Consider the following 41,079-nt stretch of genomic DNA (forward strand, 5'->3'; position numbering starts at 1 on the left):
ATTGGGCAAAGTCGGCCCGCGAGCCGATGGTCGTTGTTTCCATGGTTGTTTTCCTCGCATTTTCAGAAAGGCATTCAGATGCTGTCGGCATAGTGGCAGCCAGCGCGCTCTGGTATTGCGTCCGCGCTAGCAGGCCCTTCAACCGATTTCAATCAGACAATCAATCGCGCCGCCCTGCCGCGCTTGCGGTCGGGATTGTTGTAATAGGCGGCCGCCTGGGTCAGCGACCTGTGCTGCGACTGCTGCATCGCTTCCGGCAGGGGAATGCCGCGATTGGCGGCTTCGGTCAGGTAGCCTGAGCGCAGGCCATGGGCGGAGAACTTTCCCGGATCGAGCCCGGCCTTGGCGCAACGCGTTTTCAGGATCAGGTTGATCGACTGCGGGCTCAGCGCACGGCGGTCGACATTGCCCCATTGGTCGATGCGACGGAACACCGGGCCGCTGTCTATCCGGCCCTCCTGCAACCAGCGCTTCAGCGCTTCGACCGGCCGGCCGATCATCAGCGACCGCGCGTCATCGTCCGGACCGGTCGTCTTGGTGCGGCCGAGGCGGATCGCCAGGCAGGGCAGGGGAGGGGAGGCAGGATCGTCGGGCGTGGCATGCACCGGCTCTTCCTCGACCAGGTCTTCGACGCGCAGGTTGGCGATCTCCGAGCGGCGGCGGCCGCCGGAGGCGAAGGCGGTCAGAAGGATGGCGTGGTCGCGGATATCGACAAGGCGGTCGCCGGCACAGGTGGACAGCAGTTGGGCGAGAACATCGGCGGTGACCGCGCCCATGCTCCTGCGCTGGCGTGGTCGGCCGGTGGCGCGCACGGCCAGCCGAAGGGCGCTCTTCAGCGACGGGGCGGAAAAGGCGCCGGTGAGCCCGCGCCAGCGCGTCAGGATCGACCAGGAGGTCAGCCGCCGCCGCACGGTTGCCGGCGCATGCGGGCCGTCGACGCGCAGCAGTCTCTGGCTTCGCAACCCGACCTCGACCTCCGCCGGCATGCCGTGCGATAGGTCGTCTTCGCGCCGGGCCGGATCCCACAGATGATGGGCGACAAACTTGAGAAGCAGTGCCTCGGGGGCGGGCCAGGGGAGGGGAGTGCCGGTGGAAAGCGCACACCAGGCCTCGAGATAGGCGAGGTCGGAGGCGAGCGCCCGCAGCGTGTTCGCGCCCATGCCCTCCTTCGCCAGATGCTTCAGCGTCGCGACATCATCATCGGTCAGAAGTGCTGCCAGTTGGTCGCGACGGTCGAACGGCAGGATGGCGTCGAGTGCATCGAGTTCCTCAGCGCGTTTGAGCACGGTATCCTTCACCGTCGCAGTATCCTCCTTCGCCGCCATAACCCCTCCTAGCCACTCGGCCTTACTTAGCGGTCCTCGCGCGTATGCCAAAGCCGCAAGACATAGATCGTCGACTGTTGGATCTCGTAGCGGATCTCGTAATGACCTATCAGAATGCGCCGAACTTCCCGCGGCTCGAACTCCTCCAACCGTTCGCCCAGTCGCGGCTGCTCGATCAGCCGCTTGGGCGCCGCTGTCAAGGACTGGACGATGCGTGCTGCGGATCGGCGATTGACCGGCGCGAGAAAATCATAGAGGCGGCCGAGATCCGAAACGGCCTTGGTCGTCCACTTGAGCTCCATCAAAGCGGCGGTTGAAGAGGCTTGTCGCGATCGAGGCTGCTGGCCCAGGCTTCAACGGCCTGGTGATCAACAACGTGCCCATTATCGACATCGGCGAGAGCCTCCAATGTCAGGCGTCGCCGTTCCTCTTCCTGATCGACCCACGCCGACAGAGCCTGCTTGACGACCCAGCCGCGTGAGCGTTCCAGTCGCGTCGCAATCTCGTCGACCTTATCCGCCAGCGGCCGGGGCACGTGAGCAGTTAGGACTTTTGTTTCCACGAACATATCCCCATTAATTCAAACTTAATCATAGTGATTAGAATTGATTAGTTCAACCAAATGATGCCGCGCCGCGAGAAGCTCCATCGCGACCATGGAAGCCTCGCGCTGGGCGTGTCGCAAAGCGGCCGGCGGAACGCGTTGAGCTGAAATGCGCTCTGCTCTTCACGCCTTGTTAACCTTTTGAAGTCCGAAAGACGCGCGAGCAGTTCTTCCAACCGTTGAGCCGCTTCTCCAACATCAACGAAGATCTTCATTGGCTGCTACCAGACCCGTTCGTGCAGCACCGCGTCGAAGGCGCCGTCGACGGAGACAAACGTGCAGTGTTCCAGCCGCGTCTGGGCCGCGAGGAGGCGGTCCCAGGGGTCGCGGTGATCCCAGTCGAAGCTTGCCGCCAGTTCGGTATGAAGATCGGTGATGGCAAGCGTCTGCAGGCCGCTGTCGGCAACGGCGGCCCGCAACTCCTGTGGTCTGAGATCGAGCTTTTTCAGCCGCATCTTGTTGTCGAGCTCGTAGAAGGAGACGGCGCTGACCAGAATCGTGTTGGCCTTGTCCTCGATCATCGATCGTGCCGTCAAAGAAAGACGATCGCTGCCGATCGTCCACCAGTACACCGCGTGGCTGTCGAGCAGCACCTTCATGTTGGCTGGCCGCCGTTTTCGGGCTTGCGCTGGGAGATGCCGACATCGTCATTCCAGTCGCCGGCATCGATGGCGGCCTGTTCGGCGTCGATATCGTCGAACAGGTCATCCGGCAGGCCGCGCTGGCGCAGCAGGCCGAACGGGCGCTTGCCGCCGTCCGCCGGGCCGATGCGGGCATAGACCTGGTTGCCGCGCATGATCGTGATCTCCTCGCCTTGGCTGGCGCGCTCGAGCACCTCGGCGAAATGCTTGCGGGCTTCGCTGATCTTGTAGCTGGTCTGGGGCATCGACGCCTCCGTTCGTTTTGGCTTAGGGGCACCATACCAGTGCTTGCAGGAGCGTACAAGGCGCCTGTACGTATTACTATCGATACGGGTTACTTATCGGGGGTCAGGTGTGGCCTGGATCATTCTATAGGGTGGCGAACTCAAATGTAGAGATAGATTTCGCTTAACGAATAATTTACCATAAATTCAATGTCTTACGATCTCACGAAATTGCCCATCCAGAGCCTGCTGCGACCGATTTCCGACGCCGCCGTCGCACTTGCCCGTCTCGATGAGCGCATTGCCCGCTCGCCCGTCGGTGAGGGCTTTCTCGAGCGCTCGCATTTCCTCGACGCGCATGCCTCGCTGTGGGTCGACGGTGAACTCGTTCATCTCGAGGACCTCGTCCTGCATGACGCGCTTCGCGACATCCGCGCACCCACCCACGAACTCACCATCGCCCGCGACATCCTGAAAACCCGTCGCCGCATCGCCGCCCATCCACCCGCCTGGGCGCTCTCTGCTCAAGGCCTCGCTTCGCTGCGCGGGCGGGCGTGGCCCACGGCATCATCGGGAGGAGACGGGGAGGGCGTGCCGTACGGGGAGGTTGAGGTGAATGATGCTCAGGTTGGGGTAGGGGAGACGGAAGATCCCGACATTGATGAGCTGGGTGATGCGTTTGCCGCGATCGATGCGGTGCTTGTCCGCTCCGAGGCCGCGATCGAAGCGGCGAAAACACCGGGTCGCGCCAAAAACGTTCCGGACAAGGATCCGTTTGTCTACGACCTCGACTGGGGTGAGGACGAGCGGCTTGAGGAGTGGCAGGCCGTGTTGGCGCGCGCCCAGGATCTGCCACCGGTGGGCCAGGCGATCGTGGCGCTCGACGCCTGGAATGAGATTGCCGTGCTCCAGCATGCGCCCTGGCTCGGTCGGCTGCTGGCCGCCTCGATCCTGCGCGAAGGTGGCGTCACCACCGGCACCCATCTCGTGCCAATCAATCTTGGGCTCAAAGCCATTCCCGTCGATCGGCGCCGGCATCGTGATCGGGAGACGCGGTTGCTGGCGATGGCAAGGGCGCTGACTATCTCTGCCGAGACCGGGCTCAAAGAACATGATCGCCTGGTGCTGGCGCGGCAGATGATGATGCGCAAACTGGAGGGGCGGCGGACGTCGTCCAGGCTGCCGGAGCTCGTCGAGCTTGTCATGGCGCGGCCGCTGATCTCGGCCGGCATGGTGGCAAAGACGCTTGAGGTGACGCCGCAAGGCGCGCGGCGGATCGTGCAGGAGCTGGGCTTGAGGGAGATGACGGGGAGGGGGAGGTTTCGGGCGTGGGGGGTTTTGTAATGTCAATCATTTCTGGAACGATAACTTCACTGACTATGGACGTTGAGGGCATAAGGCTGCATGCCTTCGACTAACGTTTGAATGTTGGGTGATGGACGGCACGCGATTGAACCTGTCCAGATCGATGAACTTTTTCAACAGCGATAAGCCGACGGAATATTACCGCGCCGCAACCTGTTAAACGTAGATCTTGCCGCTTGCTAACCTATGCGGGAGAAGTTATATACCGCTCATTACTTCTCGGCGATAACCACATCCCACCCGCTGTTCCACCCTGATGGTTTCCTGATGGTCCCTGGAGTAGTTTCGAGGCACTTAGGTTCCTCTCAGTTGACGACCCTTGCAAGGGTTGCTGGTTGCCGGAGGTATGTAGCAAGGAGGAATGAGGATGAACAAAAAGTCCGAAAACCGTGACCTTGTTGAGAAAGTAGTGAAGGGCATGCTGCTGGCTTATAAGCTGGCCATGTTCCTGATCGAAATTCTCGACAAGGTCGTCAACTATGGTCCTCGCACTCGAAAACTTCGCCTATCAGTACAAGAAAAATGGCAAGCCGGTTTTTGCGCCCAATAAGAAGGGCCGTGAAATCGGGTACAAGGTGAAAGACCTCGTTGAGGCGGCGGTCACACTCGACCCTTTCATCTACCATCTGTCAGAAGGCACCCATATCCGTGCTCTGCACGATCACCGGAAGAACCAGTATTTCTGCCGCGTCGACATCGAGCGCTTCTTCTACAGCATCAGTCGTAACCGAGTTAAGCGCGTCCTCAAGGAAACCAAAATTCAAGATGCCGAGCGGTTTGCTCGATGGTCTACCGTGAAAAATCCTTACCCCGGCGGTGGCTATGTGCTGCCATATGGCTTCGTACAGTCCCCCATTTTGGCCACGCTTGTTCTTTCAAGATCGGCGGTGGGAGAATATCTCAGATCGCTTGGCGAGGCCATCACGGCATCCGTCTACATGGACGACGTTTGCCTCTCCAGCAATTCTCTCGAAACCTTGGAAGCGGCCTTTGAAGGCCTGAAAACCGCAATGGGGGAGGCCAATTTCGTGTTGAAGGATGACAAGACCCGTCCGCCGGCTGACAAGATCGACATTTTCAACTGTGAACTGGAAAACGGCCGTTCAGAAGTGACGCCCGAGCGGATCGCTGAGTTCAAGGCTGTAGAACGGTCGTTCGAGAGTGAAGAGGCCTTCGATACATATTGCGCTGTCGTGAAGTCCGCAACGTGGCGGGTGCCTAAGAAGGCGCCTGTAGCGGAGGCGGAAACTGCTTCCGGAGAGCAGGCGACCTGACGTGTCTTAACGGTCTCGCTTAGATAACTCTCCCCACCAACCAATGAACTCGGCGGGGTCAAACGCATAGCGCTTCTGTCGCGGCAACCTATCAGCAACCGTCTCCCTGACGTTCAGCAATGCCCATCCGTCGTATTCAGGTCGAATAGCTGCTTTCATCCCATCCAGCAGGTCTTGCTCCGATGAAACGAGGAGGAGATGGTCCAGCTCGTGTAGAGGGCAGAACACGGGGGGGCGTTGGTCCTCTTCGATGATTTCCGGCTCCTTCTCGGCAACCATCCGGCGCGCTTCCGCAATCACCGCGTTGCGCAAGTCGCTCGACATGAGAGTCCATGCGTCCAGCGTCAGCACCACGGCCGGTGCGTCTTCGGCAATCACGAAGTCCACCATTTGTCGCCGGACATGCGAGAAGAACCTCCACATCTGGAAGATCGCCTTCGCAATCTGGACATATCCGTCCTGGGCGTCTTCGATGGGATTCTCCGCGTACTGTGCTTCAAATGTTAGCTTGCTGGCCTTGCACTCCATGACGGCTACCACCTGACCGTCCAACTTCAGGATCACATCGGGGGTCTCGACAGAGTTTCCCTTGAATTTGTACTTGACCGGAGGGGAAACCTCGAACGCTGGGCAATGAGCTTTTATCGACTTACGACAATATTCCTCGAAACGGGCGCCGGCGTCGTTTCTGACCTGCGTGCCGCCCTTGATGATATCGTAGTAAAGGCCGACCGTAGCTCGGTGCAGCAACAGGGTGGGGAGAGGAGCGATGAATACTGGTTCCCCCTCTGTGGTGAATTGCAGCATCGGGCGCATTCGCAGGTAGCTCGGCCGATATATTATCGGGAGCCGCTTCCCCGCGGACTTTTCGTAGCGGCGCAACAGGTTGAGAGATTCCCTACGCGCATCTAAATTATCTGCGGCGAGCAGGCGCTCTGCCGGACGTACCTTATCTCGTATGTCGTTGAAGAATCCCAAGTCGTTGACAGCGGTGGTCCACGGCTTCTGAAAGAAGACGGACATATACAGGAAGGCCACTGTATAGAAATCTACAATCGAGAGGCCATACGTCTCCTCGAAATATCGCCCGCTCAGACCTTGGCTGTAGATGAAAAGGCTGCGGTACGTCTCCGGCACATTGGCCCACCCTCGCTGCCACGCAAAGGTCCGATGAGCGATACGGTGCATCTCCCTTAAGACGTTCTCGACCGTCACCCTGTCACCAGCCTCATATTCATCTGCGGCGCGCAGGAAATTTATGAGGGTCGCGACAGTATTGAACTCTCGAACATTCATCGGTTGCCTCAGCCACGGTGGTGAAACCGACTTGGGCGTGTTCGACATCAGGGTGATCAGCGTTTCGATGTCCCAAGGGAAAACGGCGAACGGCGAATCCATACTCGACGTGTGCGCCTGCGGTGGAAAGTTGAGGTGCTTCGCGGCCGCTTCCGACCGGTCGTTTTGCAGCGCGTGGACGGCCCACAACATCGTCAGCGTGTCCGCGTCATCTGTATCAAATAGCATCCTGAGTAGGTTCGGGAGCGCAGTTTCCGGATCGATACGTTCTCCCTGATGTTCTCCCCATGTCATACCTTGGCCTGTTGAATTTGTGACTCTACCAGTCGGTAAAACGGGCGACTTTCGTGATACTTGGCTGGGCGCTCCCCTAACGCGCGTTGGCTTTGATCCAAACGGGCCAGTCTATAAGACCGTGGTCGGCAGTGATTTCCATAGAGTCAGGCGGCACGCGATCGCAGAACAGAATTACGTTCATGCACTTCCATCGTGCGCTCGGGACGACGAGGCCGTCGAACTCAAGAAAATGCGCGGCTTCGGCGATATCTTGCGACCGTGGGTATTCGTCACTTGCTCGGTCGTAGGACAATTGCCCGTAACGGGAGGTATCGAGGCCAAGAGCTCGCAACGCATCAAGATCCACAAGCTGAAGCGCGCGATCAACGGTCACGTCCAGCTCATGCACCCCGTATTCCACTTTCGACGGAAAGACGGGCTGCCCGCGGCCGAGATGGAAGTACATCTCCGCTATCGCTCCATCGCGCTGCTGCGAGGTATAGAGCACATCGAAGGTCCCGTCGTCCCAACGGCCGCCAGCACGCGCGCAATCGACCGGTGATCGTCCCTTACGGACCACCCGCCATACAGTGCCTTCAAACCGAACAGGTGTAAGGGCTTCGATCGCGTCGATGAGTGCATTGTCCCGGCTTCTACGCGTGTGAACCATGCTTTACAGGAAAACCTCGTTATCGAGTCGGTCAATTACCTTCAGCACTTCGATAGCACGGTCCTGATGGATAAGGTCAATCGCCCGCTCGCCGTTTAGTTGCGGATGGCGGGCATAAAGCCAGGTCCGGATCTCATCCGGTGAATAATAGTCCGTCAGACGGGTCACTACATAGTGCAAATCAGAGAGGATCAGCTCATTGCGTGGCTGAGGTTTGATATCGCCCGCGCGCCAACGTGAGACGGTTGCTTTCGACACGTCCATGATATTGGCGATGTCGGTACCCTTCAGGCCACCGGCTTCGCCGATCTCGTTTAGAAATCTGGGTACTGCTCCCTGCATGACAATTATCGCATCTGCTGGATGTTATCGGAATGACCTGAAATACGTGGGCCGGACGCCGTTTTGGCACGCGGAGCACCTTTTCCGCGAGTTTCATGCATCAGTGTCAAAGTGTCGCCAAGCTTCACGACGCGGCCGTGGTGATCCGTCAGGCGTTTCGTCAAGCTCGCAGCTCCCTTCTCGTCGATACCGAACCGGGCCGCGTCCTTGGCGTTAGGCCGGAGGTCCTTGATGGTCCTGGCGATGCGTTCGGTCTCACGCAGCGGCTTTTCCAGGAAGAACTGCTCCCTATTATGATCGGGCACGGGAGTAAACACTTCCACGGCAGCAAAGGCCTGCCGGGCCGCGTGTTGGCGCGTGTCGGATACCATATTCGTCACACCATGGGAGCAGCATACATCCTGGCACCCAAGCGCTCGTTTACCGCCGCGAGCATTGGACAAGTATTCCAATTCGTTACGTTTCAGGGATTTCGCCAGCCCGGGAATGGGAATGTAGGTCGTCTTGCCGAAGCCGCTTTCCTCGTCGCGCGGTTCAGGCTCTTTATGCCAGGATCGCGCGTCGAACTGGTTTCGCTCCATGATGCCGTGTGCAAGTCCGGAAGCGGCGCCGAATGCCAACGCGGCCTGGCCAAGCAAACCGTCAAGGTGGTCGATGATGATCGGGCATCCGAGATTATGAATGCCTTGCAGCGACAAAAGGAATTGCCGCGTGGTCTGCGGCTTGGCTTCATGGCCGAGGCCGGAAAGACGCAGCCACAGATTATCGAAGGGCAGGTCGTTCAGTGCGCCTACCACCTCGCTGCGCTGTGACCCGTCGTTGATCGCGACATGCGAATGGATGACCGGGTAATCGATAGCAATATGCTTCCCACCTTCACGATCGAGTGCTGCGCGCAAGGCAAGGCAGGAAGCTCGATCGATCGATAGCCAATCCGCGTGGTCTGGGTCTGCGAGGAAATGGGTTGGGGCAAGCACTGTGTCAATATTGTGCGCCACGGCGAAACGGGCAATCTGACCTATGATATCGGTCGATGCGTTTGCTGCAAAATGCTGAGGACCCAGCAACTCGCCCGCAACGGCCCAAGGTGCGTGGCGAACAGCACCTGCGAAGCGCGCTTTCGCGCTCAGTTCGGCGACTTGCGTATCGAGCACGATCTCCACGCCATCGCGACGAAGATCGGCGATGAAGTCTCTTTGGAAAAGAAGGCGTGATGCCTCGATGACTACCCGTCGAATGGGCAGCCTTCCCGCGGCATAGAGTTCGCCAAACTTCTTATGAGCTTCGCCGATGCGGATGAAATGCGCGATCGGGCTAGCTGGATTTCGGAATGCGATGACATTGCTTCCGGCCATGGTCATGTTCCAAATCGGTTTCACAAAGAAAAAATATGAAACCGAAATGATAAAGTCAATGGGGTCGGTTGGGTACGGCGGCGCACTTTTATGGAGGAGTCTCGTCGGGTCGTTGAAAGCAGTCACAATCAGATCGCAAATAGGCGCATTCTGTAGAGGCACCTTGCCTGCTCCACGACGTACGCATTTCTCCGGCAAATCAGGTCGTGGGGCGAGCGACCGATTGCGCAGAGGGGTGTGGTGTGAGTGCCTAATCGCGCGGGAAGGAGTCTTCCAAGCCCGCTGCGTAGCATCGAGGCAGTGTTTTCAGTTCCGGTTCAGACGAATGCGTTCTAGATTACTCTCAAACGAGCTGGGCATACGGGGAGACGGGTTTTGGGGGACATCAAGCTCGGTGAGCCGTTCGGTATGGATCTCGCGGGGGTATCGAAGGGCGATTGGGAGCTCGCGGTGCAGCGCATCATTCACGATTTGCGCTCCGACTTCATCTACGCGCCCCATTTAGGAGCCATCTACAGAAAAGCCGGTGACGAACTCACCGAGATCGTGAAACGGGAACTCCGTGACGGCCAGCACAAACCCGGACTTCCGCTCACCATGGAGGTCCCGAAATCCCACCGCATGCGGGTCGCGGTGACGCCTCCCAGGCCGGGTCCTGCCTATTCCCGGCCGGGTAGCATCCTGATGCCCAAGGATCGGCTCTTCTACCAGCTCTTGGCCGACAAGGCGGCGCCTGTAATTGACGCGCGTACTGATCACACAAGGTCTTATAGTCATCGTCTCGAAGTGCGCGGTTCGCCGAATATGTTCAAACCGACTCGGGCTTGCTGGGGCGAACTTCAGAAGGCACTCGCAAGTCTTACGGCAGACAAAAAGAATCGGTACGTCCTGAAGATCGACGTCGCCAATTTTTTCGGATCGCTCAACCAACACACAATGATCAACGTGCTGGCGGATGCTGGATACCCTGCCAAGTACCTAAGCCGGTTGGAGGCGATCCTGACCGCCCACACGGGCGAGAGAAGTTCGCGGGGTATAATCCAAGGAATCTATCCCTCTGACCTGCTCGGTAATTTCTACATGGAGCCAATTGACCGCTTTCTTTCGGATCTCGACATCCCGTCCGCACGGTACGTCGACGACATGTACATTTTTCTTCCGAGCGTTGACGCAGCCGACCGGTTGATGAGGCAGCTCATTCCGGAGCTCCGCGCATACGACCTTGTCCTCAACGAGGCTAAGTCTGTCATTATGCCCAAAGCTGCTCTGAACACAGAGGAACCGGACCTCGAGGCTTTATTTGAGGAAGCGGTTCGAGAGATATCAGATCAGATCGACGACGAGGATTTCGACGTCGACTACGGTTTTCAGTCAGAATGGGAGGACGAAGATGAGGACGCGGGGGGCAATAGCGAGTCCGACGGGCCCGACCAGAATCTTGAGCTCGAAGCGACGATGGTACTCTTCGACGCTATTGCCGACCATCCAGGGCACGAGGAAACAATAGAGCGCTTTTGCCTCCCGTTGTTTGCCAAAGCGGAGTCGGACTACGCGGTGGCGCACGTCTTAGAAGCCTTCGCGAAGCGCCCCTCGATGACCCAGATTTATGTGTCTTATCTCTCAAAGTTTCTTCCCGACCGAGAGGTCTACGACTTCCTGTGCGAACGCCTAGAGGATAGATCCTTGGCCGATTGGCAGATTATGTGGATACTCGCGGCCCTTATTACACACGCGCCACTGGACGACGCGCCGATCAAGATGGCGCTCTCGCTCCTTAGAAATGGTTCCGTCCACGAGGCGACACGAGCGACGGCGGCCATCTATGTCGGTAGGTATGGCGATGCCGCACGCCGAAGGACCTTGGTTGGAATTTATGGAAATCTGTCGCCCTATGTGCAAACGGCGATCTATTTCTCGTCGAGATTCTGGCCCATCGTCGAGCGACGAAACGCGAAGGCGCAATGGGGAGCGTTGAGTCCCTTGAATGAATTGCTGACAAAGGCGATGGCGAAATAGGTTATCTGGCATTCCGGATACCAAGTAACTGACCCGATTGAGAAACTTGAAGAAACAAACTGCTCAACAACGGTGTCGAGGGTTCGAATCCGTTCAAGGCGGAGACGACGGGCAGGGCCCATACAGATGCGGGGCTTGGTTTGCATCTGCATGGGCGATGTGGAGCAGCCATTCATCCGAGCGGCTATGCGGCTTCCCAAACCTGATTGAGGATCTTTGCCGCAAGCGCCGCCTTGTCCTGCGGCAAGAATCGGCCGTAGTGCTGCTGAACGACATCCGGTGTGTCTTGGATGGCATAACTCGCCTGCTCATACGATCCGGTCTGCTTGAGGATATGCGTTGCCAGAATATCCCGAAGATTATGCGGTCCGTGCGGCAGCAATCCCTTAATAGCGCCGCGGCCGGTATAGGGGTTGTAGATGCCATAGCGTTGGATCACGGTGCGCCAGGCTTCATAGAATTTGGTGGAATCGTATGCCGCGTCCAGGCTGGTTGTCTTCACCGTCTTGACGAACAGGGTGCCGGGATCCTTTGCCGAACCAAGCAGCACACCTCGGTGGCGATCGATATAGGCCTCGAGGTATTTGTAGAGGTCGAGCAAATCCGGCAGGATCAGGCGAAACGGCTTTTGTCCGAAAAATGATGAGCCTGAGTTCTTGAAGGCGATTGATGGGATGAGGACCTCCCATCCGTTTTCCCGATCGCTCCAGCGCAATTCACCGCATTTCATGTCTTCCAGCCGTCGCTCCGAAGTCGGGAAATGCCCGCGTGGGCACAAGCGAAGCTGGCGAAGGTTCTTTTGCCGAAGTCCCAGATGCAGGCCGAGGCGCAGCAAAAGGAAAGAGCGGACCGCTTCGGCTGCTGCCCGAGGATAGCGGTTTTCATCCGGCATACGCTTCAGGATCTCATCTGTGATCTTGCGGTATTCCAACAGTGGGCTATCTGCTTCAAGGACCACCATGATCGGCTCGAACGGATCGCGGTGCACGCGCATGACACGCTGGATTTCCTTCGAGCGATTGGCAGCATGCCGGTGGAATGCGTCGCAGGCGCCGTGCCAGTCGCGCGCTGCGAATTCTATCTCCTCTGGCGCGATCAGCCCTTCGATTGGCTGAACCTTCTTCAGGAGCTCCGGATGCTGGCGGATCCAGCCCACCTCCGCCCGCGTGAGAGCTTGCGCCACCATCAGCATGTCTTCTTCCCATTTGGTGTAGAAGCCGCGGCGCTGCTCCCGCCATTGGAGGTACCAGTCCCAGACGCCCGGGAAGATCAACAGGCCAAAGGTTAGTTGGCTGAGCGGCACACCGCGCCCTTTGACGACGCTGGCGGGTGAGGCAGCGAGTGCACCGAACATGAGGCCGAGATGCTCGACCTTCTGGGATGCGGTTTCCTCTCCCCAAACTCCATTTCGTTGGAAGCCGATTGCGGTCAGCGTCGATGTCTTGAAGCGGATCAGATCGGCCATCTCCATAGCCAACCGCGGCGGCGCATCGACGACGCCGGACAGGAGATCAGGATCTTCAAAGGCCTCGGGATTGTGGCTCGTGCTGTCCGGGTTCACTTGGGGTCGTGGAGACAGGGTGCCTCCGCCATAGGTGATCCCTGGAAATCGAATTGCATAACGCTGTTTGGTTGCCGCCGCTTGGTAGCGACGATAGTCGGTTGAGCCCGAGATGATGACCCGGCGCACCCATTCGAGGATTTCTTCCCGCTTGGAGAACGGCAAGCTGCTGAAATTATCAGGAAGATGCCATGCAAATCGTCGCCGTTCCGCCGCACTGATGTCGCCCATATCATGGCCGTATAGGGAGCGGGATTGGTGCGGCAGCTTCCCTTTGAAATAGCCCTGTCCCAGTCGGTAGCGCCGCTCGATACGGGACAGGATCTCGAAGCTCGTCAGAGATCGCGGCACGCGCTCGCCCTGAACCCACGACAGCAGAGTCTTGTCATCGAACGTCTCGCCCAGGCGAACGACGGCGCGGTAGAGTTGCCAGTAGCTCTCGCCGAACCGGCGCATGTGATAAACGAGCGCATCGCTAAAGCTCGCCGGATCATCGGTCGCCTCAAACAATGGCTCAGGGAATTGGCTGATTGGTTTCGGTTGTGGTCCCCTCGGCACTGATGACGAGGTAGCCGGGGTCTTGTCGGAGAGGATCTGTCGCGGTCTGGAACGCGTCGCAGTTTCCACCTCGCGCCGAACGGCATTGCGCGATTTCGTGCGTGTTTTCGTTGACTGGATGTCATCGGCGGCAGGCGGTTCTCCGAGCCAGCGGATAATCGCGTCCAGTCCCGGACGGAGCGCCTTCTTCAAATCGGCTGTCAATTGGTTTTCGATCCCGCATGCCTCGCCAATGGCCGTCCAATCCATACGGCCACTAACGATCGGTGGTGGCCGGCGGTGGATGACAAGACCTATGAGATAGGGCCGAATGCTGTCCAGAACGCGCTGTGAGGCGATTGGCGCGATGCGCACCTCGCAGAAATCCGAGATTTTTCGTTGAAAGTGATGAATTGAAAGATCGTGTGTTACCATGCTCTTATTCCGTTTCTCTCGATACCGTTGTCGAGGGCGGGCGGGAATAGGAGTGGACATTTAACAAATGGTGTTGCCGCAGCGGCGAGCATTTGGGGCCAGGCTGAGGTCCCCAGATTTCAAATGAAGCATCAAGAGCCTCATGCTAAAGGTTGCAGATGGGATTCGGGGTCTTCATTCACCGGTCAGATTCGATTTACGACGATAGCCCGGCTGAACAATACCAGTTCCCGGGCCAGTATCTCGGTCGTGTTCAGGCGTGTGTGGGTGACTGGATCGTCTACTACGAGCCTAGGAAAGTAGCCGCGACCCGCGGCTATTTTGCTGTCGCCAAGGTTGAAAGCGTAATTCCTGATCCGAAGGCGCCCGGCATGTATCTGGCGCTGATCGAACACGGCAGCTATCTCGACTTCATCAATCCCGTTCCGTTCAGTGGGCCAGACGGTGTCATAGAGCGGGGCGTGCTGAATGAAGAGGGCCGTATTTCCGGCAGGGCACAGGCTGCGGTCCGGCCGATGTCCGCAGCAGATTTCAACCGCATCGTATCGATTGGCATAGACGAGCATGAGCCTGAACTGCCTCGGCTGGATGAGCCGGGGGTGACGCATGCGGTCGATGGATTTGCAGATGAAGCTCAAGCGCCGTTCATGTTCGAGCAGGAGCGCGACCGGGTTATGCAACTCTCGTCGCGGTTCGTTCGAAATCGGCTGTTTCGCCGGCTCGTTCTCCACGCCTATGACAAACGATGCGCCATCACGGGATTGAAGCTCATCAACGGTGGTGGCCGGGCGGAGGTCGACGCCGCACATATCCGGCCGGTGGAAGCGAGCGGGCCTGACATTCTTTCCAACGGAATTGCTCTTTCGGGTACCGCACACTGGATGTTTGATCGCGGTCTGATTGGTCTTTCGGACGATCTTGATATCCTGATATCGCGTCAGGCGAATGATCCTGACAGCATTCAAGGACTCCTCAACAAGACTGGGAAGGCGATCGTGCCTAGCAGGGTCTTCGAGCGGCCACATCCCCAGTTCCTGAGATGGCACCGTGAGAACTGCTTCAAGCAGTGAGCGCTAGGGTAAGTCTGGCGTTGTAGTTTCATCCCGAGCGGGTGTATTTCGCTCAGTTGGCGCCAATAATCCGAAAATCATCCCGATCGGTTCTTTTGTCTTCCTTTTGCACCATCTGATTATATAATCATCCCGATAGGGGTGATTATGGAAAAGATCAAAGATACAAAAAGCCTCGGCATGCTGATCCGTCAGGAGCGCAAACAGCAAGGGTTAACCCAGGAGCAACTCGCTGGGGTGATTGGTGTGGGCGTCCGTTTTCTGCGTGAACTCGAGGCCGGCAAAGAGAGCTGCCAGATTGGCCGTGCGATGCAAGTCTTGGCCGGGCTTGGCCTTAGTGTTTCGGTCGGGCGCCGCCAAGGCCCGCGATCATGACCCGCGTATTGGATGCCTATTTTCGCGACACCAAGGCCGGCGTGCTTGCCCGGCTTGACGACGGCCTGCTGACTTTTGCCTACGATGGCGCGTATCTCCTGGACCAACGATCGCGTGCGATCTCGTTCTCGATGCCCCTGCAAGAAGAACCCTTTGGTGATCAGGTGGTGCGCCCGTTTTTCTCCGGTCTCTTGCCGGACGAAGGCGCGCGGCAACGCCTAGCTGGTGCGCTCGGCCTCTCGGTAGGCAATGCCTTCGGGCTGCTGGAAGTTATCGGGGGCGAGTGCGCAGGTGCTTTGTCACTCTACCCTACAGGCACGGCGCCCGAACCTTCTGGCCGATCCCACGCCGAAATTCTCACTTCGGAACGTCTGGATGAAATTCTCAGCAGGCTGCGGACCCGGCCTTTGCTTGGCGGAGACGAGGGCATTCGCCTATCGCTCGCCGGCGCGCAGGATAAACTGGCGGTCATTGTCGATGGAGATTCCATTGCCTTGGCAAAAGACGGCAGACCAACGACCCATATCTTGAAACCAGTCATCCAGGCGTTGGAAGGCACGGTGGAGAACGAGTATTTTTGTATGCGGCTGGCTGCCCGCCTCAAGCTGCCGGTACCCCATGTCGAGATACGTCTAGACGGGGCGACTGCCTTTCTCCTGGTTGAGCGTTATGATCGGACGAAAGCTGCAGACGGCATCATTGAGCGCCTACACCAGGAAGACTTCTGCCAAGCCCTTAGCGTCCCGCCGGAGCTGAAGTATGAGGCCGAGGGCGGACCGGGGACAGAACATGCTCTCAGGCTGATCGACCAGGCCTGCGCTAGACCTGTCGCGGATCGGTTGCAATTCATCCGCATGCTGATTTTCCATTATCTCGTCGGCAACGCCGATGCCCACGGCAAGAACTACGCCCTGCTTTATGGCTCCGATGAACCGGATCTAGCACCGATCTACGATGTTGTTTGCACGGCCGTTTATCCCCGCTTGTCAAAGAGGCTCGCCATGAAGATTGGCGGCCGCGATGTGCCCGACACGATCCAGCTGAAGCATTGGACGACACTTGTGCCCGAAACCAAATCATCTCAGCGCATCCTTGTTCGCGATCTCGCACAAATAGCCGAAAGGATTGTGAGCGAGGCCGATGCCCTTGTTGCAGAACTGGCCGACGAGGGGATCAGGCACCCCATCCTGAGTGCAATTCGCAAGGTCATCTCAAGTCGGGCTGGTTTGCTACAGAGAGCCGTGGAGCAGGTGTCTTAGGAAGTTGAATGGTCTCGGATATCCAGCGCTTTGTCCTTCGACCAACGGGCCGGCGGTTCGTATCCCTTCAAGAGCTGAGGAGATCCTGCAAATGCGACCCACTCCGACTTATGCCCTCATTCTTTGAGCTACGATTTGACCGCTAGAAGATGAGGTCAATACGAACGAGTTGAGCAAACCCTGGAGAGTTGCACTTTCGCTGGCCAAGGCAGCGCCAGCAGCGCTCATCTCTTCCACCATTGCTGCGTTCTGCTGTGTCGATTGATCCAGATGGTTCACCGCGACATTGACCTGTGAAAGACCGACTGCCTGTTCCTGCGCTGCGATCGCGATGGCGTCCACGTGACTTGCCGCTTCCTGCACGAGCTCGTCAATCTCGGCCAGTCCGGTGCCTGTCTCCGAGACCAGTTCGACGCCCTGGCGAACTGCCAGTTCAGAATTGCCGATCAGCCCCGAGATTTCCCGGGCTGCCTGCGCCGAACGCTGGGCGAGCTCCCGGACTTCCTGGGCAACCACGGCAAACCCCTTGCCGGCCTCGCCGGCGCGGGCTGCCTCGACGCCCGCATTGAGAGCGAGCAGGTTTGTCTGGAAGGCAATCTGGTCGATCACACCGATAATTTGACTGATCTGGGTCGATGCCTGCTCGATCTTGTCCATCGCTGCCACGGCGTTTCGTACCACTTCACCGGAGCGATTTGCTCTTTCGCGTGCGCTCTTCGTTACGCTGCGGGCCAAATCCGAGCGTTTTGAAGTCGCCGTGACATTGGCTGTGATCTGTTCGAGTGCGGCGGCCGTCTCTTCGAGCGAGGCGGCCTGCTGCTCGGTGCGCCTCGACAGGTCATCCGAGGCCGAAGAAACCTCGGCTGCTCCGCCGGTGACGGTCGCGACCGATTGGCCAACACCGACCAGTGCGTGCCGTAACTGCACCACCGAGCGATTGAAGTCATGGCGAAGGTCTTCGAATTGCGGTGCAAAGGCCTCGTTTACCTCGCAAAGAAGGTCGCCGGCAGCAAGCTTTCTCAAGGCCTGGGCCAGTGTGCCGGTTGCCTTGTTCATGCGGGCTTCGGCCTCTGCCTCCGCTGCGATCTGCATCTCAACTCGGTCGCGTTCGGCCTGTTGGCGCGCGCGCTCTCCCTCCAGCTCCAGTTCGCGATTTCGGATCGCAGAAAGGCGGAAGACTTCTACCGCTTTGACCATGTCTCCGACTTCGTCCTTACGGTTGGCAGATTGCCCGGTTGGTTCGAGGTAACCCTCTGCCAATCTGCGCATCGAACTGACGAGTGCTTTCAGCGGACGGCTAATGGTTCCTGCCAGAAACACCGACAAGGCGATGACCAGAATGGCCCCGACGATGCAAAGGGTCAGAACCGTTCCAAGTCGGGTGAATGCGGCTGCGGCGATGGCGCGTGCCTCGTTGCCGAGACGTTCGAGGCTTGCCCTTTCAAGAGCCTTCATTGCGTCAATGCGCTGACTGGCGGCTGCAAACCAGCGATCAGCACTCAAGTCACCGGCCGCTGTTGAACCATTCGCGATCAAGGTTGACCGCGTCGTTTCGATCTCCTTCAATGCAGGAATGGAGAGTTGTGAAGTGTAGGCGGATTGTAGTTCCTTTTGCTGTAAAGCCAGGAAGTTGTCGATCAGGCTATTTTGAGCGCCTGCCATACGGGCAAAGGGAGCAATAAGCTCGGGGTCAACGTCGCCCGACGTGATGAACCCGTTCGCGGTTGCGCGCTCCTGGCCTGCAATCTCCTTTGCCTGCATGAGCAGGTTATAGCCGATCATTTCGGCCGCGATCCTCGATCCAACACCTTGAAGGGAGAGTTCGGATACAAGGGCCGAGAGTTCACCAATCAGGCCACTGTAGAAGTCAAAGGACTGCTTACCGGTGAAGGACAGCTTGTCGATGGATTGCCTTGTGCCGGACAGCTCTTGAAGCGCTTGTTGTGCCGAGGCCCAGCGGCGGTTCAGTTCCTTGTTTTCGAAACTGGCTATGGCGTCAGTGAGCTCTGGCAGTCTTACCAGACCCGCGTCGGTCGATTGACGCACCTTTGAAAGCGGCGTCCGGTCTGCGCTGCCCTTTGATCCGATGTATCCCGCACTCTGCCCCCGCTCGCTCTGGAGGACGTGGATCATCTCGCCAATGGCCGTGATGTTCTCACTCACCTTAGCGACGGTCTGCATCTGCCGGTATGAGCGCCAAGAGTCCAGAAGCTCCATCGACGCAAGGGTGAGGGCTGCAACCATAGGAAACATGATCGCAAGCCACAGGCGCCTGTTGATCGAAAAGTCGGTGATGCGCATCTTTCAGTCTATCCTGAGCTAGGGCATCATGCCGAATATCGTAACATCATGATACGATGTGAATTTTAGTGAGAATTGATGTGTTCGGGTAAAGACTTGCCTAACGGACCCAAGCTCCGCTTGACGAAAGCCAAGGTTCAAACGAATAAACCTGAGCGTGCGTCGGTCTGCTGCGCATCTCGACAAGACGACCGTCGCCGGCTGCATGCTCAGCGTGTATGCCGTGTGTGCAAGGAGGCTGACGACAAGGCTGGGAAGTTTATCGCCTGTCGCCTGAATAATCGAAATCAAGCGACAGCATTCGCTCCATGAAGTAGCCGGCTGTATCCATTCCTACGCAGCCAACAGTCACGCATTCATGCATGTCGCAGATGGTATCACAGGCATATTCGCGCCGTGATCTCGAAGCGACCAGAGGAGGGCTTCTGTCGCGTCTCATGTCTCGGAGCAACCTCAGATAATTCATCATGATCCCGTTTGCCCTGATGCCATCGCCCTAGACGGTGCCGCCGGTAAAGCGTGGAAAGAGGACTTCATTTTCCAGATGCATGTGCTGGATCAGATCGTCGGCAAATTTCTTGGCGCCCGCGTAAAGCGCACGCCATGAAGTGCAGGCACCGTCCGGCAGATGAAATCCGCCCGTCACGTGCTCGAGCTCTGCCAGATGATCTACCTCGACCTCATGTTCGTGACGCATCTGTTCAATTGGTCTCGTCAGAATGTGATGGTCGCCGCGTTCCATGAGCGGGAAGAGCATAAGCTCCTCGCGATGCATGTGGCTGTGGAGGTCGCTCTGGATACGCTCGAGGAGATTTGCTAGGCCGATCGGTGCATCGGGGTGATCGCGATGCACCCGCTCGACCTTGGCGGCAAGCGGGATCAATGAGATGAGATCTGCACGATGGGTATCGTGGTAGCGTGTCCTGAGATGATTGATCAGATCGACTGTGCCATCCGGTGCTTCAGTCGATGCGGCGTCGACAAGGCCCTGCAATTCGTCCACCAGTGTCTCCGGTGAGAGGCCTGCAGCTTCGGCCGCAGCCCCGATGCTGTCAGAGCCACCGCAGCAGAAGCTGATGCCATGACGGCGGAAAAGTGCCGCTGCACCGGGGAGGGAGGTGGCGATCTTTCCGACCGTCTGGCTTGCGTTGAGTTCCATTGAGTTCACCTTGCTTGCGCTTCAATGCGTTATCGTTGTGGTCGCGACTATGGCGGGGAATGCCGATCCGATCGTTGCGTTTTCGCAAACAAGATGGGCGCTGTTCTCCCTTACGCTTCAGGATGCGTGGGCGGTGTTTTTCGCGCGCGATATCCAGGCGGCCCCCTCTCGGGCATGATGAAAGCCGTTGGAAAACTTGGCTGAGGGATAACAATGCCCGATCAACGTGGCGGCTTCCTCAGGTCCCAGGCTTCCGGACAGCATTTCCCGAAAGATGGCGGCGATGCGCGCCATGTCGCAGTCCTGTGGTGAGAGACGGAAGGCATTGACCCCGGCCTCCTGCAAGTCGGTCAGTTCGCCGAGCAGGAGTTGGCACGTGTGCGACATCGTCTGCACGCCATTGAGCACCAGGAAAGACTGGCGGTCGAGTGTCTTGATTGGCAGACCATCCGGTTCTTCGCCACAGACGAACTGACAATTGTCCTTGATCCGGCCCTTGGAACGGGCATGGGCGCAGCGCGCCGATATGGCCAGCGGCATGCGACCGAACACCATAACTTCGAGAGCCACATCAGAGGTATCTTCGGCGATCCTGGCAATCGAGCTGAAAGGAAGTTCGGGCGGAAGACAGATGCGGTCTGCCCCGCGTTGTGCCATTAAGCGCGCCGTTGGTCCGTTATAGACATTGATCAAGGGGCCGACGAGGTGTCGGCGGCCATTGATCAGGCCGATTGCGGAGAGATCGTTGACCTCTATTGCGTGGTCCGACGTCTCGATCAGCTCTTTCACAATCCGACTTTCTCGCTCCAAGGTGACGAGCGCCAGCGAGGAAAAGGCCACCGATTTTCCCGCCCGTTCCAGGCGCTCCACCACCTCTGCCAAGTATGGCTCGATGAAATGCTGCCGTTTGGAGCACACAGTCTCGCCGAGGATAATGCGATCCACGGGTGCTTCGTCTGCGATCCGATAATAGAAATCTCGCCATTTCGGGCCGTCCCAGAGATAGTAGACGGGGCCCAGTGTCAGTTCGGTCATGCTCATCTCCAGCGCTTCTCATAGGCGCCGACCGTGGTCTTCTGCCCTTCGCTCAGCGCTCTCAGCCGGGCCAACAAGGGGCCACGCCCCGAGGGGGCGGTTGCGAGCACCTGGCGCAGCGTCGATACGACCTCGGCCACATAGGCTTTGCCGCGCTGACGTCCCTCAATTTTCAAGGCGGAGACACCGGCATCCTTCAAGGCTTCGATTTCGCCCATGACGTCGAGGGACACCGGGTCTTCGAAGGCGTAGCCACGGGCATCGCCGATGTCGAAACGCCCCTTGCAAAGCGTGGGATAACCAGCGGCCTCGCCTTGGCTGAAGCGGTTGATCGTATAGGTGCCGAGCTCTGACACCATGTCGGAGCCGTCCTGTCGGTACCGCACATGGCTCGCCGGGGAGCAGACGCCGTTCATATTGGGCGATTTGCCGGTGGCGTAGGATGAAAGCGAGCAGCGTCCCTCGGCCATGACGCAAAGCCCGCCGAAAACAAAGACCTCGATCTCGCATTTGACCTTGCGACCAATGCGGGCAATGTCGCCGATCGTCAGCGTTCTCGGCAACACGACCCGTTTTGCGTCGAAGGCTTCGACGAGAAAGTTGATCGCTTCGGGATTGGAAGCAGACGCTTGGACCGAAACATGCAAGCGCTGCTCTGGATAGTGTTCCCTGACATGGGCCATGAGGCCGAAATCGGCCAGGATCAGCGCATCGGCACCGAGCCTTACCGCGTCGGCCGCCGCGCTATACCAGATCTCTTCGTTGCCAGCCCGCATGAAGGTATTGAGGGCGACAAATGTCATGCAGCCTTTCTTGCGGGCATAGACAATTGCGTCGCGCAGTTCGTCCCGGCTGAAATTGAGGCCGGGAAAATTGCGGGCATTGGTCTCGTCGCGGAAGCCGCAATAGACCGCATCAGCGCCTGCATCGACGGCTTCACGAAATGCGGCTGGTGTTCCCGCCGGACAGATCAGTTCCATCACCGGATCTCCCTCAGCGACCGGCTTCGGATTTCCACGGCCAGCCTGTGAACGACGGGGGCGGCCGGTCCCCCGATCCGCGCGAGATCACGCGGAAGGTCGATATCGCAGTCATCAAGTGCGTTTCTCATCGCAAGCATGGCCTCCATGTCTCCGATCACCTTCAGGTCGCGGGAAAAGAACAGCGCATCAGCATCACAACGCCCCTCAAGGAGTGCCAGCAGTGTTACCAGCGGGGCCTCGACACCCGCATCCGCTGTGAAGGTATCGCCTTTGCGCAACACAGTGAGATGAGGGCCGCCAGGCTCGATGAGGAAGACGAGGGGTAGGTCCGTTGGAGCAAACGAAAAGCGGCAGCTTTTGTATGTGCCAAGGCGCTCGAACATATCGCCATGAGCTAGGAGCAGGAGCTTGAAAAGGCGACCTGCAACGAGCTCAATTGGCACGAGCGGCATGAGCGGCACGGCTTTCAGCGGGAGAGCCAGAATGGATGTTATCTGCATTGCGCCAATTTTGATGGTTGAACCGGCGCAAACCTATGGGAACGGCCGACAATCCAGATTGCTCCAGCGCAAAGACGTAACCGAATTCACAGGTCATAGCGGTCCGCATGACACAGAACGCACCGCCTCGTCGCTACGACGGTCTTCAAGCTTTCATGACCGAACTGGAAAAGCGAGGACGGCTTATCCGCGTCTCGCGGCCGGTGAGCCTTGTTCATGAGATTACCGAAATCCACAGGCGCGTCCTGGCAGAGGGAGGCCCGGCCTTGCTCTTTGAGCGCCCGGTCCGGTCGGACGGTGCAGTGTCAGAGATACCGCTGCTTGCCAATCTGTTCGGCACGCGCGAGCGGATCGAACTTGGCTATGGCATCCCTGGCGGCAAGATTGGCGATCTCGCGGACCTTCTGGCCGAATTGCGCGAACCTAGACCGCCGGCGTCGCTCCGGGATGCCTTGAAGAAACTGCCTGTGCTTCGCTCCGCCATGGCGCTGGGATGCCGTAGGGTGTCTCATGCCGAATGCCAGGATATCGTGTTCGAAGGCGAGGCCGTTGATCTCAATCGCCTGCCGATCCAGTGGTGCTGGCCGGGCGAACCGGCACCGCTGATCACCTGGGGGCTGGTCGTCACCGCGTCGCCTTGTGATCCCAAGGATGTTAATGTCGGCGTCTACCGCCTGCAAGCGCTGGACCGCAGGCGGTTGATCACGCGCTGGCTTGCCCATCGTGGTGCTGCAAAACACTTCCGGCAGTGGCAGGCCGTGGGGCGGCATATGCCTATGGCGGTCGTGATCGGCGCTGATCCTCAGACAATCCTCGCAGCCGTTATGCCGCTGCCAGAGACCATGAGCGAGCTTTCATTCGCCGGTGTGCTCCGAGGAAAGCGTAGCCGCGTGGTGCGGGCGCTCACCCAGCCCCTAGATATTCCGGCCACTGCGGAAATCGTGCTGGAAGGGACTGTTTCTATCGCGGAGACTGCGCTTGAGGGGCCTTATGGCGACCACACGGGCTACTATAATTCTGTCGAGCCGTTTCCCGTCATGCACTTGAGTGCGATGACGATGCGGCAGAATCCGGTTTACCTCTCTACCTTCACCGGCCGCCCCCCGGATGAACCTTCTGTGCTCGGAGAGGCAATGAATGCTCTCTTCCTTCCCCTCGTAAAGCGCCAGTTTCCAGAGATTGTCGATCTGTATCTGCCTCCAGAAGCCTGTTCCTACCGGGCGATCGTCGTCTCGCTCGACAAGCGCTATCCGGGGCAAGCCCGCCGGATCATGCTCGGGCTTTGGTCGATGCTGCCGCAGTTTAGCTACACCAAGCTCATCATCGTGGTCGATGCCGATGTTGACGTCAGAAACTGGAGCGATGTCATCTGGGCGCTTTCCACCCGGTTCGACGCCTCCCGCGATCTGGTGGTGGTGGATAACACACCCATCGACTACCTCGATTTTGCCTCTCCCAAGCCTGGGCTCGGTGGAAAGCTGGGTCTCGATGCCACCAACAAGCTTGGCGCAGAAACTGATCGGGAATGGGGCCGCGTGCTGCAAATGACGTCGGAGGTCTCGGCGCGCGTCGATGCGATCTGGCGCGAACTTGGAGTTGGATCCCTTAAGACAAGGGAAGGTGAGCCATGATGAGGCGTGTCATTCTCGGCATGTCCGGTGCTTCGGGGGCGGCGATCGGTCTTCAGGTCGGCCGGCTCCTGACGGCCATGGATGATGTTGAACTGCATCTCGTCGTCACGTCAGCAGCGCGCCGGACAATCGCACATGAGGCGGGCAACGATGCGCTGGGGCGGCTAATCGGACTCGCAGCTCATTTCCATTCGGAAAGCGATATCGGTGCATCGATTGGCAGCGGATCGTTCCGCACGGTCGGTATGATCGTCGCCCCCTGTTCGATGCGGTCTCTTGCCGCGATCTCGACCGGGATCACAGACAATCTTCTCACTCGCGCCGCCGATGTGCAGCTCAAGGAGCGTCGCAGGCTGGTTCTCCTTGCCCGCGAAACGCCGCTTCACCTCGGGCACCTGCGCAACATGGTGGCGGTGACCGAGATGGGGGCGGTGGTGATGCCGCCGGTCCCCTCTTTCTACCGCAATCCAGCGAACGTAGAGGATCTGGTCGCCCATATTGCAGCTCGTGCCGTAGATCTGCTTGGGTTGACGGATGCACCCTTGATACCCGAGTGGAGAGGGTGAGGGCGCCAAGGCTCCCCTCCTATCCCTTTCGCGCGATCAAGGGCATGTAAAAGACCATGTAACCCAGGAATGCCACGATCCACGCGATGCCTGCGATCGGCAATAACAGCATGGTATGCTGCGGCCAAATTGCGAGCGAAATCCTCAGCAGTGCCGAGAGGATGATTGGTGCATAGATGAGCCAGGTTGTCGTGGGGGGCGACGTCAGCGCCTGAACCGTATGGCCTCTCGTGGCGCGGGTCATCACCGCCAACGTCACGACCCCGACCCCACCTGTCGTCCAGGCATGGATGCCTGCCGAGGCGAAGCCGGAGTGGTCCAACAGCATCGACAGGCCGGTCAGCAAAAAGCCTAAGGGAATGAAGAGATAGCCGACATGCAGGATCGTCACGAGGGGCTCCCCAAGCGTGCGCTCGGGGCACCATCTTGCCTGTCGCACGAGATGAGCAAGGCTGGCGACAAGCATCAGCAGCCCCGTGGGAAACTGGAGGCTTTCAAGACCGCCGCCGACAGCGATCCACATCGCCATTGAAAGGCTCCCAAGGATCATGACGGCCAGATCGAAACGGGCGAAATTCTGCGGCAGCCGTCCCGGATTGTTCGCTTTCAGCCAGTTGCCGGTAAATGCCGGAATGATGCGCCCTGCGACCAGGGAGATGAGGACGAGGATCGCGGACAGGGCCAGACGGTCGGCGATTTCGACGCGTCCATAGCGCTCAATCTCGACATGGAAGAGAACCTGGGCGGCGCTCAGCAGCGCCAGAACGGCGACGATCTTGTAATTGCGTCGGTTCGAGGCAGCGACCAGTTCCTTCAGGACGAAGATGGCGAGCACCGGCAGGAAGGTGAGCGCGACGAGCATTGCGCCGAGCATGCCCGTCAGTTCCGAGAGGCTGATCGTCAGACGCCCGGCGAACCAGAGAAGAAACAGCGCCAGAAGAGGCATGCCCTTCAAACCGGGCCTGCCGGTCCAGTTCGGCACGGCGGTGAGAAGAAACCCTGCTATCACGGCCGGGACGAAGCCGAAGAGAAGCTCGTGCTGGTGCCAGGCCACTGGCGGCAAAAGGGTTGGCACATGCATGAAGCCGAGGAACCAGGGGACCCAGATCGCGATGGATAGGGCGGCGACAAGCGCGCTGCCCGGAAAGAACAGGCGGAATCCGCCTGACAAGAGACGCTTTGGGATGGAGGGGCCGGAAAGTGTGGTCATGTCAGCACCTTTCCTGGTCAACCGTATGCGGCGACCAGAGCAGAGGAATATAGGCCTTGGCCCAGAGGAGGAAGGAAAGCGAAAACAGCGCAGAGGAGAGACCGTAAGCGCCGAAGGGCAGGGAGAGCGACGGCGCGAACTCCGGGAGGATCCGCAGAAGAACCGACAGGACCAGAAGCAGGATCGCCACCCGGGTTGTCTTTGAAAAGCGCAGCGGTTGACCGGTATGCAGAAGGCCTGCAATCGAGAGTACCTGCAGGACGCCGAGACCCAGCCCCCCCATCAGTGCCAGATGCAGCCCGCCCAGCCAGGGCAGAGGCAGGCCAATGAGGTTAAGGCCGCAGATGAGAAGGCCGGTGCCAGCCAGCGCACTCGACAGCCAAAGACCGCCAAGTTCGAAGGAAAAGCCTTCGCGACCGACGAACCCCTCGCCGACCCGATCGAGAAAGGCTGCACCGGCGGCCAACATCAGATAGCCGCGCACGGCGTCCGACAGCGTGGCTGCCTCTGCCACGATCACCAGCATGGTCAATCCAGCCGAGAGATGGACCCGGCCCGGATGCGGTCTGTAGGGGGAGGTCTTTTCCGTCGGATCGAGGATCAGGTTGGTCACCGGTACGGTGATGCGGGCAAGTGCGAGGCCGAGCAGGCCGAGAAGCGACAGCCCGAGCATTCTGATTGCGCTTTCCGACAGATCATATTCTCCCAGAGCCATTGCAATTCGTAGCAGGGCCGCAGCCCCGGCAAAGGCGGTGAGGAACAGCATGAAGCCCAGGAGATCGGTGTTTTTTTTGATCCACGACAGACGCAGCGCATAGGCGAGCAGGAACAGCATCCAAGACATATCGAAGAGCAGGCCGAGAAGCCAACCGTTCTCGACAGCGAGCAAACCGAGCACACGGGCGCCTGCCCAGAGACCTGCAGCCAAGAACAGGGGGCGTCCACTGAGGCGTTGCGTGTCCGTCCATTCCGGTAGGGCAGAGGTCAGGAAGCCTAAAAGCGCGCCTCCGAAGGAGCCGACCAGCATTTCTTGGGCGTGCCATTGGCGGGGAAGGGACGAGACAGCAAAAGGTAGGTCAAGAGACCAAACCACAATCCAAAGAAACGGCCACAGCGCCGCATGCAAGGCGGCAAGTGGAAACATCAGTCTGAGGCCTTCGGCGGACATGGCCCTGGCAAGATCGGCCGAGGGAAGCATGCGTATCGCTGGAAGCACACTCATGCCAGCCTCCGCTCGTCATGTTCTTCAACGACGGCAAACAGCGGATGATCGGAAATGAGCCTTCGTGCCGTCTCGAAAATCATCTCCTCACTGCGATGCCCCGGTGTCTCGGGAACAGCGACGCATTCAAGAATCCCATGGCCGCAGCGGTCGAGAACCGCGATCCGGTGGCAGATCCGCAGCGCTTCATGGATGTCATGGGTGATGAAGAGCCCGCCCTTGCCGCTGTCTGAGGCCGTGGCGACGACGAGATGCTGCATCCGCCGTCGCAAGGCGGCATCGAGCGCGGTGAAGGGCTCGTCGAAGTAGAGGAAATCGGGGTCGGCGACGAGAGCACGGGCAAGCGCCGTGCGCTGGCGCATGCCACCCGACAACTGTGATGGAAACTTTTGCCAGTCGCCCTCTTCCAGCGATACGCGATCACAGGCCGCTGCAACTCTTGCCCTTCGCTCGGACCGCGCCACGGGGAGGCCAGATAGGCCAAGTGCCACGTTGGCTTCGACCGTCGCCCATGGGAGGAGGCGCGGTTCCTGAAAGACGAAAGCGCAGCGCGCATAGCCTCGCTCGACTTGGCCGTGGCGGGGGATAATCAGCCCGGCGGCGATCTGGGCAAGCGTGCTCTTGCCGCAACCGGATGGTCCGACTAGCGCGACCATTTCCCCCTGGTTGACCTGCAGAGTGACCTGTTCGAGAACGGGGCGGCCGAGATAGACGTGCCCCACGGCGTTGAGCTGGAGGAGGGTCATCGGCGTACGCCCCAGGGTTGGGCGGCTTCCCGCCATGCCTCGGCTTCGGCGCGCAGTGGCTGAACAATTCCATATTCGACACTGATCAGCGCAGTGACCGACAGGAGGATCCAGGCAAGGGCAGCTTCCACATCGAGTGCGGAACGGGCATTGGCGAGCGCGCCTCCTATACCGCCGGCATTGGCCAGCAACTCGGCCATGACTGCTGCCTTGAAAGCCGTGCCCAGTGCCATGACCAAAGCAGGAAATACCGCATGAAGCATTTGCCGTAGGGATATCTGAAACAGCCGGGCCAGCCACGACAAGCCGGCCATCCGAGCCATGTCTTCCAATCCCCGGTCCCGTGTCTGGATGCCCTCGGCTGCACCAACAAAGACAAGCGGTGAGGCGGCGATAGCAGCTGTCGCAATGACCGTTCCGGCGCCCATGCCGAACCAGATCATCAGAAGGACGATCCAGGCGATCGGAGGCACGCCGATCAGCAAGGTTACCTGCGGACGCGCAAGCCTCATGATCGCCGGGTGATATCCGGCCACCACGCCTGCCATCGTCCCAATCACGGCGGCGAGTGAAAAGCCGGCGATCCCCCTCAGGCTCGTCGACAGCACCAGTATCCGGTTGTCGGGATCTGCCGCCAGTCGAAACAGGGCCTGGATCGTCTCCGCCGGTGCGGGCAACACGAAGCTGCCATAGGCTTCGGCTCCGAGCTGCCAAACGGCGGCAAAGACGGCAAGACCGCTAAGGCCCGCCCAGCCGGACCAGAGGAAGCGCCCCACTTTTCCCGCACGATAAGCTAGGCCCATGATGATCCCGCCTTACAGGTAGAGTGACGCGTCCGGCATGCGACCGCCCACCATTTCGGGGTGGCTCTGCGTCACGACTTTCAGCAATGTCTCGATCGAACCGAGTGCATCACGCGCGCTCAAGGCGACGAGGTTCGAATAGGGGATCGACGCCTCCAGCACAGGCCAGGGGAGTTCAAGTGCCGATGCGGCTTGGCTCGCAGCCGCTGCCGGATTGGCGTTTACCTCGACTGCCGCCTGTGCAAGTCCCGCAAGAAGAGCGTTCGCCTGTTCCGGATGATCGTCCAGGAAGCTTTGCGTCAGTGCGAGACCTGCCTGGGGGATAATCGGCGTCGTTGCGGTGACGGTACCCCATTCCTTCTGCATGTCGATGACCCGGTGAAGCGCCTGACCGCCGGTGCTGGCCCTAAAGATGGCGGCAGAGACTGCTGGTTCGGGTAGGAGCGCGGTGTTTATACGGCCGGCGAGCAGCATTTGCACGGCTTCGATGGGCGTACCCGCTCGCTCCACCTTGATCTTGCCGGTCATCCTGTGATGAGCAAGGGCCGCATCGAAGACGAGTTCAGGCGTGTCATTGGGAAATGGCACGGTTACGCCTTGCCCTTCAAGATCGGCGAAAGTGGTGATCTTGTCATTGCGCGATACTATGTAAAGAAGACCGTTGGTCATAACATTGGCCAGCTTCAGGCCAAGGCCGCGCGTATGAAGATTTGCCGCCGCCGTGGTCGGCATGACCACGGTCTGCATCGACCCGGATGCAAGACCTGCCCGCATTTCATCCGGCGTGCGCCACACCTTGAACTCCACCTTGTCGGCGACGTCGCGCAGCAGGCCTTTGCCAACAGCATAGGCAAGCGTGATCGATGGCCCGGCAGGTGGGCCGTAGATGACGAGCTGGTCAAGTGAAGAAGCGCGTGCACGCTTGTTGGGGAAGGGGAGGGCGAGGGTTGCGGCAATGCCAGCGCATAAAGTGCGACGGGTTGGTGCATAGCCTGCCGTACCGGCTTGAATAATATCCATCTTGCCGACCTGTTTCATGGTGTTGGGCATCCCGCTCTCCGAAAATTGATTTATTTTCTCATGTTATCGCCGGCGGCGCGTGGGATGTTTGACGTAGAGCAAGTAATGTGTGGAATTACCGGCTGGAATCGTTCTCAGATGTCGAGCGCGAGAATCGGGTCTGCGCCAAACAGGGCGGCATGGCCTCCCGCGAGCAGCCAAAGTGTGACAAGCAGCGTCACGGCGAGCCCGGCTACCAGATGTCCATCCAGACGCAGCTTGGCGCGTCCGGAGAGCAGGGCGATCAACGGAAATATGGATGTTGATCTCTCGACTGGTAACCAGTCTTCTCCCATCCTGCGTCTCGCGCGTTTTTCCGCGACAAGGATACCGACAGCAGAAAACAGACCGAGGCCACCGAAGACAAGGAGCGATCTGGTATCACCGTTTGCTGCGAGGTGGCCGAGAGACCAGAGGAAAAATCCCCACAAGACCGGATGGCGGGTGAGAGTTGTAATCGCGCCAGGTGTAGTGCCTGTCATGAAGCTGATAGATGCGGGATTGGGGCTGATTAGGCCTGCCGTGACCAGGAAGAGCCCGAGTGGCGACAACACGAGATTGGCGAGGATGCTCCGGGAATCCGGCCGCCAGATCTCTACATACTCGGTGTTCCACGCGGCATGCAGGACCCATATCAGGAGTGCTACGGATGTTGTCGAATAGACTAGAAGGTAGAGCCGTAATCCAAGCGCTGCGGTTAGCCTTCCGCGGATGGTTGGTAAGGCAGGCACCGAATGCAACAACAAGAATGCTGCCAGCGCAAGAACGATCTGGGTCATGTTGGGAACACCTGCGTTTCGGGTTCCACGTTTAGAAGCTGCTGCAGCAGCATCTGCTCCGCAGTGATATGGCGCCGGACAGCTTCCTGAAAACCCCGAACCATATGGGCCACCGTTTTCAGGCTCAGTCTGCACCGTTTTCGAGCGACAGCGGCCAAGGTGAGGGATAGCTCACGGGCCGCGCGGCGGTCGACGCGATGTTCAGACTTGACCTGATCGAGAAGAAGGGAGCCGAAGCAGGAGCCGGCATGCAACTCGAGGTCGGGGTAAAACTTCTGCTCTTCCAGAGTATGGGCGGCGGCGACCAGCGGTTCGATGTGCTTGGCAACCTTCTGGATGCCGCGCGGAATTTCGCCGGCGTCGAAGTCCGTGGCCAGTTCCTCCAGCCTCAAGCAGAGAATAAGAAGATCTCGGTGCTTGTCCTCAAGCGCCCTGACCTCGGTGGCCGTCAAGCTGGATCCGATCGTTTCCATGGTTGCCTCCTCATTGGCCCAGAAACAGGACGACGCCGATGACAAGCGAAGCCAGCACGGCAGCAAGCGTGCCGCCGCCCTGCAGTACGCCCATGCGCTTCAGCATCAGGGCAAAGCCCATGATGACAGGTGTCGCAACGATAAGGCCGATCTGTGCATCCGTCATTTCCAGTCATTCCCTTCTGTTCTGGCCCTTCTGTTCTGGAAGCACTCTGCCTTGTCTTTCGTCAGTCTTCTTTGCGCTCCCACAAAGAGCGCTTCAGTTTTTTCTCTAGAAAGGATCCCAAAACGGGAGAACTGACGATGGCCATGGAAACGAGCCTCCAGCAGGAGGCAAAGGACGACCACCTGCTGCTCTGGATCCTGGTGTGGAGCGAGTTGATCGCTTTCGGCATCCTGATCCTGGGCTTCCTCGTCGTCTCGACCTTCGATGCAGAAGCCTTCGAACTGGCGCGTCTGCATTTGAGGCCGGGGATCGCCGGCGCGAACACGCTTGTCCTGCTGGTCAGCGGGTACTTTGTCGCCGTTGCGATGCGCAATCGGCTTGATCTTGAGGCGGTGAAACGGCCGTTGGTCATTGCAGCTCTGCTTGGCTTTTGCTTTGTGGCGGTCAAGCTCTTCGAATATTGGGGTGAGGTCCGCTTCGCTGCCGATGCGACGCTCGATACCTTTTTCGAGCTCTATTTCATCATCACCGGCTTCCATCTGCTGCATGTCGCCTTCGGTGCCATCGCGCTTCTTCTAGTCGCCTGGCGCCCGGCACGGGAAAATCTGGTTCTGATCGCCACACTCTGGCACGTGATCGACCTCGTCTGGTTGGTGATCTTTCCCATTCTCTATCTCGCGTGAGGCCATCATGACCCGCAGACAGCACGAGGAATTGGTGGGTGTGCTCGCCATGCTGATGACCTTCGCGATTGGCGGCGCAATTGTTGCGGCGCTCGCAGGTCCAACCATCGTACCGATTGCCGCAGTTCTTGGGATTGCGTTTGCCAAGGGACGGCTTGTGATTCTCGACTTCCTCGAACTCAGGGGCGGGCATCACCCCATGCGGATCGCGCTCATCTGCTGGTTAAGTATCATTCTGATCGCTGCACTGTCGCGGTCGCTGGTGGTCCTTCTGTTGGCTTGAACATTCGCCCGGTTGCTTGCCGAAGCGCAAAGAACGACGCCGGACACTCTGTATGAAAAGAACATCCCGCAGAGCCGGCGAAGGATCGCCAGAGCCTTCGAGGCGGGCAAATCAGGTCGGGCCTTTGAAGCCCGCAGACGGAAGGACAAGGGCATGGCAGAACGCCTGACCAAGACCGGAGCGCGCAACGTCTTCTATGGCGGCTCCATATTCTTTTTTGCGATCTTCGTGGGGCTCACGGCCCACAGTCACTACTACATCCGGACCACCTCGACGGATGAGACGACGCTGACCGACAGCGTCGCGCGCGGCAAGCATATTTGGGAAAAGCACTCCTGTATCAACTGCCACTCGATCCTGGGCGAAGGGGCCTATTTTGCGCCTGAACTCGGCAATGTCTGGACCCGCTGGGGTGGCCAGGAGGACCGGGACAGCGCCCGCGAGACGCTGCGCGCGTGGATGGCCGCCCAGCCCTCGGGCGTCGAAGGTCGTCGCCAGATGCCGCAATTCAACCTGACCGACGAGGAGATCAACGACCTCGCCGATTTCCTCGAATGGACCAGCAAGATCAAGACGCAGAACTGGCCGCCGAACGAGGCCGGCTGAGCCCTTCGTGACCCAAGGAGACATCACCATGAAATATCAAAGCCAGAAGGTCGCGATGCTGTATTTCTACGGCGCGCTTGGCCTCTTCGTTGCCCAGGTCCTGTTCGGGGTCGTCGCGGGCACGATCTACGTCCTGCCCAATACGCTCTCAGAGCTCCTGCCCTTTAACATCGTGCGCATGATCCACACCAACGCCCTGATCGTCTGGTTGCTGATGGGCTTCATGGGGGCCACCTACTATCTGCTGCCGGAAGAGGCGGAGACGGAACTTTACAGTCCGAAACTTGCCATCGTGCAGTTCTGGATCTTTCTGATTGCCGCCGCCGCCGCCGTCGTCGGTTACCTCTTCGGCATCCATGAAGGCCGCGAGTTTCTCGAACAGCCCTTCATCATCAAGATCGGCATCGTCATCGTCGCCTTGATGCTTCTGTTCAACGTTACCATGACGTCGCTGAAGGGCCGCAAGACAGTCGTCACCAACATCCTGATCTTTGGGCTATGGGGTGTGGCGATCTTCTTCCTCTTCGCTTTCTACAATCCAACGAACCTGGCACTCGACAAGATGTACTGGTGGTATGTCGTCCACCTCTGGGTCGAAGGCGTCTGGGAACTGATCATGGCCTCGGTTCTCGCCTTCCTGATGATCAAGCTCAACGGCATCGACCGCGAAGTCGTCGAGAAGTGGCTCTATGTCATCATCGGTCTGGCGCTCTTCTCCGGCATTCTCGGCACGGGACACCACTATTACTGGATCGGTGCGCCGGGCTACTGGCAGTGGATCGGCTCGCTCTTCTCGACGCTTGAAGTCGCACCCTTCTTCACCATGGTCATCTTCACCTTCGTCATGACCTGGAAAGCTGGCCGCAAGCATCCGAACCGTGCGGCACTGCTTTGGTCGATCGGCTGCTCTGTCATGGCCTTCTTCGGTGCCGGTGTCTGGGGCTTCCTGCACACGCTGTCATCTGTGAACTACTACACTCACGGCACGCAGGTGACGGCAGCCCATGGGCATCTCGCCTTCTTCGGCGCCTATGTCATGCTCAACCTCGCCATCATGGCCTATGCCATTCCGGAAATGCGCGGCCGGCAGCCCTATAATCAGTGGCTGTCGATCGCGAGCTTCTGGATGATGTGCACGGCCATGTCGGTGATGACCTTTGCGCTCACCTTTGCCGGTGTCCTGCAGGTGCATCTGCAGCGCGTGCTCGGCGAAAGCTACATGGCCGTCCAGGACCAGTTGGCGCTGTTCTACTGGGTGCGCCTCGGGTCCGGTGCTGTCGTGCTGGTCTCCGCCCTGATGTTTGTCTGGGCTGTGCTGCTGCCCGGCAAGGAAAAAGAGCCGGCCTTTGGCGGCTATGTCGAGCCTGCCGAGTGAAACAGCGGCCCCGCTGTTTCAAAAGCAGCGGGGCTCTTCCCAACCTTGAAGGATCAGCATGATGAACATCATCGCACGCAACATTCAGCCCGATATCCCGGCCTATTCTCCAGCCGGCAACGAATGCACCCTGTTCGAAACAGCCTGGACGCGACAACTGCCGCTTCTGCTGAAGGGACCGACAGGCTGTGGCAAGACCCGTTTCGTCAGCCATATGGCGCAGAAGCTCGGTCTGCCGCTGACCACCGTGTCTTGCCACGACGATCTGGCTGCTGCCGATCTCACCGGCCGATTCCTCTTGAAAGGTGGTGAAACGGTTTGGGTCGACGGACCGCTGACCCGGGCCGTGCGCGATGGCGGCGTCTGCTATCTCGATGAAGTGGTTGAGGCCCGCAAGGATGTCGCCGTGGTGTTGCATCCTCTGACCGACGACCGGCGCATCCTGCCCTTGGAGCGCACAGGCGAAGAGCTCGAAGCGCCGCCAGCCTTCATGCTCGTCGTTTCTTACAATCCCGGCTATCAGAGCCTGCTCAAGGCCCTGAAGCCTTCAACCCGTCAGCGCTTCGTCGCCATCGAGTTCGATTTCCTACCCAAGGCGCGGGAGATCGAGGTTGTCTCGGCAGAAAGTGGATTGCCTGCCACGGCTGTAGAGCCATTGGTCGAGTTGGCGTGGCGGCTGCGGGCGCTGAAAGGTCATGACCTGGAAGAGGGTGTTTCGACGCGCCTGCTGGTTTACTGCGCGAGCCTCATTGATGCCGGTCTTGCGCCACGCGACGCCGTTCGTGCCGCCATGATTGAGCCGCTGACCGACGAACCTGACGTGCGTACTGCACTCGTGGAACTGGCACAGGCGGTCATCCGCTAGGAGAATGTCATGCTGGACTTTCTGGAGCTCGAGGAAACGGTCGGACGCGCCTGGCACAGACTGGCCGGTGATACCCGCACCTGGCCACGTTACCCCGAAGCGGCGGTCCTGCTGGAGGACGTGCTTCCGGTACTTTCCGTCTGCTTTCGCGGCTTTGGCGGCGAAAGGACGGTGCAACTGGTACCGGCGCGGGCGAAGACCTCGCAACACCGGCTGAAGTTTCGCCAACGCATGGGGCTTGGCGAAGAAAAGCTCGTTCATCCAGCCCGGGACGAAGCGAGTGTGATGTTACCCCCGGTCCTCGACCTCATGCCGGAGCCATCGCTCAATCTCGACCTCTATGTGTGGCTCGCGGCTGCCATGGCGGTGATGCCGCTTCGACCGATGTCCGAAACCGATCCCCTCAGGGCAGATCTCGACCTCCTCGACGCGGCGTCGACCCTCGAAGCCGAGGTCCTTAAAACCTTTCCCGGTCTCGTCGATCGCTATCGCAGGCTTTGCCGCGCCCTTCTTGCGGAGCGCAGACGCGGCTCGCTTCCGCGAGTGGAAGGCATTTTGGAAGACCGCATCATCGATCTCCTGCGCGGGGGCGCAGGCCTTGCTCCGCTTTCGGCTGGGGATGAATTGCCGGACCGGGCGCCTGCGGGGTACCTGCCGATCTTGCCCGTGCCGCTCTGGCCTCAGGCGGTTGTGAGAGCAGAATGGGCCGGCCGTCAGGAGATGGATCAGCCGGCCGGCTCGGGTCAGGCGGATGCACAAGCTGCCGGGCGTCACGTCGCGACACGCGAGAAGGATACCGCTGCCAAGGGCGAGCGCAGCCCCTTCATCCTCAACCGCTTTGAAAAGATCCTGGCCATGGCGGAGATGGTGAACGTCGATCGCCCCGCCGACGACAGCGACGATCACGATGCGTCGGCCGCCGATGAACTCGACGAGATGGTGCTCGGCGAGCGCAAGGGCAGACCAGCAGCAAAGTTCCGCTTCGACCTCGACCTGCCGCCAGAGGCGCTGATCCATTCCCCACTCGAAGCCGATCTCACCTATCCGGAATGGGACTATCGTCGCGGGGTCTACCTGAAGGATCATTGCCGCGTGGTGGCAGGTCCTGCTCCGAGCGATGAGGCCAGTCCGATCGCATCGGAGGAGATGAAGGCGCTGATCCGTCGCGTGCGGCGGCAGTTCGAGGCGATGCGTCCCCGCCATGAAATGTTGCGCGCCCAGGTCGATGGCGCCGATCTGGATCTTGATGCGGTGGTGCGTAGCCGAACGGAGCTCGTCGCCAGCGGCGAGTGTTCGGACCGCATCCACCTTGCAAGCCGGCCCCAGGGTCACGATCTCGCAGTCACCTTGCTGGCCGACGTCTCCTTGTCGACAGATGCGTGGTTCAACGACCGCCGGGTACTCGACGTCGAAAAGGAGGCCCTGCTGGTGCTGGCCGAAGGGCTAGCCGCCTGCGGCGACCTGCATTCCATCTTGAGCTTCACGTCCAGGCGGCGCGATTGGGTCCGTGTTGAGACAGTGAAGGATTTCGACGAGCCGATGAGCGCCGTTGTGCGCCACCGGATCGCGGCTCTGAAACCCGGCTATTACACCCGAATGGGTGCAGCAATCCGCCACGCCTCGGCCAAGCTTGCCGAACGGCCAAACAGGAAACACCTGCTGCTGGTGTTGACCGACGGCAAGCCGAATGACGTGGATCATTACGAGGGTCGTTATGCGCTTGAAGACACGCGTCGGGCCGTGGGCGAAGCGAGGCGGCGTGGCATCCATGTCTTCGGCGTCACGGTTGATCAGGATGCCAAGACCTATGTGCCTGCCGTCTTCGGCCACCACGGTTATGCTGTCGTGCCCGATATCCGCCGCCTGCCGGCCGCTTTGCCACAAATCTACCGCGCGCTCGTCCGCTGATCCGCGATCGCGCAAAGGAAAGCCCGGACCGAGTGATCGGTCCGGGCTTTCTCGTTTTCCGTCGTCCTGTGTCAGGCCGCCGTGGCGTGCGTTCTGCCCGTCTCGCCGAGATAGGCATCGAAGCACGACGCCACCGTTCTGACCAGGAACCTGTGCTCTGTCTCGACGCGTAGCACATCGCCACGCCAGCTCACGATCCCTTCCTCCACCAAAGTCCTAAGCCGCGAATTTGCTTCACCAATGCTCTCGTGGGAGAGCTCGAAGCCCTCCGGCATGGCTCCGAAGTCAAGCTGGAAGTCGCACATCAGGCGCTCGATAATCCAGCCCCGGATGCGGTCCTCCAGTGTCAGGCGGTAGCCTTTTGACGTGGCGAGCTCCCCGGACGAGATGAGATTGGCATATCTGCCGATCGCGACGTCGTTTTGTGCGTAGCCTTCAGCAAAACGCCCGATCGCTGAGGAGCCGAATCCGATCAGCGTAGATGCGTTGTCGGTCGTATATCCTTGGAAGTTGCGATGCAGTGTCTGGTTATCAGCTGCGATCGAAAGCGTGTCTTCGGGCAGCGCAAAGTGATCGAGACCGATGCGGCGGTAACCGGCTTCGCACAGCGCTATTGCGATGGCTTCCGCCTGTGCATGTCGCTCATGCGCATCGCCAAGGGCTGCCGCGTCGATTAGGCGCTGATGCTTCTTGAAGCTCGGCACATGCGCGTAGCCGAACACGGCGAAGCGGTCCGGACGCATGGCCGCAGCCACACGCGCAGTTTCGATTGCAGACTCCACGGTCTGATGGGGCAGACCGTAGATCAGGTCGAAGTTGACGCTTTTTGCACCTGCCTTGCGCAGATGATAAAGGGCCGTTGCGGTTTGCTCTGCCGACTGGATGCGATTGATCGCCTTTTGCACCTTCGGATCGAAACTCTGCACCCCGAGACTGGCCCTGGTGATCCCCGCCTCGCCGAGAGCCTCCGCCATTTCAAGGGTGAGCGTTCGTGGATCGATTTCTATCGCGACTTCGGTCGCGCTGCTAATGCCGAAGGTGGCCGCCAGCGTTGCTGTCAGATCGAGAAATTCAGTCGGCGTCATGATGGTCGGCGTGCCGCCGCCGAAGTGAATATCACTGACGCTCTGTCGTCCCCCCATCGCTTTTCCCACTGAGCGAATTTCCTGTTTCAGGATGGTCAGGTAGTCGAGGATCGGCGCGTCCTTTTGGGTGATCGTGGTGTGGCAACCGCAATACCAGCACATGGATCGACAAAAAGGCACATGCAGATACAGCGACACCGGATCGTTTTGCGGAATCGACATCAACCAGTCGCGGTAGGTGCCCGCGCCTATGCTGGTGGAAAAACGGGGCGCTGTCGGATAGCTCGTGTAACGCGGCAAGCGGCTTTCGCCATAACGGCGGATTATGTCTGCATTCATTGTATCGCTCCGGTTTGACGCCGTCACGATAGAGGCCCGCCCCAAGGCCTTCCTTGTCGAAAGGCAAAGAGGAGCGCGGCTTTCCCGGTTTTGCTTGTCACAGCACAACGAACGCTTCGGACGATAGGCTATTCGATTGTCCTGCGGAGCAGCCGAGCTGTCCCGACTGAAGCCCGACCATTGGAAGAAAGCAATCGAATGACTGTTGTCGAAGAACATATACTGAAACTAGATGTGCGTGAGATTCCCCATTGGGAGCGGCATCCCCGCATATTCGGCATGTTGAATTCACTGCTCCCAGACTATGAGCTGATCCTGACCGTCGATCATGATCCGGTTCCGCTCTATTACCATCTTGAAATGCATTATGATGGGATGTTCGGGTGGGAATACCTGATGCGGGGTCCGGAGATATGGGAAGTTCGGATTCGCCGGAAGAAACACGAAGGCTGCAACTGCAACTGCGGTGGTGGTCATTGAGGTCTGTGGGAGCGGTCGGTAAGCGCCGGTCGCTCCAAGCCCACGCATCACCACTAATAATCATGTTGTGGCAGATCGGGAGGTGAAATGTCGACGGCGACCAACTTCAAGATACTCGACGTACGGCCCATCCTGCGCAGAGGTGGCGAGCCCTTTCCCGCGATTATGGACGCGGTTCAGTCCTTGCGGCCAGGCGAAGGTTTGCAATTGTTTGCAACGTTTCGTCCTGTGCCACTGTTGAGCGTCATGGCGCGGCGCGGCTATTCGGCCGAAGTCAAGGAGTTGGACAGCGGTGAGTGGGAGGTTCTGTTCGTGCCGGTTTCTCAGACAAGCACGAAGGTTTTTCACTCCATGGGTGCAGAGGAAGCGGCCGCCTGGCCTGATCCTTTGTGGAGCGTGGACCTTACTGAACATGTACCACCGGCCCCTATGGAAAAGGTTCTTTCGCTAATTGAACTCATGGAGCCGGGCGAAGTGCTGTTCGCGGTGTTTTCAGAGGAATCGCGCTTTCTCGGCGCGGAGCTGGAAAAGCGTGGTCACCAATGGGTTGGCAATCTCGACACGTCAAAGCGTGCTTATCGCATGTTGATCCGAGTGGGCGGTGAAGGTTGACGACCGGGTTGCCGCTGAACGTGGCATAGCAGTCTTGCGTTGTCGCTAAGAAAGAGAACAAAAGCGGCAATCCAGAACAGTCCGGACGTCGTGGTAAAAGGTGCATGGAATCCAGGAATGAGATCGGCTGTTATGCGCAAGCATGCAGCGATGAGGAGGAGTGGAACTGGCAGCCGCTGAAACCTGGACCGCTTTTCATTTTGCCCGGTATGAAGCGCGATTGAACGCATCATGATTGCAAGCATCATTCCCGTCACGGCACCGATGGCAAGAAGATGAATGGCTGCGAGCGGGCCGAGCATGCCGAACCCGGTTGCTGCAATCCCCAACATCCCGATAGCCATGAAGCCGTAAGACAGCTGCATCGCTGTGATCATAGACGACCGTAGGATGATTGGCCTGAACCATCTTGCTGCGCGCACGAGGTGCAAGCTGGCTGCGACAAGGGCCGTGATGCCCGTGAGTGCCCCAAACGGTTCAAAGGTCCAGATCATTGCTGCAAGGAAAGTGGCGACCAGGACAAATCGATCAACCATACGATTTGTAGGCGCGAGGCGTGACCTGCCTGTCTGGGCAAGCCAGTTGTTTGTAAAGCTAGGGATGATCTTGCTCGCGGTCGCCGTGATCAACAGTATGTAAACGGAGAGACCTGCCCGCGCCCAGGGCCCCACATCGCCTCCGTTCATGGCTACGATGTGGAACCCGCCATTGATCAGGGCGAGAGAGGTGAGGCAAAGGATTGGCTTCGCATCCGCGATCCGCCCCGCGACCCAGACCTCTTTCAGGCAATAATAGGCGAAGAGTGGAAGGAAGATCCAGTCGAGCAGGAGGGTGATGAGAGCAGATGTGTCTGTGACCATCAGCATTGAAATGCGACCCGCGATCCAGATGAAGGCAAGTCCCGCAAGCGGTCTACCGGACAGGGGAAAGCGACCGGTCCAGTTGGGCACGGTGGTCATCAAATAGCCGACCAGAACCGCCGGCATAAACCCGAATAGAAGCTCATGCGCATGCCAGGTTGATTGCCCGTAGCCACCCGCAACGTCGAGCCAGCCGTTGAACACGGCGATCCAGATCATGACTGCCGCAATGGCCCACAAACCCGCCCCGAGAAAAAATGGCCGGAAACCGTAAGAGAGTAAAACAGGCCCTTGTCGTCCAAGGCCCCGCGGAATGCCTTTTCTTTCTGTTTCGGTGACATCCTGCATTCTTTTTTTCCCTTTCCTGCTTGCACTGGGCGCCAGGACCTAGACCTGCCGGATTGATCTGGATCAAAGTATTTCCTCAAATCGGGACTTCTTCTGGCGGCGGAATGTCGCAGTATTCAAGTGGAGATCTTTGTTCCAGCACAATTAATTTCTTGGGGGGTGAAGTACAACAGTGACAGCAGTTCGAGCGGGACGCTCACTGGCTCACAAGGAGATAAGAGCATGACCCAGATCCTCACTTTAACAAGACTGACCTTGCCCCGTTGACCTAATCCATTTTGAAGTAAGCTCTGGGCCATTGAGAGGACCAGAGGATGAAGCGCAACCGTTTCACGGACGAACAGATTATCGGTATATTGAAGGAGCACGAGGCAGGC

At 59.0% G+C, this 41,079-nt stretch carries 44 protein-coding genes; 17 read left to right on the forward strand and 27 right to left on the reverse strand.

What is annotated here, in order from left to right; all coding sequences use genetic code 11:
- Positions 1–152: 152 nt before the first annotated feature.
- From HV823_RS25135 to HV823_RS25160, 6 genes are read right to left on the reverse strand one after another with little or no spacing between them, the layout of a single operon-like run.
- Entirely contained in the window at positions 153–1,325 is a 1,173-nt protein-coding gene (locus tag HV823_RS25135; protein ID WP_176952419.1) for a site-specific integrase, read from the reverse strand.
- A 26-nt stretch (positions 1,326–1,351) separates the two neighbouring features.
- A complete protein-coding gene (locus HV823_RS25140) occupies positions 1,352–1,627 on the reverse strand; it encodes a type II toxin-antitoxin system RelE/ParE family toxin (protein WP_176952420.1) in 276 nt (91 codons plus the stop codon).
- Entirely contained in the window at positions 1,627–1,887 is a 261-nt protein-coding gene (locus tag HV823_RS25145) for a ribbon-helix-helix protein, CopG family (protein WP_176952421.1), read from the reverse strand. The genes HV823_RS25140 and HV823_RS25145 overlap by 1 nt, the downstream gene beginning before the upstream one ends.
- A gap of 47 nt (positions 1,888–1,934) precedes the next feature.
- Positions 1,935–2,144, reverse strand: coding sequence for a hypothetical protein (locus HV823_RS25150; protein WP_176952422.1), 210 nt, complete (start codon positions 2,142–2,144; stop codon positions 1,935–1,937).
- A gap of 6 nt (positions 2,145–2,150) precedes the next feature.
- Positions 2,151–2,528, reverse strand: coding sequence for a type II toxin-antitoxin system VapC family toxin (locus tag HV823_RS25155; protein ID WP_176952423.1), 378 nt, complete (start codon positions 2,526–2,528; stop codon positions 2,151–2,153).
- On the reverse strand, positions 2,525–2,815 hold the full coding sequence (locus tag HV823_RS25160; RefSeq protein ID WP_176952424.1) for a type II toxin-antitoxin system Phd/YefM family antitoxin: 291 nt from the start codon (positions 2,813–2,815) through the stop codon (positions 2,525–2,527). Before HV823_RS25160 ends, HV823_RS25155 begins: the two co-directional genes overlap by 4 nt.
- A 189-nt stretch (positions 2,816–3,004) precedes the next feature.
- On the opposite strand from HV823_RS25160, the gene HV823_RS25165 reads away from it, so the two are divergent.
- The 3 genes from HV823_RS25165 to HV823_RS25175 all read left to right on the forward strand — a co-directional run bounded on the left by HV823_RS25165 (position 3,005) and on the right by HV823_RS25175 (position 5,433).
- On the forward strand, positions 3,005–4,138 hold the full coding sequence (locus tag HV823_RS25165; protein WP_210270933.1) for an RHE_PE00001 family protein: 1,134 nt from the start codon (positions 3,005–3,007) through the stop codon (positions 4,136–4,138).
- Between the two features lie 388 nt (positions 4,139–4,526).
- Entirely contained in the window at positions 4,527–4,709 is a 183-nt protein-coding gene (locus HV823_RS25170; RefSeq protein ID WP_176952425.1) for a hypothetical protein, read from the forward strand.
- Positions 4,639–5,433: a reverse transcriptase domain-containing protein gene (locus HV823_RS25175; RefSeq protein WP_176952426.1), complete on the forward strand. Its 795-nt coding sequence runs from the start codon at positions 4,639–4,641 to the stop codon at positions 5,431–5,433. The genes HV823_RS25170 and HV823_RS25175 overlap by 71 nt, the downstream gene beginning before the upstream one ends.
- Before the next feature lie 6 nt (positions 5,434–5,439).
- Here the strand turns inward: HV823_RS25175 and HV823_RS25180 are convergent, their stop codons facing one another.
- The 4 genes from HV823_RS25180 to HV823_RS25195 all read right to left on the reverse strand — a co-directional run bounded on the left by HV823_RS25180 (position 5,440) and on the right by HV823_RS25195 (position 9,378).
- A complete protein-coding gene (locus tag HV823_RS25180; RefSeq protein ID WP_176952427.1) occupies positions 5,440–7,023 on the reverse strand; it encodes a hypothetical protein in 1,584 nt (527 codons plus the stop codon).
- 76 nt (positions 7,024–7,099) lie between these two features.
- Positions 7,100–7,675, reverse strand: coding sequence for an RES family NAD+ phosphorylase (locus HV823_RS25185; RefSeq protein WP_176952428.1), 576 nt, complete (start codon positions 7,673–7,675; stop codon positions 7,100–7,102).
- 3 nt (positions 7,676–7,678) lie between these two features.
- Positions 7,679–8,017: an antitoxin Xre/MbcA/ParS toxin-binding domain-containing protein gene (locus HV823_RS25190; protein WP_176952429.1), complete on the reverse strand. Its 339-nt coding sequence runs from the start codon at positions 8,015–8,017 to the stop codon at positions 7,679–7,681.
- A gap of 5 nt (positions 8,018–8,022) precedes the next feature.
- Positions 8,023–9,378 carry a hypothetical protein gene (locus tag HV823_RS25195; protein ID WP_176952430.1) on the reverse strand — a complete coding sequence of 452 codons (1,356 nt, stop codon included), beginning with the start codon at positions 9,376–9,378 and terminating at the stop codon, positions 8,023–8,025.
- Positions 9,379–9,747: 369 nt separating this feature from the next.
- Here HV823_RS25195 and HV823_RS25200 point away from each other — a divergent pair, with 369 nt between their 5' ends.
- Complete coding sequence (locus HV823_RS25200) at positions 9,748–11,388, forward strand: RNA-directed DNA polymerase (protein ID WP_176952431.1); 1,641 nt, start codon at positions 9,748–9,750, stop codon at positions 11,386–11,388.
- Between the two features lie 184 nt (positions 11,389–11,572).
- Here HV823_RS25200 and HV823_RS25205 read toward each other — a convergent pair whose 3' ends face one another.
- The gene (locus tag HV823_RS25205) at positions 11,573–13,921 is read right to left on the reverse strand and encodes a hypothetical protein (RefSeq protein WP_176952432.1); all 2,349 of its coding nucleotides are present in this window, start codon (positions 13,919–13,921) and stop codon (positions 11,573–11,575) included.
- A 158-nt stretch (positions 13,922–14,079) separates the two neighbouring features.
- On the opposite strand from HV823_RS25205, the gene HV823_RS25210 reads away from it, so the two are divergent.
- The 3 genes from HV823_RS25210 to HV823_RS25220 all read left to right on the forward strand — a co-directional run bounded on the left by HV823_RS25210 (position 14,080) and on the right by HV823_RS25220 (position 16,625).
- Positions 14,080–14,991, forward strand: coding sequence for an HNH endonuclease (locus tag HV823_RS25210; protein WP_176952433.1), 912 nt, complete (start codon positions 14,080–14,082; stop codon positions 14,989–14,991).
- A gap of 147 nt (positions 14,992–15,138) precedes the next feature.
- Positions 15,139–15,366: a helix-turn-helix domain-containing protein gene (locus HV823_RS25215; RefSeq protein ID WP_176952434.1), complete on the forward strand. Its 228-nt coding sequence runs from the start codon at positions 15,139–15,141 to the stop codon at positions 15,364–15,366.
- Positions 15,363–16,625: a type II toxin-antitoxin system HipA family toxin gene (locus tag HV823_RS25220; protein ID WP_176952435.1), complete on the forward strand. Its 1,263-nt coding sequence runs from the start codon at positions 15,363–15,365 to the stop codon at positions 16,623–16,625. Before HV823_RS25215 ends, HV823_RS25220 begins: the two co-directional genes overlap by 4 nt.
- Before the next feature lie 108 nt (positions 16,626–16,733).
- On the opposite strand, the gene HV823_RS25225 is transcribed toward HV823_RS25220, so the two are convergent.
- The 5 genes from HV823_RS25225 to ubiT form a co-directional block, all read right to left on the reverse strand.
- Entirely contained in the window at positions 16,734–18,926 is a 2,193-nt protein-coding gene (locus tag HV823_RS25225) for a methyl-accepting chemotaxis protein (RefSeq protein ID WP_246301974.1), read from the reverse strand.
- Positions 18,927–19,422: 496 nt separating this feature from the next.
- On the reverse strand, positions 19,423–20,085 hold the full coding sequence (ric, locus tag HV823_RS25230; RefSeq protein WP_176952436.1) for an iron-sulfur cluster repair di-iron protein: 663 nt from the start codon (positions 20,083–20,085) through the stop codon (positions 19,423–19,425).
- 117 nt (positions 20,086–20,202) lie between these two features.
- Positions 20,203–21,126 carry a ubiquinone anaerobic biosynthesis protein UbiV gene (ubiV, locus tag HV823_RS25235; protein WP_176952437.1) on the reverse strand — a complete coding sequence of 308 codons (924 nt, stop codon included), beginning with the start codon at positions 21,124–21,126 and terminating at the stop codon, positions 20,203–20,205.
- Positions 21,123–22,100, reverse strand: coding sequence for a ubiquinone anaerobic biosynthesis protein UbiU (gene ubiU / locus HV823_RS25240; protein ID WP_176952438.1), 978 nt, complete (start codon positions 22,098–22,100; stop codon positions 21,123–21,125). Before ubiU ends, ubiV begins: the two co-directional genes overlap by 4 nt.
- Positions 22,100–22,603 (reverse strand): ubiquinone anaerobic biosynthesis accessory factor UbiT, encoded by a 504-nt coding sequence (gene ubiT, locus HV823_RS25245; RefSeq protein ID WP_176952439.1) that lies wholly within the window; start codon positions 22,601–22,603, stop codon positions 22,100–22,102. The genes ubiU and ubiT overlap by 1 nt, the downstream gene beginning before the upstream one ends.
- A 107-nt stretch (positions 22,604–22,710) precedes the next feature.
- Between ubiT and HV823_RS25250 the strand changes: the two genes are divergently transcribed.
- A complete protein-coding gene (locus HV823_RS25250; RefSeq protein ID WP_176952440.1) occupies positions 22,711–24,234 on the forward strand; it encodes a UbiD family decarboxylase in 1,524 nt (507 codons plus the stop codon).
- Positions 24,231–24,800, forward strand: coding sequence for a UbiX family flavin prenyltransferase (locus HV823_RS25255; protein WP_176952441.1), 570 nt, complete (start codon positions 24,231–24,233; stop codon positions 24,798–24,800). Before HV823_RS25250 ends, HV823_RS25255 begins: the two co-directional genes overlap by 4 nt.
- A 19-nt stretch (positions 24,801–24,819) precedes the next feature.
- Here the strand turns inward: HV823_RS25255 and HV823_RS25260 are convergent, their stop codons facing one another.
- The 8 genes from HV823_RS25260 to HV823_RS25295 all read right to left on the reverse strand — a co-directional run bounded on the left by HV823_RS25260 (position 24,820) and on the right by HV823_RS25295 (position 31,258).
- Positions 24,820–26,010: an NnrS family protein gene (locus tag HV823_RS25260; protein ID WP_176952442.1), complete on the reverse strand. Its 1,191-nt coding sequence runs from the start codon at positions 26,008–26,010 to the stop codon at positions 24,820–24,822.
- 1 nt (position 26,011) lies between these two features.
- A complete protein-coding gene (locus HV823_RS25265; RefSeq protein WP_210270934.1) occupies positions 26,012–27,232 on the reverse strand; it encodes an NnrS family protein in 1,221 nt (406 codons plus the stop codon).
- On the reverse strand, positions 27,229–27,978 hold the full coding sequence (locus tag HV823_RS25270; RefSeq protein WP_176952443.1) for an ABC transporter ATP-binding protein: 750 nt from the start codon (positions 27,976–27,978) through the stop codon (positions 27,229–27,231). Before HV823_RS25270 ends, HV823_RS25265 begins: the two co-directional genes overlap by 4 nt.
- Complete coding sequence (locus tag HV823_RS25275; RefSeq protein ID WP_176952444.1) at positions 27,975–28,781, reverse strand: ABC transporter permease; 807 nt, start codon at positions 28,779–28,781, stop codon at positions 27,975–27,977. The genes HV823_RS25270 and HV823_RS25275 overlap by 4 nt, the downstream gene beginning before the upstream one ends.
- Positions 28,782–28,793: 12 nt before the next feature.
- Positions 28,794–29,831, reverse strand: coding sequence for an ABC transporter substrate-binding protein (locus HV823_RS25280; RefSeq protein WP_210270935.1), 1,038 nt, complete (start codon positions 29,829–29,831; stop codon positions 28,794–28,796).
- Positions 29,832–29,935: 104 nt separating this feature from the next.
- A complete protein-coding gene (locus tag HV823_RS25285) occupies positions 29,936–30,619 on the reverse strand; it encodes an NnrU family protein (protein WP_176952445.1) in 684 nt (227 codons plus the stop codon).
- Positions 30,616–31,092, reverse strand: coding sequence for a hemerythrin domain-containing protein (locus tag HV823_RS25290; protein WP_176952446.1), 477 nt, complete (start codon positions 31,090–31,092; stop codon positions 30,616–30,618). Before HV823_RS25290 ends, HV823_RS25285 begins: the two co-directional genes overlap by 4 nt.
- Positions 31,093–31,102: 10 nt before the next feature.
- Entirely contained in the window at positions 31,103–31,258 is a 156-nt protein-coding gene (locus HV823_RS25295) for a hypothetical protein (protein ID WP_176952447.1), read from the reverse strand.
- A gap of 137 nt (positions 31,259–31,395) precedes the next feature.
- Here HV823_RS25295 and HV823_RS25300 point away from each other — a divergent pair, with 137 nt between their 5' ends.
- The 6 genes from HV823_RS25300 (at position 31,396) to HV823_RS25325 (ending at position 36,978) form a co-directional block, all read left to right on the forward strand.
- On the forward strand, positions 31,396–31,941 hold the full coding sequence (locus tag HV823_RS25300; protein WP_176952448.1) for a cytochrome c oxidase subunit 3: 546 nt from the start codon (positions 31,396–31,398) through the stop codon (positions 31,939–31,941).
- 7 nt (positions 31,942–31,948) lie between these two features.
- Positions 31,949–32,224 (forward strand): cytochrome C oxidase subunit IV family protein, encoded by a 276-nt coding sequence (locus HV823_RS25305; RefSeq protein WP_176952449.1) that lies wholly within the window; start codon positions 31,949–31,951, stop codon positions 32,222–32,224.
- Between the two features lie 153 nt (positions 32,225–32,377).
- Positions 32,378–32,830 carry a c-type cytochrome gene (locus HV823_RS25310; protein ID WP_176952450.1) on the forward strand — a complete coding sequence of 151 codons (453 nt, stop codon included), beginning with the start codon at positions 32,378–32,380 and terminating at the stop codon, positions 32,828–32,830.
- 28 nt (positions 32,831–32,858) lie between these two features.
- On the forward strand, positions 32,859–34,205 hold the full coding sequence (locus HV823_RS25315) for a nitric-oxide reductase large subunit (RefSeq protein ID WP_176952451.1): 1,347 nt from the start codon (positions 32,859–32,861) through the stop codon (positions 34,203–34,205).
- Between the two features lie 61 nt (positions 34,206–34,266).
- On the forward strand, positions 34,267–35,070 hold the full coding sequence (locus HV823_RS25320; RefSeq protein WP_176952452.1) for a CbbQ/NirQ/NorQ/GpvN family protein: 804 nt from the start codon (positions 34,267–34,269) through the stop codon (positions 35,068–35,070).
- A 9-nt stretch (positions 35,071–35,079) separates the two neighbouring features.
- Entirely contained in the window at positions 35,080–36,978 is a 1,899-nt protein-coding gene (locus HV823_RS25325; protein ID WP_176952453.1) for a nitric oxide reductase activation protein NorD, read from the forward strand.
- Positions 36,979–37,049: 71 nt separating this feature from the next.
- Here HV823_RS25325 and hemN read toward each other — a convergent pair whose 3' ends face one another.
- A complete protein-coding gene (gene hemN, locus HV823_RS25330) occupies positions 37,050–38,402 on the reverse strand; it encodes an oxygen-independent coproporphyrinogen III oxidase (protein WP_176952454.1) in 1,353 nt (450 codons plus the stop codon).
- Positions 38,403–38,600: 198 nt separating this feature from the next.
- Between hemN and HV823_RS25335 the strand changes: the two genes are divergently transcribed.
- Positions 38,601–38,882 carry a DUF2249 domain-containing protein gene (locus HV823_RS25335; protein ID WP_176952455.1) on the forward strand — a complete coding sequence of 94 codons (282 nt, stop codon included), beginning with the start codon at positions 38,601–38,603 and terminating at the stop codon, positions 38,880–38,882.
- Between the two features lie 87 nt (positions 38,883–38,969).
- Entirely contained in the window at positions 38,970–39,494 is a 525-nt protein-coding gene (locus tag HV823_RS25340; RefSeq protein WP_176952456.1) for a DUF2249 domain-containing protein, read from the forward strand.
- Here HV823_RS25340 and HV823_RS25345 read toward each other — a convergent pair.
- Positions 39,458–40,702: an NnrS family protein gene (locus tag HV823_RS25345; protein ID WP_176952457.1), complete on the reverse strand. Its 1,245-nt coding sequence runs from the start codon at positions 40,700–40,702 to the stop codon at positions 39,458–39,460. The two genes, HV823_RS25340 and HV823_RS25345, sit on opposite strands and share 37 nt — an antisense overlap.
- 116 nt (positions 40,703–40,818) lie before the next feature.
- The coding region (locus HV823_RS26535) for a hypothetical protein (RefSeq protein WP_210270936.1) at positions 40,819–41,079 on the reverse strand (261 nt) is incomplete at its 5' end.

The organism is Mycoplana rhizolycopersici, assembly GCF_013378445.1.
Classification (GTDB): Bacteria; Pseudomonadota; Alphaproteobacteria; order Rhizobiales; family Rhizobiaceae; genus Mycoplana; species Mycoplana rhizolycopersici.

Excerpts from the sequence above, each read along its gene's own strand:
- HV823_RS25135 (WP_176952419.1), bottom strand. The coding sequence starts at position 1,325 with ATGGCGGCGAAGGAGGATACTGCGACGGTGAAGGATACCGTGCTCAAA.
- HV823_RS25140 (WP_176952420.1), bottom strand. The coding sequence starts at position 1,627 with ATGGAGCTCAAGTGGACGACCAAGGCCGTTTCGGATCTCGGCCGCCTC.
- HV823_RS25150 (WP_176952422.1), bottom strand. The coding sequence starts at position 2,144 with ATGAAGATCTTCGTTGATGTTGGAGAAGCGGCTCAACGGTTGGAAGAA.
- HV823_RS25155 (WP_176952423.1), bottom strand. The coding sequence starts at position 2,528 with ATGAAGGTGCTGCTCGACAGCCACGCGGTGTACTGGTGGACGATCGGC.
- HV823_RS25160 (WP_176952424.1), bottom strand. The coding sequence starts at position 2,815 with ATGCCCCAGACCAGCTACAAGATCAGCGAAGCCCGCAAGCATTTCGCC.
- HV823_RS25165 (WP_210270933.1), top strand. The coding sequence starts at position 3,005 with ATGTCTTACGATCTCACGAAATTGCCCATCCAGAGCCTGCTGCGACCG.
- HV823_RS25170 (WP_176952425.1), top strand. The coding sequence starts at position 4,527 with ATGAACAAAAAGTCCGAAAACCGTGACCTTGTTGAGAAAGTAGTGAAG.
- HV823_RS25175 (WP_176952426.1), top strand. The coding sequence starts at position 4,639 with ATGGTCCTCGCACTCGAAAACTTCGCCTATCAGTACAAGAAAAATGGC.
- HV823_RS25180 (WP_176952427.1), bottom strand. The coding sequence starts at position 7,023 with ATGACATGGGGAGAACATCAGGGAGAACGTATCGATCCGGAAACTGCG.
- HV823_RS25185 (WP_176952428.1), bottom strand. The coding sequence starts at position 7,675 with ATGGTTCACACGCGTAGAAGCCGGGACAATGCACTCATCGACGCGATC.
- HV823_RS25190 (WP_176952429.1), bottom strand. The coding sequence starts at position 8,017 with ATGCAGGGAGCAGTACCCAGATTTCTAAACGAGATCGGCGAAGCCGGT.
- HV823_RS25195 (WP_176952430.1), bottom strand. The coding sequence starts at position 9,378 with ATGACCATGGCCGGAAGCAATGTCATCGCATTCCGAAATCCAGCTAGC.
- HV823_RS25205 (WP_176952432.1), bottom strand. The coding sequence starts at position 13,921 with ATGGTAACACACGATCTTTCAATTCATCACTTTCAACGAAAAATCTCG.
- HV823_RS25210 (WP_176952433.1), top strand. The coding sequence starts at position 14,080 with ATGGGATTCGGGGTCTTCATTCACCGGTCAGATTCGATTTACGACGAT.
- HV823_RS25215 (WP_176952434.1), top strand. The coding sequence starts at position 15,139 with ATGGAAAAGATCAAAGATACAAAAAGCCTCGGCATGCTGATCCGTCAG.
- HV823_RS25220 (WP_176952435.1), top strand. The coding sequence starts at position 15,363 with ATGACCCGCGTATTGGATGCCTATTTTCGCGACACCAAGGCCGGCGTG.
- HV823_RS25225 (WP_246301974.1), bottom strand. The coding sequence starts at position 18,926 with ATGCGCATCACCGACTTTTCGATCAACAGGCGCCTGTGGCTTGCGATC.
- ric (WP_176952436.1), bottom strand. The coding sequence starts at position 20,085 with ATGGAACTCAACGCAAGCCAGACGGTCGGAAAGATCGCCACCTCCCTC.
- ubiV (WP_176952437.1), bottom strand. The coding sequence starts at position 21,126 with ATGAGCATGACCGAACTGACACTGGGCCCCGTCTACTATCTCTGGGAC.
- ubiU (WP_176952438.1), bottom strand. The coding sequence starts at position 22,100 with ATGGAACTGATCTGTCCGGCGGGAACACCAGCCGCATTTCGTGAAGCC.
- ubiT (WP_176952439.1), bottom strand. The coding sequence starts at position 22,603 with ATGCAGATAACATCCATTCTGGCTCTCCCGCTGAAAGCCGTGCCGCTC.
- HV823_RS25250 (WP_176952440.1), top strand. The coding sequence starts at position 22,711 with ATGACACAGAACGCACCGCCTCGTCGCTACGACGGTCTTCAAGCTTTC.
- HV823_RS25255 (WP_176952441.1), top strand. The coding sequence starts at position 24,231 with ATGATGAGGCGTGTCATTCTCGGCATGTCCGGTGCTTCGGGGGCGGCG.
- HV823_RS25260 (WP_176952442.1), bottom strand. The coding sequence starts at position 26,010 with ATGACCACACTTTCCGGCCCCTCCATCCCAAAGCGTCTCTTGTCAGGC.
- HV823_RS25265 (WP_210270934.1), bottom strand. The coding sequence starts at position 27,232 with ATGAGTGTGCTTCCAGCGATACGCATGCTTCCCTCGGCCGATCTTGCC.
- HV823_RS25270 (WP_176952443.1), bottom strand. The coding sequence starts at position 27,978 with ATGACCCTCCTCCAGCTCAACGCCGTGGGGCACGTCTATCTCGGCCGC.
- HV823_RS25275 (WP_176952444.1), bottom strand. The coding sequence starts at position 28,781 with ATGGGCCTAGCTTATCGTGCGGGAAAAGTGGGGCGCTTCCTCTGGTCC.
- HV823_RS25280 (WP_210270935.1), bottom strand. The coding sequence starts at position 29,831 with ATGCCCAACACCATGAAACAGGTCGGCAAGATGGATATTATTCAAGCC.
- HV823_RS25285 (WP_176952445.1), bottom strand. The coding sequence starts at position 30,619 with ATGACCCAGATCGTTCTTGCGCTGGCAGCATTCTTGTTGTTGCATTCG.
- HV823_RS25290 (WP_176952446.1), bottom strand. The coding sequence starts at position 31,092 with ATGGAAACGATCGGATCCAGCTTGACGGCCACCGAGGTCAGGGCGCTT.
- HV823_RS25295 (WP_176952447.1), bottom strand. The coding sequence starts at position 31,258 with ATGACGGATGCACAGATCGGCCTTATCGTTGCGACACCTGTCATCATG.
- HV823_RS25300 (WP_176952448.1), top strand. The coding sequence starts at position 31,396 with ATGGCCATGGAAACGAGCCTCCAGCAGGAGGCAAAGGACGACCACCTG.
- HV823_RS25305 (WP_176952449.1), top strand. The coding sequence starts at position 31,949 with ATGACCCGCAGACAGCACGAGGAATTGGTGGGTGTGCTCGCCATGCTG.
- HV823_RS25310 (WP_176952450.1), top strand. The coding sequence starts at position 32,378 with ATGGCAGAACGCCTGACCAAGACCGGAGCGCGCAACGTCTTCTATGGC.
- HV823_RS25315 (WP_176952451.1), top strand. The coding sequence starts at position 32,859 with ATGAAATATCAAAGCCAGAAGGTCGCGATGCTGTATTTCTACGGCGCG.
- HV823_RS25320 (WP_176952452.1), top strand. The coding sequence starts at position 34,267 with ATGAACATCATCGCACGCAACATTCAGCCCGATATCCCGGCCTATTCT.
- HV823_RS25325 (WP_176952453.1), top strand. The coding sequence starts at position 35,080 with ATGCTGGACTTTCTGGAGCTCGAGGAAACGGTCGGACGCGCCTGGCAC.
- hemN (WP_176952454.1), bottom strand. The coding sequence starts at position 38,402 with ATGAATGCAGACATAATCCGCCGTTATGGCGAAAGCCGCTTGCCGCGT.
- HV823_RS25335 (WP_176952455.1), top strand. The coding sequence starts at position 38,601 with ATGACTGTTGTCGAAGAACATATACTGAAACTAGATGTGCGTGAGATT.
- HV823_RS25340 (WP_176952456.1), top strand. The coding sequence starts at position 38,970 with ATGTCGACGGCGACCAACTTCAAGATACTCGACGTACGGCCCATCCTG.
- HV823_RS25345 (WP_176952457.1), bottom strand. The coding sequence starts at position 40,702 with ATGCAGGATGTCACCGAAACAGAAAGAAAAGGCATTCCGCGGGGCCTT.